The 55952-nt window shown below is 48.1% G+C and carries 61 protein-coding genes (1 of these 61 running past the window's edge); 38 read left to right on the forward strand and 23 right to left on the reverse strand.

Translation table 11 applies throughout. From position 1 onward, the window contains the following. Positions 1 to 57: 57 nt before the first annotated feature. Complete coding sequence (gene rlmKL / locus QZZ54_RS03675) at positions 58 to 2298, forward strand: bifunctional 23S rRNA (guanine(2069)-N(7))-methyltransferase RlmK/23S rRNA (guanine(2445)-N(2))-methyltransferase RlmL (RefSeq protein WP_290699026.1); 2241 nt, start codon at positions 58 to 60, stop codon at positions 2296 to 2298. A gap of 329 nt (positions 2299 to 2627) precedes the next feature. Next, positions 2628 to 3836 (forward strand): ammonium transporter, encoded by a 1209-nt coding sequence (locus QZZ54_RS03680; protein WP_290699028.1) that lies wholly within the window; start codon positions 2628 to 2630, stop codon positions 3834 to 3836. Positions 3837 to 3913: 77 nt separating this feature from the next. Here QZZ54_RS03680 and QZZ54_RS03685 read toward each other — a convergent pair whose 3' ends face one another. Beyond that, positions 3914 to 4327, reverse strand: coding sequence for a hypothetical protein (locus QZZ54_RS03685; protein WP_290699030.1), 414 nt, complete (start codon positions 4325 to 4327; stop codon positions 3914 to 3916). 272 nt (positions 4328 to 4599) lie between these two features. Further along, a complete protein-coding gene (gene gltA, locus QZZ54_RS03690; RefSeq protein ID WP_290699033.1) occupies positions 4600 to 5880 on the reverse strand; it encodes a citrate synthase in 1281 nt (426 codons plus the stop codon). Between the two features lie 503 nt (positions 5881 to 6383). On the opposite strand from gltA, the gene sdhC reads away from it, so the two are divergent. The 14 genes from sdhC to QZZ54_RS03760 all read left to right on the forward strand — a co-directional run bounded on the left by sdhC (position 6384) and on the right by QZZ54_RS03760 (position 20869). Further along, the gene (gene sdhC / locus QZZ54_RS03695; RefSeq protein WP_290699036.1) at positions 6384 to 6761 is read left to right on the forward strand and encodes a succinate dehydrogenase, cytochrome b556 subunit; all 378 of its coding nucleotides are present in this window, start codon (positions 6384 to 6386) and stop codon (positions 6759 to 6761) included. Beyond that, entirely contained in the window at positions 6755 to 7102 is a 348-nt protein-coding gene (gene sdhD / locus QZZ54_RS03700) for a succinate dehydrogenase, hydrophobic membrane anchor protein (protein ID WP_290699039.1), read from the forward strand. Before sdhC ends, sdhD begins: the two co-directional genes overlap by 7 nt. A 1-nt stretch (position 7103) precedes the next feature. After that, entirely contained in the window at positions 7104 to 8879 is a 1776-nt protein-coding gene (gene sdhA, locus QZZ54_RS03705) for a succinate dehydrogenase flavoprotein subunit (protein WP_290699042.1), read from the forward strand. A 12-nt stretch (positions 8880 to 8891) separates the two neighbouring features. After that, positions 8892 to 9596 carry a succinate dehydrogenase iron-sulfur subunit gene (locus QZZ54_RS03710; protein ID WP_290699047.1) on the forward strand — a complete coding sequence of 235 codons (705 nt, stop codon included), beginning with the start codon at positions 8892 to 8894 and terminating at the stop codon, positions 9594 to 9596. Positions 9597 to 9887: 291 nt separating this feature from the next. Beyond that, positions 9888 to 12719, forward strand: a complete 2832-nt coding sequence (locus tag QZZ54_RS03715; RefSeq protein ID WP_290699050.1) for a 2-oxoglutarate dehydrogenase E1 component — start codon at positions 9888 to 9890, stop codon at positions 12717 to 12719. Positions 12720 to 12766: 47 nt separating this feature from the next. Beyond that, entirely contained in the window at positions 12767 to 13972 is a 1206-nt protein-coding gene (gene odhB / locus QZZ54_RS03720) for a 2-oxoglutarate dehydrogenase complex dihydrolipoyllysine-residue succinyltransferase (RefSeq protein WP_290699053.1), read from the forward strand. Positions 13973 to 14011: 39 nt separating this feature from the next. Further along, positions 14012 to 15445 carry a dihydrolipoyl dehydrogenase gene (lpdA, locus tag QZZ54_RS03725; RefSeq protein WP_290699057.1) on the forward strand — a complete coding sequence of 478 codons (1434 nt, stop codon included), beginning with the start codon at positions 14012 to 14014 and terminating at the stop codon, positions 15443 to 15445. Positions 15446 to 15599: 154 nt separating this feature from the next. Then, positions 15600 to 16766: an ADP-forming succinate--CoA ligase subunit beta gene (gene sucC / locus QZZ54_RS03730; RefSeq protein ID WP_290699060.1), complete on the forward strand. Its 1167-nt coding sequence runs from the start codon at positions 15600 to 15602 to the stop codon at positions 16764 to 16766. 2 nt (positions 16767 to 16768) lie between these two features. Further along, positions 16769 to 17644 (forward strand): succinate--CoA ligase subunit alpha, encoded by an 876-nt coding sequence (gene sucD / locus QZZ54_RS03735; protein WP_290699063.1) that lies wholly within the window; start codon positions 16769 to 16771, stop codon positions 17642 to 17644. A 224-nt stretch (positions 17645 to 17868) separates the two neighbouring features. Then, positions 17869 to 18432 carry a hypothetical protein gene (locus tag QZZ54_RS03740; RefSeq protein ID WP_290699066.1) on the forward strand — a complete coding sequence of 188 codons (564 nt, stop codon included), beginning with the start codon at positions 17869 to 17871 and terminating at the stop codon, positions 18430 to 18432. Further along, a complete protein-coding gene (locus QZZ54_RS03745; protein ID WP_290699068.1) occupies positions 18429 to 19034 on the forward strand; it encodes a hypothetical protein in 606 nt (201 codons plus the stop codon). Before QZZ54_RS03740 ends, QZZ54_RS03745 begins: the two co-directional genes overlap by 4 nt. Before the next feature lie 132 nt (positions 19035 to 19166). Then, positions 19167 to 19445: an HlyU family transcriptional regulator gene (locus QZZ54_RS03750; RefSeq protein ID WP_290699071.1), complete on the forward strand. Its 279-nt coding sequence runs from the start codon at positions 19167 to 19169 to the stop codon at positions 19443 to 19445. A 5-nt stretch (positions 19446 to 19450) separates the two neighbouring features. Beyond that, complete coding sequence (locus QZZ54_RS03755) at positions 19451 to 19945, forward strand: MOSC domain-containing protein (RefSeq protein ID WP_290699074.1); 495 nt, start codon at positions 19451 to 19453, stop codon at positions 19943 to 19945. Positions 19946 to 19999: 54 nt separating this feature from the next. After that, positions 20000 to 20869 (forward strand): AraC family transcriptional regulator, encoded by an 870-nt coding sequence (locus tag QZZ54_RS03760; RefSeq protein ID WP_366645016.1) that lies wholly within the window; start codon positions 20000 to 20002, stop codon positions 20867 to 20869. Here the strand turns inward: QZZ54_RS03760 and QZZ54_RS03765 are convergent. Next, positions 20831 to 21424, reverse strand: a complete 594-nt coding sequence (locus tag QZZ54_RS03765; protein ID WP_290699077.1) for a LysE family translocator — start codon at positions 21422 to 21424, stop codon at positions 20831 to 20833. The two genes, QZZ54_RS03760 and QZZ54_RS03765, sit on opposite strands and share 39 nt — an antisense overlap. A gap of 193 nt (positions 21425 to 21617) precedes the next feature. Here QZZ54_RS03765 and QZZ54_RS03770 point away from each other — a divergent pair, with 193 nt between their 5' ends. After that, positions 21618 to 22133, forward strand: a complete 516-nt coding sequence (locus QZZ54_RS03770; protein WP_290699080.1) for a MerR family transcriptional regulator — start codon at positions 21618 to 21620, stop codon at positions 22131 to 22133. A gap of 93 nt (positions 22134 to 22226) precedes the next feature. Here QZZ54_RS03770 and QZZ54_RS03775 read toward each other — a convergent pair whose 3' ends face one another. Together QZZ54_RS03775 and QZZ54_RS03780 are read right to left on the reverse strand one after the other, a co-directional pair. Beyond that, the gene (locus QZZ54_RS03775) at positions 22227 to 23984 is read right to left on the reverse strand and encodes a DEAD/DEAH box helicase (RefSeq protein ID WP_290699083.1); all 1758 of its coding nucleotides are present in this window, start codon (positions 23982 to 23984) and stop codon (positions 22227 to 22229) included. 139 nt (positions 23985 to 24123) lie between these two features. Continuing rightward, positions 24124 to 24783 carry a DUF3047 domain-containing protein gene (locus QZZ54_RS03780; RefSeq protein WP_290699086.1) on the reverse strand — a complete coding sequence of 220 codons (660 nt, stop codon included), beginning with the start codon at positions 24781 to 24783 and terminating at the stop codon, positions 24124 to 24126. 353 nt (positions 24784 to 25136) lie between these two features. Here QZZ54_RS03780 and QZZ54_RS03785 point away from each other — a divergent pair, with 353 nt between their 5' ends. Then, positions 25137 to 25442, forward strand: coding sequence for an MGMT family protein (locus tag QZZ54_RS03785; RefSeq protein ID WP_290699089.1), 306 nt, complete (start codon positions 25137 to 25139; stop codon positions 25440 to 25442). A 45-nt stretch (positions 25443 to 25487) separates the two neighbouring features. Here the strand turns inward: QZZ54_RS03785 and QZZ54_RS03790 are convergent, their stop codons facing one another. From QZZ54_RS03790 to purM, 6 genes are read right to left on the reverse strand one after another with little or no spacing between them, the layout of a single operon-like run. Next, positions 25488 to 25958, reverse strand: a complete 471-nt coding sequence (locus QZZ54_RS03790; protein WP_290699092.1) for a potassium channel family protein — start codon at positions 25956 to 25958, stop codon at positions 25488 to 25490. Between the two features lie 32 nt (positions 25959 to 25990). After that, complete coding sequence (locus QZZ54_RS03795; RefSeq protein ID WP_290699095.1) at positions 25991 to 26386, reverse strand: immunity 22 family protein; 396 nt, start codon at positions 26384 to 26386, stop codon at positions 25991 to 25993. Then, the gene (locus QZZ54_RS03800; protein WP_290699096.1) at positions 26383 to 26649 is read right to left on the reverse strand and encodes a YfcL family protein; all 267 of its coding nucleotides are present in this window, start codon (positions 26647 to 26649) and stop codon (positions 26383 to 26385) included. Before QZZ54_RS03800 ends, QZZ54_RS03795 begins: the two co-directional genes overlap by 4 nt. Further along, complete coding sequence (locus QZZ54_RS03805) at positions 26649 to 27353, reverse strand: DUF3108 domain-containing protein (RefSeq protein ID WP_290699098.1); 705 nt, start codon at positions 27351 to 27353, stop codon at positions 26649 to 26651. The genes QZZ54_RS03800 and QZZ54_RS03805 overlap by 1 nt, the downstream gene beginning before the upstream one ends. Before the next feature lie 3 nt (positions 27354 to 27356). Then, the gene (gene purN, locus QZZ54_RS03810) at positions 27357 to 28010 is read right to left on the reverse strand and encodes a phosphoribosylglycinamide formyltransferase (RefSeq protein WP_290699100.1); all 654 of its coding nucleotides are present in this window, start codon (positions 28008 to 28010) and stop codon (positions 27357 to 27359) included. A gap of 2 nt (positions 28011 to 28012) precedes the next feature. Beyond that, positions 28013 to 29071, reverse strand: a complete 1059-nt coding sequence (purM, locus tag QZZ54_RS03815; RefSeq protein WP_290699104.1) for a phosphoribosylformylglycinamidine cyclo-ligase — start codon at positions 29069 to 29071, stop codon at positions 28013 to 28015. A 173-nt stretch (positions 29072 to 29244) separates the two neighbouring features. On the opposite strand from purM, the gene QZZ54_RS03820 reads away from it, so the two are divergent. The 8 genes from QZZ54_RS03820 to QZZ54_RS03855 all read left to right on the forward strand — a co-directional run bounded on the left by QZZ54_RS03820 (position 29245) and on the right by QZZ54_RS03855 (position 35651). After that, positions 29245 to 30324, forward strand: a complete 1080-nt coding sequence (locus tag QZZ54_RS03820) for a DUF2066 domain-containing protein (protein ID WP_290699107.1) — start codon at positions 29245 to 29247, stop codon at positions 30322 to 30324. A gap of 35 nt (positions 30325 to 30359) precedes the next feature. Then, entirely contained in the window at positions 30360 to 31412 is a 1053-nt protein-coding gene (locus tag QZZ54_RS03825; RefSeq protein WP_290699109.1) for an AI-2E family transporter, read from the forward strand. Positions 31413 to 31507: 95 nt separating this feature from the next. Continuing rightward, positions 31508 to 32212 carry a DnaA regulatory inactivator Hda gene (gene hda, locus QZZ54_RS03830; protein ID WP_290699112.1) on the forward strand — a complete coding sequence of 235 codons (705 nt, stop codon included), beginning with the start codon at positions 31508 to 31510 and terminating at the stop codon, positions 32210 to 32212. 28 nt (positions 32213 to 32240) lie between these two features. Next, positions 32241 to 32477, forward strand: a complete 237-nt coding sequence (locus QZZ54_RS03835; protein ID WP_290699115.1) for a hypothetical protein — start codon at positions 32241 to 32243, stop codon at positions 32475 to 32477. A 15-nt stretch (positions 32478 to 32492) separates the two neighbouring features. Then, positions 32493 to 33182, forward strand: coding sequence for a TIGR01621 family pseudouridine synthase (locus QZZ54_RS03840; RefSeq protein WP_290699117.1), 690 nt, complete (start codon positions 32493 to 32495; stop codon positions 33180 to 33182). Between the two features lie 13 nt (positions 33183 to 33195). Further along, the gene (locus tag QZZ54_RS03845; protein ID WP_290699119.1) at positions 33196 to 33411 is read left to right on the forward strand and encodes a hypothetical protein; all 216 of its coding nucleotides are present in this window, start codon (positions 33196 to 33198) and stop codon (positions 33409 to 33411) included. 15 nt (positions 33412 to 33426) lie between these two features. Then, positions 33427 to 34236: a tRNA cyclic N6-threonylcarbamoyladenosine(37) synthase TcdA gene (gene tcdA / locus QZZ54_RS03850; RefSeq protein WP_290699122.1), complete on the forward strand. Its 810-nt coding sequence runs from the start codon at positions 33427 to 33429 to the stop codon at positions 34234 to 34236. Between the two features lie 107 nt (positions 34237 to 34343). Next, positions 34344 to 35651: a diguanylate cyclase gene (locus tag QZZ54_RS03855; RefSeq protein WP_290699124.1), complete on the forward strand. Its 1308-nt coding sequence runs from the start codon at positions 34344 to 34346 to the stop codon at positions 35649 to 35651. Positions 35652 to 35655: 4 nt separating this feature from the next. Here the strand turns inward: QZZ54_RS03855 and QZZ54_RS03860 are convergent, their stop codons facing one another. Genes QZZ54_RS03860 through arsC form a run of 4 tightly spaced genes read right to left on the reverse strand, consistent with a single transcriptional unit; the run spans position 35656 to position 38699 of the window. Beyond that, complete coding sequence (locus QZZ54_RS03860; protein ID WP_290699125.1) at positions 35656 to 37347, reverse strand: SufS family cysteine desulfurase; 1692 nt, start codon at positions 37345 to 37347, stop codon at positions 35656 to 35658. Between the two features lie 3 nt (positions 37348 to 37350). Next, on the reverse strand, positions 37351 to 37737 hold the full coding sequence (locus QZZ54_RS03865) for a DUF2069 domain-containing protein (protein ID WP_290699127.1): 387 nt from the start codon (positions 37735 to 37737) through the stop codon (positions 37351 to 37353). A 17-nt stretch (positions 37738 to 37754) separates the two neighbouring features. Further along, complete coding sequence (gene wrbA, locus QZZ54_RS03870) at positions 37755 to 38351, reverse strand: NAD(P)H:quinone oxidoreductase (protein ID WP_290699129.1); 597 nt, start codon at positions 38349 to 38351, stop codon at positions 37755 to 37757. Then, positions 38352 to 38699: an arsenate reductase (glutaredoxin) gene (arsC, locus tag QZZ54_RS03875; RefSeq protein WP_290699132.1), complete on the reverse strand. Its 348-nt coding sequence runs from the start codon at positions 38697 to 38699 to the stop codon at positions 38352 to 38354. Between the two features lie 124 nt (positions 38700 to 38823). On the opposite strand from arsC, the gene QZZ54_RS03880 reads away from it, so the two are divergent. Together QZZ54_RS03880 and QZZ54_RS03885 are read left to right on the forward strand one after the other, a co-directional pair. After that, positions 38824 to 40113, forward strand: coding sequence for a virulence factor BrkB family protein (locus QZZ54_RS03880; protein ID WP_290699134.1), 1290 nt, complete (start codon positions 38824 to 38826; stop codon positions 40111 to 40113). 2 nt (positions 40114 to 40115) lie between these two features. Then, positions 40116 to 40385 (forward strand): acylphosphatase, encoded by a 270-nt coding sequence (locus tag QZZ54_RS03885; protein WP_290699136.1) that lies wholly within the window; start codon positions 40116 to 40118, stop codon positions 40383 to 40385. A gap of 40 nt (positions 40386 to 40425) precedes the next feature. Here QZZ54_RS03885 and QZZ54_RS03890 read toward each other — a convergent pair whose 3' ends face one another. From QZZ54_RS03890 to QZZ54_RS03910, 5 genes are all read right to left on the reverse strand, one after another. Continuing rightward, on the reverse strand, positions 40426 to 40980 hold the full coding sequence (locus QZZ54_RS03890; RefSeq protein WP_290699138.1) for a lytic transglycosylase domain-containing protein: 555 nt from the start codon (positions 40978 to 40980) through the stop codon (positions 40426 to 40428). A gap of 9 nt (positions 40981 to 40989) precedes the next feature. After that, positions 40990 to 41298, reverse strand: a complete 309-nt coding sequence (locus tag QZZ54_RS03895) for an antibiotic biosynthesis monooxygenase (protein WP_290699141.1) — start codon at positions 41296 to 41298, stop codon at positions 40990 to 40992. Between the two features lie 106 nt (positions 41299 to 41404). Beyond that, entirely contained in the window at positions 41405 to 42133 is a 729-nt protein-coding gene (locus QZZ54_RS03900) for a PhnD/SsuA/transferrin family substrate-binding protein (protein WP_290699143.1), read from the reverse strand. Between the two features lie 74 nt (positions 42134 to 42207). Then, entirely contained in the window at positions 42208 to 43929 is a 1722-nt protein-coding gene (locus QZZ54_RS03905; protein WP_290699145.1) for a proline--tRNA ligase, read from the reverse strand. A gap of 92 nt (positions 43930 to 44021) precedes the next feature. Further along, a complete protein-coding gene (locus QZZ54_RS03910; protein ID WP_290699147.1) occupies positions 44022 to 45473 on the reverse strand; it encodes a hypothetical protein in 1452 nt (483 codons plus the stop codon). 112 nt (positions 45474 to 45585) lie between these two features. Between QZZ54_RS03910 and QZZ54_RS03915 the strand changes: the two genes are divergently transcribed. Then, complete coding sequence (locus tag QZZ54_RS03915) at positions 45586 to 46092, forward strand: DUF3087 family protein (RefSeq protein ID WP_290699148.1); 507 nt, start codon at positions 45586 to 45588, stop codon at positions 46090 to 46092. Positions 46093 to 46138: 46 nt separating this feature from the next. Here the strand turns inward: QZZ54_RS03915 and QZZ54_RS03920 are convergent, their stop codons facing one another. The 3 genes from QZZ54_RS03920 to QZZ54_RS03930 are packed head-to-tail and all read right to left on the reverse strand — an operon-like array spanning position 46139 to position 48000. Then, complete coding sequence (locus QZZ54_RS03920) at positions 46139 to 46585, reverse strand: GFA family protein (RefSeq protein ID WP_290699149.1); 447 nt, start codon at positions 46583 to 46585, stop codon at positions 46139 to 46141. Further along, positions 46582 to 47436, reverse strand: a complete 855-nt coding sequence (locus QZZ54_RS03925; protein ID WP_290699151.1) for a mechanosensitive ion channel domain-containing protein — start codon at positions 47434 to 47436, stop codon at positions 46582 to 46584. Before QZZ54_RS03925 ends, QZZ54_RS03920 begins: the two co-directional genes overlap by 4 nt. A gap of 54 nt (positions 47437 to 47490) precedes the next feature. Then, complete coding sequence (locus QZZ54_RS03930) at positions 47491 to 48000, reverse strand: DUF523 domain-containing protein (RefSeq protein ID WP_290699153.1); 510 nt, start codon at positions 47998 to 48000, stop codon at positions 47491 to 47493. A gap of 260 nt (positions 48001 to 48260) precedes the next feature. Here QZZ54_RS03930 and QZZ54_RS03935 point away from each other — a divergent pair, with 260 nt between their 5' ends. The 9 genes from QZZ54_RS03935 to QZZ54_RS03975 form a co-directional block, all read left to right on the forward strand. After that, entirely contained in the window at positions 48261 to 49418 is a 1158-nt protein-coding gene (locus QZZ54_RS03935) for an acyl-CoA dehydrogenase family protein (protein ID WP_290699155.1), read from the forward strand. A 9-nt stretch (positions 49419 to 49427) separates the two neighbouring features. Then, entirely contained in the window at positions 49428 to 50567 is a 1140-nt protein-coding gene (locus QZZ54_RS03940) for a CaiB/BaiF CoA-transferase family protein (RefSeq protein ID WP_290699157.1), read from the forward strand. A 124-nt stretch (positions 50568 to 50691) separates the two neighbouring features. Then, entirely contained in the window at positions 50692 to 52350 is a 1659-nt protein-coding gene (locus tag QZZ54_RS03945; protein ID WP_290699159.1) for an AMP-binding protein, read from the forward strand. Then, positions 52337 to 52816 carry a PaaI family thioesterase gene (locus tag QZZ54_RS03950; protein ID WP_290699161.1) on the forward strand — a complete coding sequence of 160 codons (480 nt, stop codon included), beginning with the start codon at positions 52337 to 52339 and terminating at the stop codon, positions 52814 to 52816. Before QZZ54_RS03945 ends, QZZ54_RS03950 begins: the two co-directional genes overlap by 14 nt. 197 nt (positions 52817 to 53013) lie before the next feature. Next, positions 53014 to 53433: a PaaI family thioesterase gene (locus QZZ54_RS03955; RefSeq protein ID WP_290699163.1), complete on the forward strand. Its 420-nt coding sequence runs from the start codon at positions 53014 to 53016 to the stop codon at positions 53431 to 53433. Positions 53434 to 53435: 2 nt separating this feature from the next. Then, entirely contained in the window at positions 53436 to 54239 is an 804-nt protein-coding gene (locus QZZ54_RS03960; RefSeq protein ID WP_290699165.1) for an alpha/beta hydrolase, read from the forward strand. Positions 54240 to 54678: 439 nt separating this feature from the next. Next, positions 54679 to 55281 (forward strand): ferritin-like domain-containing protein, encoded by a 603-nt coding sequence (locus QZZ54_RS03965; RefSeq protein ID WP_290699167.1) that lies wholly within the window; start codon positions 54679 to 54681, stop codon positions 55279 to 55281. Continuing rightward, on the forward strand, positions 55278 to 55709 hold the full coding sequence (locus tag QZZ54_RS03970; RefSeq protein ID WP_290699170.1) for a c-type cytochrome: 432 nt from the start codon (positions 55278 to 55280) through the stop codon (positions 55707 to 55709). The genes QZZ54_RS03965 and QZZ54_RS03970 overlap by 4 nt, the downstream gene beginning before the upstream one ends. Positions 55710 to 55722: 13 nt before the next feature. Further along, positions 55723 to 55952, forward strand: the start of a protein-coding gene (locus QZZ54_RS03975) for an RNA polymerase sigma factor (protein ID WP_290699172.1). Its footprint extends 451 nt past the window's final position; the window shows 230 of its 681 coding nt (coding positions 1-230); its start codon is at positions 55723 to 55725; its stop codon lies off the right edge, out of view.

Here is a 55952-nt window from a genome sequence, read left to right on the forward strand (position 1 = left end):
GGTCTTAAAAGCGTTTGCCGTTAATATGCGCATTCTAATTTGAGGTATTCCCCGCATATGAAATTCTTTGCTACCTGCCCTAAAGGGCTGGAACCTGTCCTGTTTGATGAACTTCAGGCCCTGGATGTTGAAACGCCAAAGCAAACCCTGGCCGGTGTCTATTTTTCCGGCGGGCTTGAAGCGGCATATCGAGCCTGTTTATGGTCGCGGGTAGCGAACCGAATTTTGTTGGAATTGAAACGTTGTCCGGCAGAAACAGCAGAAGAGCTTTATCGTGGCGTGCAAGAAGTTACCTGGCTGGATCATATGCGTCCGGAAGGCACTTTGCTGGTTGATTTTACCGGTCAGTCAGAGGGGATTAATCACAGTCGCTTTGGTGCGCAGAAAGTCAAAGATGCGATCGTTGATCAGATTCGGGATGCAACCGGGCGTCGGCCATCGGTTGAGCGTCAGAAGCCAGATCTGCGGGTCAATGTCCACTTGCAGCGCGGTGAAGCAACAATCGCGATCGATATTTCAGGCGATAGTCTTCATCGACGTGGATACCGTTTAGATGCGGGTCAGGCACCGATGAAAGAAAACCTCGCGGCAGCACTTTTGTACCGCTGTGGCTGGCCGGAAAAAGCGTCTCAGGGACAGGCTTTACTTGATCCTATGTGTGGCTCAGGTACTTTGCTGATCGAAGGCGCTCTGATGGCTGCGGATATAGCGCCAGGACTGACGCGTCGAAATTATGGTTTTACCTTTTGGACTCAACACAATAATACTATCTGGCAAGCTCTCCTGGCTGAAGCCGAAGAGCGACGTGAAGCGGGCGTGAAGCGGGTTAGAAACCGTTTTGAGGGCTTTGATGCAGACACCAGGGTGTTAAGTCATGCCCGTGAGAACGCTCGTCGTGCAGGGGTTGAGGAGCTTATCCATCTGGAGCGACGAGATCTATCCAAGCTATCGCGCCCGGCCTCCGATGAGCATGGGCTGGTAATTACAAACCCTCCCTACGGAGAACGTCTGGGGGATGAGCCTACACTGTTCTTCCTATATCAACATCTTGGCGAGCGCTTGAAATCTGATTTTGCCGGTTGGCAGGGTGCGGTGTTTACTGGAAACCCTGAGTTGTGCAAGATGATGAAGCTGGCGTCTGATAAGACTTATAAGCTTTACAACGGAGCAATACCGAGTCAACTGCAGATCTTTAATATTCGGGCTCGCCAGGAGCCAGAGGTTTTAGTTGCGGCGCAACCTGAAGTCAAAAAATCAGAAGTTGTCCAGCCTGGAGTCGAAGAGCCTGGGATTGAACAACCGGGAGTCGAAACTAGCTCTGACGTCGCGATTGCTCCGGTTGAACTGAGTGACGGTGCGCAGATGTTGGCTAATCGTCTGAAGAAAAACCTTAAGCAATTTGGTAAGTGGGCAAAGCGTCAGGATATAAGTTGCTATCGTTTATACGATGCAGACCTGCCGGAGTACTCGGCCGCGATAGATCTTTACAACGATTGGGTTCATGTTCAAGAGTATCAGGCGCCTAAGAGCGTCGATGTAGTTAAAGCCTTTGCTCGCTTGCAAGAGATTATTGCAGTGCTTCCTTCTGTGTTGGGTATCCCTGCTGAAAAAATTGTTTTGAAGCAACGTAAGCGGCAACAAGGGACTAACCAGTATGAAAAGCGTGATGAGACTGAACGTTATTTTGATGTGAACGAAGGGGGTTGTCGGATTCTGGTGAATCTAGAGGATTACCTTGATACCGGGCTGTTTTTGGATCATCGGCCAATTCGTTTGCAAATACAGCAGGAGGCGAAAGGAAAAGACTTTCTTAACCTATTCAGTTATACCTCAACGGCGTCGCTTCACGCCGCTAAAGGAGGTGCACGTTCCACTACCAGCGTTGATATGTCGGCTACGTATTTGGGCTGGTCACGGAAAAACTTTGCGCTGAATGGTTTTTCTGAAACGCAGAATCAGTTTATTCAGGAAGATTGTATTAAGTGGTTAAAAGGTCAGAAGGGTCAAAGTTACGATCTGATTTTCATGGATCCGCCGACCTTCTCAAATTCTAAGCGCATGCATGATGTACTGGATATTCAGCGGGATCATGCTGAATTGATTAAATTAGCGATGGGCTTGCTGCGCCCAGAGGGTAAATTGATTTTCTCTACAAACTATCGTCGCTTTAAGATTGATTTACATTTAGCGGAGGAATATCAGGTTGTGGATATCACCCGTAAGACGGTAGATCTTGATTTCAAACGGCATACAAAAATTCATCAGTGCTTTGAAATATCCGTGAACTCTAATGGCTAGTTAAACCGGCTTTTCTTAAGTTTTAAGCTGTTTGGCTAAAAACCGCTTAATAATGTATTAAAACCACCGCAAGGTGGTTTTTTTTGGTGCGAAATAACTGTTTGAGTTTAGTGCGTTTTTTATTGGCATGGAACCTGCTTGTTAAGATTGCACATTTATAGCGCAGCCAAAGCATAAATCCCTGTGTCCCTTGTTATTGCATGACAGGATGCACAGAGAGGTACCTTCTGGCTTCAGTAAAAATTAAAAATTGCACCATATGGGTGCCTCTGAGTGTTTTTGAGTGCTTATTGGTATCAAAAGAGTGCATATGCAAATAGGAGAGCGACGTGGAAAGTGTTAATAGTGCCGTAGAGACACTGGTTCAGAGTTCAAATACTCTGTTTATTCTGATGGGTGCCATAATGGTATTCGCCATGCATGCAGGTTTCGCCTTTCTTGAGGTGGGTACTGTACGTCAGAAGAACCAGGTAAATGCTCTGGTTAAGATTATGACTGACTTCGGTTTCTCAGCAGTGGCCTATTTCTTTATCGGCTATTGGGTTGCTTACGATGTGACTTTTTTTCAGGATGCCGAAACGCTGGCGCAGAATAATGGCTATGAGCTGGTGAAGTTTTTTTTCCTGATGACATTTGCGGCGGCAATTCCAGCAATTGTATCTGGTGGTATTGCTGAGCGTGCGCAGTTCTGGCCTTTTCTACTAGCTTCAGCGTTAATCGTTGCTTTTGTCTATCCGTTCTTTGAAGGCATTGTGTGGAACGGAAATTATGGTGTTCAGGCTTGGATGGAAGCGTCATTTGGTGCGCAGTTCCATGATTTTGCAGGTTCTGTGGTTGTTCATGGTGTTGGTGGCTGGCTAGCGTTGGTCGCTGTGATTATGTTAGGGATTCGTAAGGGGCGCTATAGAAACGGTCGGCTGGTGGCCTTTCCGCCTTCGAATATTCCGTTTCTGGCGTTGGGTGCCTGGATTCTCTGTATCGGTTGGTTTGGTTTCAATGTTATGTCAGCCCAAACCCTCGATGGGATTTCTGGTTTGGTAGCCGTAAATAGTTTGATGGCGATGGTTGGCGGGATTATCGTATCCCTGCTAATAGGTAAGAATGACCCGGGCTTTATTCATAACGGTCCATTAGCTGGGTTGGTGGCAATCTGTGCGGGGTCCGATATCGTGCATCCAATTGGTGCGTTGATGATTGGTGGTATTGCCGGTGCATTGTTTGTCTGGATGTTTACCATAGTGCAGAATCGTTGGAAGATTGATGATGTGCTGGGTGTGTGGCCGTTGCATGGCTTGTGTGGTGCCTGGGGTGGTATTGCGGCGGGTATCTTTGGTGCTAACTCACTTGGAGGCTTAGGTGGCGTTAGTTTGATGTCACAGGTAGTAGGTACGCTGATGGGAATTGCTGTTGCTCTGGTTGGTGGAATTATTGTCTACGGCGCGATTAAGCTTATGATGGGACTGCGCCTGGATGAGGAAGAAGAGTTTGATGGCGCTGACTTGGCCATTCACAAGATTGAGTCTATTTCTGAAGATTGATCTGTTGTAGCTGATCTTATGAATCTAAAAAAACCGGGCTTAGCCCGGTTTTTTTATTTGAATTTTCGGTTCAGGCGTTATGTCCTTGAGTTAGCGGTATTAAAAGCGTGTCGGTTTTTAAATCGCGCTCTCAGTACTGTAATGCTTGCCAGCAAAAGCAGTGAGCCGCTAATAAGCGCTAAAGGGTTGCCCAGTAATGTAATGCAGGCGATACCGCCTGCAAGGTAGATAAAGGGTTGTTCTTCATAGAGCCATTGAGGTGTGTAGCTATTAAAAGCTCCACGGGATATTCGTGCAAGGAGTAAACGTTGTTCACGTCTATCCCTACGGCGGTAATTAGAGCGTTTAATCCAGATGATGCTGCCAAATATGTAGAGTGCTAAGGCTGAAAGCAGGGCTGGGTTGTTGTTATTGGATAAGCTAAGTAAGACGGCGCAAACGCCAATATAGAAGTAGGGCAGGCTCTCGTATAGGGGAGTCGGAAGCTTCATGGTATTTCGCCTCTTTTATCGATAATTTGAATCCCCATTCATTTAAATATTAGTATCTGTGCGGTTGTATTGGCATCTTAAACACATGAAAAATATTCATATTAACGTGTGTATGTTGGTTTTGAGTGGGTTTTTCTGGAAGTTGTTTGTGGGAGGTGTGGGTTTTAGCTATCGATTTTGTAAGGGGGCAGGTAGAGATTGTGAATGCTTTTAGGATGATAAAATTAGATAAAAAAAAAGGCCGCATTAAGCGGCCTTTTTTCGAAGCGTGATTACTTTTTTGGGTAATCGCGCTGGGTAGGTCCAGTGTACAGCTGGCGCGGACGACCGATTTTGTTCGGGCTGCTGTGGAATTCACTCCAGTGGGAGATCCAGCCGATAGTACGGGATAGTGCGAAGATAACTGTAAACATGTTGGTAGGAATACCAATAGCCTTCAGAATAATACCTGAATAGAAATCTACGTTTGGATAGAGCTTACGGTCAACGAAATAGTCGTCTTCCAGGGCGATTTGCTCAAGACGTTTAGCGATTCTAAGCAGAGGATCGTTTTCAATGCCTAGCTCAGCCAGTACTTCGTCACAGGTCTGCTTCATAACCTTAGCCCGAGGGTCAAAGTTACGGTAAACCCGGTGGCCGAAGCCCATTAGGCGGAAAGAATCATCTGGATCTTTAGCGCGCTGGATAAACTCTTCAATATTAGCTTCGTCGCCAATTTCGTTAAGCATGGTCAGTACAGCTTCGTTTGCGCCGCCGTGGGCAGGGCCCCAAAGCGCAGCAATACCAGAAGCGATACAAGCGAATGGGTTAGCGCCAGATGAGCCTGCAAGGCGAACCGTCGAAGTTGATGCGTTCTGCTCGTGGTCGGCATGTAACAGGAAGATCTTATCCATGGCTTTAGCCAATACTGGATTAGTTACATATGTTTCGCACGGGTTGCCATACATCATCTGCAGGAAGTTATCTGCATAATCCAGATCATTACGCGGGTATGTGAATGGCTGGCCGATGCTGTACTTGTAACACATTGCTGCAATCGTAGGCATCTTAGCAATCAGGCGGTATGCACATACTTCCCGGTGATGAGCATCATCGATATCCAGAGAGTCGTGGTAGAACGCAGACAGTGCGCCTACAACGCCGACCATGATCGACATTGGGTGAGCGTCACGACGGAAGCCGTTAAAGAAATGGTTCATCTGCTCGTGAACCATAGTGTGTTTCTTAACGGTATCGACGAAGGTCTGTTTCTGTTCAGCTGTAGGCAGTTCGCCATTCAACAACAGGTAACAAGTTTCGAGGTAGTCCGAATTTTCTGCCAGTTGCTCTATCGGGTAGCCGCCGTGTAGAAGAACACCTTTACCACCGTCGATGTAGGTGATTGAGGAATCACAAGCGGCAGTGGAAACAAAGCCGGGATCGTATGTGAACAGACCTTTACCGGTCAGAGCTCTAACGTCAACAACATCTGGGCCCATTGTGCCGGAATAGACGGGTAACTCAAAAACCTCATCCATTCCGTCGATTGTTAAGCGTGCTATCTTGTCAGCCATTATTGGCTCCTATCATTTCTGTTTATCTGAATGACTTTATAAATTATATCGGGATGTCTCTAGTTGCTGCAGGGTTTTCACCAATGTTTGCAACGCTCGCAACCCTTAATTATTAGTCACAATCTAAGAGTCTTAGCTCGTAATAGGACCCAGACACTATAGAGAGTTAGGAATATTTGTCAATTCAATCAAAGGCCGTTTTGCCGCAATGCAGCAAAGGTCTAACATGCGATGTATAAGGTCTATCAGGAAAGTGAAATCAGCAGAATAATCATTTAGTTGTAATGCAGAGGCGTAAGTAAAAAAAGTACTAGACAATAGGCTTATAATGGGTGTTGATTAATTGTATTGCGACAATTTGCTGGTATACTCCCGTTCCAGCTTACACCCTCATTCGGGATGGGTGTCGGCGTTGGACCGAGGTACTTATCTTTGTCTTTGAACACTACCTTTTAAACAACTTAGCTCTGCAACCGGGCTTAAAATAAGTGTGAACAAGAGCCGTGAACAAGAAAAGACCCGTAAATTTAGATCTACGAACTATCAAACAGCCAATTTCGGCTATCACTTCCATTCTGCACCGTGTGACAGGACTGGCGTTGTTTTTTGGCGCGTTCTTCATGCTGTATGCGCTTGGGATGTCTCTTGAGTCTGAGCAGGGCTTCGATGCTGCTGAGCAGATGTTGACAGAGAGCTTCTTTGCGAAGTTGATTGCCTGGGGATTGGTTTCAGCGTTGCTGTATCACTTCTTTGCCGGTATCAAACATCTGGTGATGGATTTTGGTCATTGTGAAGAGTTGGAATGTGCGCAGTTGGCAGCCAAGGTAACCCTGGGTGTCTCTGCTGTTGCTATTCTGCTGGCAGGAGTATGGATATGGTAACTTCAATTACAAGTTTTGGCCGAAGTGGTCTTTACGACTGGATGATCCAGCGTGTTTCCGCTGTAGTGCTGCTTGCTTATACCATCTTTATGATTGGTTATATGCTGTTTGGTTCTGAATTGGACTATCAGCAATGGAAAGAACTGTTCGAATGCACCGCGATGCGTATCTTTACGCTGCTGGCTTTGCTGTCTATGGCGGCACACGCCTGGATCGGCATGTGGTCAATCTCTACTGACTACATTAAGCCAACCGGTATTCGCTTCTTGTTCCAATCAGCTTGTGGTCTCTTGACGTTTATCTACGTCATTTGGGGCATTCAGATTCTGTGGGGAGTGTAAGATGAGCAGCAAGCTACGTACGCTGACTTTTGACGGTATTGTAATTGGTGGTGGTGGCGCAGGTATGCGTGCAGCACTTCAATTGGCCCAGGGTGGTCTGAATACCGCATGTATTACTAAAGTATTTCCAACCCGTTCGCATACAGTGTCTGCCCAGGGTGGTATTACCTGTGCGATTGCCAGTGCGGATCCGAATGATGACTGGCGTTGGCACATGTACGATACCGTTAAAGGCTCCGATTATATCGGTGACCAGGACGCTATCGAGTACATGTGTACAGTAGGTCCTCAGGCGGTATACGAACTAGATCACATGGGTATGCCGTTCTCCCGTACTGAAGAAGGGCGTATTTATCAGCGTCCATTTGGCGGTCAGTCAAAGAACTTCGGTGAAGGTGGTCAGGCTGCACGTACATGTGCTGCTGCTGACCGTACCGGTCACGCTCTGCTGCATACGTTGTATCAGGCGAATATGAAAGCCGGTACTACATTCATGAATGAATGGTACGCAGTTGACCTGGTAAAGAATGATGACGGCGCTGTTGTTGGTGTTATTGCGATCTGCATCGAAACCGGTGAGACTGTTTACGTTAAAGCTAAAGCAACGGTTCTTGCGACCGGCGGTGCTGGTCGTATATTCCAGTCGACTACCAATGCTCTGATCAATACCGGTGACGGTATGGGTATGTCCCTGCGTGCAGGTGTTCCTGCTCAGGATATGGAGATGTGGCAGTTCCACCCAACCGGTATTGCGGGTGCGGGTGTGCTGGTGACTGAAGGTTGTCGTGGCGAAGGTGGCTATCTGGTCAATAAGGATGGCGAGCGTTTCATGGAACGCTATGCACCAAACGCGAAAGATTTGGCTGGCCGTGATGTTGTTGCCCGCTCTATGGTTCTGGAGATTCTTGCCGGCCGTGGTTGTGGTGAAAATGGCGATCATGTGTTCCTGAAGCTGGATCACCTGGGCGAGGATGTATTGCAGTCCCGTCTGCCGGGTATCTGTGAACTGTCTAAAACGTTTGCGCATGCTGATCCGGTTAAAGAGCCTGTTCCAGTTGTACCGACTTGTCACTATCAGATGGGTGGTGTGACCACTAATGTTGGTGGTCAGGCGATTGGCTGTGATGCTGATGGTAACGATGAGATTATTGAAGGTCTGTTTGCTTGTGGTGAAGTAGCTTGTGTATCTGTGCACGGTGCTAACCGTCTCGGTGGTAACTCACTGCTCGACCTGGTTGTATTTGGTCGCGCGGCAGGTATCCAGATTGAGAAGCAGATGGCTGAAGGTTATTCTGCAAACGATGCTACTGAAGCAGATGTTGAGCGTGCTATGGCGCGTCTGAATCGTCTTAATAACTCCACCGGTGGTGAGAGTGTTGCTGAGGTTCGTGGAGATCTGCAGAAAACTATGCAGCTGTACTTCGGTGTATTCCGCGAAGGCGATAGCATGGAGAAAGGTCTCGAAATGCTGAAAGATATCCGCAAGCGTGTAGAGAATCTGCATCTTGAAGATAAGTCTTCAGCGTTCAATACCGCTCGTATCGAAGCGTTGGAACTGGAAAACTTGATGGAAGTTGCTGAAGCGACTGCTATCGCAGCTCTGATCCGTACGGAAAGTCGCGGTGCTCATGCCCGTAATGACTATACCGAACGTGACGATGAAAACTGGTTATGCCACTCACTGTTCCATCCGGAAACAAAAGAGATCACCAAGCGTGCTGTCAATTTTGCTCCGAAGACGGTTGAAGCGTTCCCACCAAAAATACGAACTTACTAAGGGGTTGTTACGATGCTGGTAAGTGTATATCGCTATAATCCTGAAACTGATGATGCACCTTATATGCAGGATATCCATATTGATATCCCGGGCGGTAAGGACATCATGGTGCTGGATCTGCTGCAGCTTTTGAAAGATAAAGATCCGACCATGGGCTACCGTCGTTCATGCCGTGAAGGTGTGTGTGGTTCTGATGGTATGAACATGAACGGTGTAAATGGTCTGGCTTGTGTTACTCCGCTTTCTGAAGTGGTTGTAAATGATAAGCTGGTACTGCGTCCGTTACCGGGTTTGCCGGTAATACGTGATCTGGTTGTCGATATGAGCCAGTTCTATACGCAGTACGAAAAGATTAAGCCGTTCCTTATCAATGATACGCCGGCGCCTGCTATTGAGCGTCTGCAGTCTCCAGAAGAACGTGCTGAGCTGGATGGTTTGTACGAATGTATTCTATGTGCATGCTGTTCTACTGCTTGCCCATCTTTCTGGTGGAATCCTGATAAGTTCGTCGGTCCATCCGGCCTGCTACAGGCATATCGGTTCTTGGCAGATACCCGTGATACTGCTACGGAAGAGCGGTTAGCGGATCTGGATGATCCGTTCAGCGTCTTCCGCTGCCACGGTATCATGAACTGTGTTAGCGTTTGCCCTAAGGGTCTCAACCCAACAAAGGCAATCGGTAAAATTCGAAACATGTTGCTCTCCCAAGCAACCTGATTCGAAAGAAAAACGGCTCCCATATAGGAGCCGTTTTTTTTTCAATGTTTTGTACTAGTCAAAAGGCTTATATCGCATTGGACTAAAACTTTTTAGAATTCCAACTGCATTGATATATGAGTGACGCATAAAAAGGCGTAGAATCACGTCCCGTATACTCTGTACCTCTATCAGGGTATGCACGTGAGTAATAATAACGGTAACTAAACAGGGGACGGCCGACAGGCCAGTTGGACAGGATGTGGTGCTTCCTGGACTTCGTAAAGTACCCCTGAGCCAGGGTGATCAAGAATGCAAGAAGGCATAATGGAGCTGATGTGGAAGAATGCCCATCTTAACGGTGGCAACCTGTCTTACATCGAGCAGCTATATGAAACCTATCTGATGGACCCCAACGCGATTCCACAGGAATGGCGTGAAGAATTCGATCGACTCCCTAAAGTCGGCGACAACCTGACCCAGGATGTTCCACATTCTACGGTACAGGAACATTTCCTTTATCTGGCTAAGAACCAGCGCCGTGCTGCGCCCGCTGCAGGCAGCGGTGTTAGTTCTGAGCATGAGAAAAAACAGATCCGCGTATTGCGGATGATCAATGCATACCGGGTACGTGGGCATCAGGCGGCTGATATTGATCCGCTTAATCTGATGCAGCGTGAGCCTATTCCCGATCTGGACCCTCGCTTCCATGAGCTTTCAGAAGCAGACTTTGATACAACATTTCAGCTAGGTTCTCTGTTCTTCGGATCAGAAGAAGCGACTCTGAGAGATATTATTAAAGATCTGAAGAAGACTTACTGTACGACAGTAGGTGCTGAGTATATGCATATTGTTGATACTCAGGAAAAACGTTGGATCCAGTCTCGTCTTGAGCCAGTTCGCTCTCATCCGGTTGTTGATGTTGAGAAGAAAATGATGGTGCTTGAGCGCCTGACGGCTGCTGAAGGTCTTGAGAAGTATCTCGGTTCCCGCTTTGCCGGTGCTAAGCGCTTCGGCCTTGAAGGTGGAGAGTCGATGATTGTTTCCCTGAATACGCTGATTCAGCGTGCAGGTAAGCAGGGCGCTCGTGAAGTTGTTATCGGCATGGCCCACCGGGGTCGTCTGAACACTCTGGTGAATATTTTTGGTAAAAATCCAGCAGAGCTATTTGGTGAGTTTGAAGGTAAGAAGACGCTAGAAACCTCCGGTGATGTGAAATACCACCAGGGCTTCTCTTCTAACGTAATGACTGGTGGTGGTGAAGTTCACATGGCGATGGCGTTTAACCCATCTCACCTTGAGATTTCAGCGCCGGTAGTTGAAGGCTCGGTACGTGCTCGTCAGGATCGTCGTAATGATGCGGTGGGAACCACGGTTCTGCCTGTTAATATTCATGGTGATCAGGCGTTTGCAGGTCAGGGTGTGGTGATGGAAACTTTCCAGATGTCACAGACCCGTGCATACAAAACCGGCGGCACTATTCATCTGGTGGTGAATAACCAGGTTGGCTTTACGACCAACAAGCTAGAAGATTCCCGTTCCTCTGAGTACTGTACTGATATCGCCAAGATGGTTCAGTCACCTATTTTCCATGTAAATGGTGATGATCCGGAAGCGGTGCGTTTTGTAACTCAGTTGGCGGTTGATTACCGTACTGAATTTAAGAAAGATGTTGTGATCGATCTGGTCTGCTACCGCCGCCGAGGCCACAACGAAGCGGATGAGCCTTCTGGTACTCAGCCGCTGATGTATAAGCAGATTAAAGTTCAGAAATCGACCCGCGAACTCTATGCTCAGCAACTTATCTCTGAAGGTGTTGTTACCGCCGAGCAGTGTAAGCAGCTGGAGCAAAACTATCGTAAAGATCTTGAAGACGGCAAGCACGTAACTCACTCACTGGTGATGGAACCTAAGCAAGAGCTCTTTGTTGACTGGGCTCCCTATCTGGGACTTGAATGGTCTTTTGATTGTGATACCCGTGTGGAGACGAAGCTGCTGCAAGAGCTGGGCACTAAGATCTGTGAAGTGCCAGAAGGCTTCCAGGTTCAGCGTCAGGTTCATAAGATCTATGAAGATCGTAAGCGTATGGCTGTCGGTGCGATGGAGCTTAACTGGGGTATGGCTGAGTCATTGGCTTATGCTTCGATTCTGGCAGAAGGCTTCCCGGTTCGTATCACCGGTCAGGATGTTGGCCGGGGTACGTTCTCACACCGTCATGCGGTTCTGCATGATCAGCAAAACGGTGAAGTATATGAGCCTCTGAAGAATATTGCTCCGGATCAGCCGCCGCTGACCCTGCATGACTCTTTCCTTTCTGAGGAAGCGGTTCTTGCGTTTGAATACGGTTACTCAACTACCATGCCTAACGCATTGGTTATCTGGGAAGCTCAGTTTGGTGATTTTGCCAACGGTGCTCAGGTAGTAATTGACCAGTTTATTACCAGTGGAGAGCATAAGTGGGCCCGTCTTTGTGGTCTGACAATGTTACTTCCACACGGCTTTGAAGGGCAGGGTCCTGAGCATTCTTCAGCCCGTCTTGAGCGTTACTTGCAGCTCTGTGCAGAGCATAATATTCAGGTATGCGTACCGACAACTCCGGCTCAGATCTATCATCTGTTACGTCGTCAGGTTGTTCGTCCACTGCGTAAGCCTCTGGTTGTTATGACGCCTAAGAGTCTGTTGCGTCACAAACAAGCGGTATCAACGTTGGAAGAACTGTCTGAAGGTACCTTCCTGCCAGTAATCTCTGAGACCGATCAGCTTGATCCTAAGAAGGTTAAGCGTCTGATTCTGTGTAGCGGTAAGGTTTATTACGACCTGTACAACCGTCGTGCAGAACTGGAAAGGGATGATGTTGCTATCATTCGTATCGAACAGCTGTATCCGTTCCCTGAACATCAGATGTTTGATGCTATTAAGCAATACACTAACCTTGAGTCTGCTGTCTGGTGTCAGGAAGAGCCGATGAACCAGGGTGCATGGTACTGTTCGCAGCATCATATGCGCCATGCGCTGTCTCGCCACAAAGACAAGATTCATATGGAAGGTGTGGGTCGTCCACACGCTGCAGCCCCTGCCGTAGGTTACATATCTGTACACCTTGAGCAGCAGGAAAAACTGGTTAATGAAGCAATCAATGGCTAACAGGCCGAAATAAAACGCCTGTTAGTAGCACTGAGAAAGGAAAAGACATGTCAATCGAAATCAAAACGCCGACCTTCCCTGAATCCGTAGCCGACGGTACTGTAGCGACCTGGCACAAACAGCCAGGTGAGGCTTGTTCAACCGATGAGCTGATCGTTGATATTGAGACAGATAAAGTTGTATTGGAAGTTGTAGCGCCGTCTGATGGTGTGATCAAAGAGATCATCAAGGGTGAAGGCGATACAGTTCTAAGTGAAGAAATATTGGCTATCTTTGAAGCGGGTGCCGCTGCGGCCGCGCCAGCTGCAACAGCTGCAACAGCAGCTCCGGCTGAGACAGCTGCAGCAGCAGATGTTGAAAAAGTAGGCCCAGCTGCTCGTAAGCTGATCGAAGAAAACAGCTTGGATGCGAGCCAGATTCCAGCGACGGGCAAGAATGGTGGTATCACCAAAGAGGACGTTGTTAACTTCCTTAAGAACAAGCCAGCAGTAGCCGTTGCGGCGCCAGTTAAGGTTGATAATGCTGCCGCGTTGAATATTGTGTCCGGTGAGCGTGTTGAAAAACGTGTTCCGATGACGCGTCTGCGTGCCACGATTGCTAAACGTTTGGTTGAGGCGCAGCAGACTGCTGCCATGCTGACAACTTATAACGAAGTAAACATGAAGCCGGTTATGGAGCTGCGTAAGCAGTACAAAGACCTGTTTGAGAAGACCCACAACGGAACTCGTTTGGGCTTCATGTCTTTCTTTGTTAAAGCGACTACTGAAGCGCTTAAGCGTTTCCCAGCCGTAAATGCCTCTATTGATGGCAATGATATGGTGTATCACGGTTACCAGGATATCGGCGTAGCAGTTTCTACTGCGCGTGGCCTGATGGTTCCTGTGTTGCGTGATACTGATGCGATGACGCTGGCTGATGTTGAGTCTACTATTGCTGATTTCGGTGCTCGTGGCCGTGACGGTAAGTTGGGCTTGGATGATATGCAGGGCGGAACCTTTACTATCACTAACGGTGGTGTATTCGGATCCCTGATGTCTACTCCGATTCTTAATCCGCCGCAGACTGCAATTTTGGGAATGCATAAGATTCAGGAACGCCCTATGGCGGTCAATGGTCAGGTTGAAATCCTGCCAATGATGTACCTGGCGCTTTCCTACGACCATCGTATGATTGATGGTAAGGAAGCGGTACAATTCCTCGTGACTATTAAAGACCTTCTGGAAGATCCTGCACGTATGCTGCTGGAAGTCTGAGTTAGTCCATTACTAGAACGAATTGATAGGTAGAAAATAATGTCAGATAAATTTGATGTAATCGTAGTAGGTGCGGGACCTGGTGGTTACGTAGCTGCTATTCGCGCCGCTCAGCTGGGTCTTAAAACTGCGTGCGTAGAAAAATGGGTTGATGATAAGGGCGGTGTTGTTCTCGGTGGTACTTGTTTGAATGTGGGTTGTATCCCATCTAAAGCACTGCTCGAGTCTACTCACCAGTTCCATAAAACGCAGCACTCCGATGTACACGGCATCCAGACTGGTGAAGTGACCATGGATGTTAAAAAAATGGTTGCCCGTAAGGATAAGATTGTTGGCAACCTGACCATGGGTGTTGCGGGTTTGTTTAAAGCCAATGGCGTTACTTTGCTGCAAGGCATGGGTAAGTTGATGGCTAACAAGCAGGTTCAAGTGACTGCTGCTGATGGTACTGCGACTGTATATGATGCTGAGAATGTTATTCTGGCGTCGGGTTCTGTGCCGGTTAACATTCCGCCAGCGCCATTGACTGAAGGTCTGATCCTGGACAACGAAGGTGCACTGAATATCGATGAGACGCCAAAACGTCTCGGTGTTATTGGTGCCGGTGTTATCGGTCTTGAGATGGGCTCTGTATGGGCGCGTTTGGGTACTGAAGTTACCGTACTTGAAGCGATGGATGATTTCTTAGCGCTGGCTGATAAAGATGTTGCCAAAGAAGCGGCTAAGATCTTCAAGAAGCAGAAACTGGATATTAAGCTGGGTGCCCGCTGTACAGGTACTGAAGTTAACGGTCAGGAAGTAACTGTTAAGTATACTGATTCTGAAGGCGATAAAGAGCTGGTTGTTGATAAGCTGATTGTTGCCGTTGGTCGACGTCCTTCCACTCAAGGCCTGCTAGCGGATGATTCCGGTGTTAAGCTGGATGAGCGTGGCTTTATCTTTGTTGACGGACAGTGTCGTACTGAAGCGCCAGGTGTTTACGCTATTGGTGATTCGGTTCGTGGACCTATGCTGGCACACAAGGCCTCTGAAGAGGGGATCATGGTTGCGGATATTATTGCCGGCCACCATGCGCAGATCAACTATGACGTGATTCCTAACATCATCTACACTCACCCTGAACTGGCGTGGGTTGGTAAGACTGAGCAGGAACTTAAATCAGAAGGTGTTGAGGTTAAAGTGGGTAAATTCCCATTTGCAGCTTCTGGTCGTGCAATGGCTGCGGACGATACCGATGGATTCGTTAAAATGATCGCTGATAAAGCGACTGACCGCATCCTGGGTGTTCATATGGTTGGTGGTATCGCATCTGAGCTGATCGCTCAGGCAGCGATTGCAATGGAATTCGGCTCAACAGCTGAAGACCTGCAGCTAACCGTATTTGCGCACCCAACTGTATCGGAAGCTGTCCATGAAGCTGCGCTTGCAGTTGATGGTCATGCTATCCATATGGCTAATCGTAAAAAGCGTTAATCGCTGTACAATTGTTTTAAATTTCGACCAGGCAATCCCTGGTCGATTATTGTTGCGCACAGTACTTTGTGCGTACATTTGGGCTGTGAAAAGATACTCTCTCCATATCGTTTTGCAGGGTTCTCAAAAGTATGAAAAAACGACGGATTAGAGCATGAATCTTCATGAGTACCAGGGCAAACAGCTGTTTGCCGAATATGGTCTGCCGGTTTCTAATGGAATCGCGGTAGATACTCCGGAAGCTGCTGCTGAAGCGGCTCTGAAAATTGGTGGTGACAAGTGGGTTGTTAAAACTCAGGTTCACGCAGGTGGTCGTGGTAAAGCTGGCGGTGTTAAGCTAGTTGATTCCCCTGCTGAAGCTCAGGCTTTCGCAGCTAACTGGCTGGGTAAGAACCTTGTTACTTTTCAGACTGATGCAAATGGTCAGCCTGTTTCTAAAATTCTGGTAGAAGACTGCACAGATATTGCTAATGAGCTATATCTGGGTGCGGTTGTTGACCGCTCTTCACGTCGTATCGTCTTTATGGCATCCACCGAAGGTGGTGTTGAGATCGAGAAAGTTGCGGAAGAATCTCCAGAAAAAATCTTGAAAGCTACTATTGATCCGGTTACCGGTGCGCAGCCATACCAGGCACGCGAACTGGCGTTCAAACTGGGTCTGGAAGGCGTTCAGATTAAGCAGTTTACCCAGATTTTCCTGGGTCTGGCTAAGATGTTCAAAGAGAAAGATCTTGCACTGCTTGAGATCAACCCTCTGGTTATCACTACCGAAGGCAACCTGCACTGTCTGGATGCTAAAGTAGCGATCGATGGTAACTCTGTTTACCGTCATAAAGACCTTCAGGCGATGCATGATGCATCTCAAGAAGATGAGCGTGAAGCTCGCGCGGCTCAGTGGGAACTGAACTATGTAGCGCTGGATGGCAGCATCGGTTGCATGGTTAACGGTGCAGGCCTGGCAATGGGTACGATGGATATCGTATCTCTGTACGGTGGCTTCCCGGCTAACTTCCTGGACGTTGGCGGCGGCGCGACTAAAGAGCGTGTAACCGAAGCATTCAAGATCATCCTTGAAGACTCTAAGGTTAAGGCTGTTTTGGTTAACATCTTCGGTGGTATCGTACGTTGCGACCTGATTGCTGAAGGTATTATCGGTGCGGTTAAAGAAGTAGGCGTACAGGTACCTGTTGTAGTACGTCTGGAAGGTAACAATGCAGAGCTAGGTTCTAAGCTACTGTCTGAGTCTGGTCTGGCGATTATTGCCGCTACCAGCCTGACTGATGCAGCTGAGCAAGCAGTTAAAGCAGCGGAGGGTAAATAACAATGTCCGTTCTGATTAATAAAGACACCAAAGTAATCTGTCAGGGTTTCACTGGTGGTCAGGGTACCTTCCATTCTGAACAGGCTATTGCATACGGCACTAAGATGGTTGGCGGTGTAACACCTGGTAAAGGTGGTTCCGAGCATCTGGGTCTGCCAGTATTTAATACTGTTGCAGAAGCCGTTGCTGAAACGGGCGCTGAAGCATCTGTTATCTATGTACCTGCTGCTTTCTGTAAGGATTCTATCCTGGAAGCTGCGAACAGTGGTATCCAGCTGATCGTATGTATCACTGAGCACATTCCTGTAATGGATATGCTTGAGTGTAAAGTTGTATGTGACAGCCTGGGCGTTCGCCTGATTGGACCAAACTGTCCGGGTGTTATCACTCCGGGTGAGTGTAAGATCGGTATCATGCCTGGCCACATCCACTTACCTGGTAAAGTGGGTATTGTTTCCCGTTCAGGTACGTTGACGTATGAAGCTGTTAAGCAGACTACTGATGCTGGTTTCGGTCAGTCTACTTGCGTAGGTATCGGTGGTGATCCAATTCCTGGTTCTAACTTCATCGATATTCTGGAACTGTTCCAGAACGATCCACAGACTGAAGCGATTGTTATGATCGGTGAGATCGGTGGTTCAGCTGAAGAAGAAGCTGCTGAGTACATTAAAGCTAATGTAACTAAGCCTGTTGTATCTTACATCGCTGGTGTAACTGCACCTGCAGGTAAGCGTATGGGTCATGCTGGCGCTATCATCTCTGGTGGTAAGGGTACTGCAGACGAGAAGTTTGCTGCACTTGAAGCTGCTGGCGTTAAGACTGTTCGCTCTCTGGCTCAGATTGCTGACGGCCTGCGCGAAGTTACTGGCTGGAAATAATCGCTCTGCGATTTCTCTAGTGGCTAAGCGTGACTGCGTCACTTGCTAGTTGCTAGAACTTAGAAAAACCGCCTTCGGGCGGTTTTTTTGTTTTCAAAATGAGTATCTTCTTAATTTTTTTGGATATTACGCCTTGTTTTGATTCCAGCCACTGTTTTAATATCACTGCTCAGTTAAATAATGGAATCTTATTTCAGTGTTTTATTACAAGGAGTTGAAAGGGAATGAATAGTTTTAGGCTGTTGCTGATATCGGCATTGGTTTTACTTATGACAGGCTGTGGCGCATTAAAAGCTCCTGCCTATTCACCTGACTATCAAGCCTTAGATAGTTTGAAGAATAAAAAGCTAGTGAATGTCTCTGTTGCTCAGGTTGAGCCGCGTAATCCTAAACATGAGGTTAATATAATTCCCCTAAGGGCTATGTCTCTAGTGGCTGAGCAAGGGACATTCTCGGCTTATCTCGAGTCCGCTTTGATTGAGGATCTTTCACAGATGGGGGTGTATCAGGCAGATTCAGATATCCAGATAAGCGTCGTGCTTGTGGAAAACAATATTGATATATCTAGTTTCTCTACTGGGGTAGGCAAGATAGTTATTAATCTGGAAATCTTAAAATCAGAAAGTCCTACATTTCAGAAAGAGTATGTTGCCACTACAGAGTTTGAGTCCTCATTCGCTGGAGCCGTTGCAATACCAAAGGCTCAGACAGAATATCCATTCTTAGTCCGTACTGTATTAAAGCAGGTTTATTCTGATCCTGAATTTATTAAGGAATTATCGTTATGAGTACTCGTGTTAAGGGTTACCTTTCTAAAATCAAAGTGATTTTGATGACTGCTTTGGCTACTTTGGTTGTGGGTTGTGCTCACCCAATTAATATCAGTCAACTGGAGGATCAAGCTGATTTTACCGGTGATAAGGTTTCTAAGACTGTTGCATATGTCATCACAGATGCTCAAAAGCAGGAAGAGGTTGTTTCCCCCGGTGGTGGTGGTGATAAAGTAAGTTATTACCCATACAGAGATTTAGAAAAAACTATTCGCAGCGTGCTGGGTGCTGTTTATGATGATGTCTATGCAATTAACAGCACTGAAGATGTGAAGGCTATTGAGTCAAATAATATTGAGTTGATCTATGTTCCGGTGATTTCAACTTCATCCAGCTCGGAATCTATGTTTACCTGGCCTCCAACAAAGTTTACTGTGAATCTATCTTGTTCGGTGAGTGATGCAAAAGGACAAAATGTAGCCAGTGTAATAGTTTCTGGTGATGGTGCCGCTGAGTTTTCCGAATTTAAGAGTGACTTCGGGTTGTCTGCCAGACGAGCTTCTACTGATTTGGGTAACAATTTCGCAGCTGCAATTAGGAAGCAAGAAGCGACTAAATAATTGTGTGAATTTTAAAGATGCCAAAGCCACCTCTATAGGTGGCTTTTTTTGTCATGAGAAAAATGAACATTTTTTTCTAAGTTCAGGATAGAATCAGATACGTCTAAGATTATATATTTATTGAGAGTTGTTATGAGTCTGTTTTCTTCTATTAAATCGATATTTTCATCTGCTCCAGGCAGCCCTAAAGAACCCGAAAAATTACCTTCTGAGGAATATCAGGGGTTTACCATAACGCCTGCGCCTATTCATGAAGATGGGGGCTATCGTGTAAATGGTCTGATCACCAAGGGTGAGCAGCAGCATGCTTTTATTCGTGCAGATATGCTTCCTTCTGGTGAAAGTTGTGCGGCGGAAATGATTCGTAAAGCAAAGCAGATGATCGATCAGCAGGGTGATGGGATCTTTTAGTCGTTATGACACAAAAGCAGCTATTTTCCCGCTATCTCAAAGACCTTAAGCCGGGACGGCTGGAGTGGATTGGTGTGCGCCCAGGCCGTAAGCAGGAATTACTGGTTTTAGATGCAGCAGAGGCTCTGGCGGGTCTTGGGTTGGAGGGTGATCACCGTTGTAGTAAAACGCCGGGCTCTGGCCGTCAGGTAACTTTAATCTCCTCCGAGTTTATTAGGATTATCGAAACCTATACTGGTCTTGAGCAAATAGATCCCCTGTTGTTACGTCGTAATTTGGTGGTCAGCGGTATTAATCTCAATGCGTTGAGACATCAGCAGTTTAAAATCGGCTCTGCAGTGTTTGAAGCGACAGCCTTATGTCACCCTTGTGTGCGTATAGATCAGGCCTTGGGGCAGGGTGGTGCGGCCGCAATGCTGGGTTATGGTGGGCTTTGTGCACGGATTCTTGAGTCAGGAGCGCTTAAGGTTGGAGATCAGTTGATACCGTTAGAAAGTTAATTGAGTTGCTAGATGCGGCTACATCGCTTATTTATGGTGTAAGGGTAAATTAAAGTGAGTAAAAATCCTATGGATGTCTCTAAGCCTCTCTTTTGGCGAGATTCACGTATGCCGCATGTAGAGTTACGCAAGGTTACCGATGGGCGGCAGGTATGCTATGCAGCTCATAGCCACGCTCAGTGGTCTATCGGTGCTATTACCGAAGGTAAGAGTACATTTTGTTATCGTGATGATCGGTGTCAGGTCAGTGCGGGTGATCTTGTATTGATTAATCCTGACTGGGTCCACGCTTGTAATCCTATTGATAATCAGCCCTGGGCTTATCTTATGCTCTATATTGATGCAGAGTGGTTAACGGCTTTGCAATATCAGCTGGGCTTGCTAGATGAGCCTGAGTGGGAGGATATTGGCACAGCAATTGTTTCAGACCGGCGTTATTATCTGGAGTATTGTCAGATGGCATCTTGCCTGCTTAACTCACAGATGGACTTGCAAGATAAGCAAGCTGCTGTCATTGAATATTTATCGGGTTTGATGAGGGTGCTGGCGAGTCGGCGTAATCAGCCAGCTCAGCCAGTACCGAATGTACTGCGGGAGCTTGCTGATTACCTCGATGAGTATGCGGCAGAGGAGATCTCTCTGGAAGATATGTGCCTTCGCTCGGGTTACAGTTCCGGTCATCTTATCCGAACATTTAAACGTCATTTCAGTCTTACGCCCCATGCTTATCAGATTAATCGACGGATCCAACGTGGACAGCATGAATTAAAACGGGGGAGGTCAATAGCTGATGCCGCATTGACGTCGGGCTTTACAGATCAGCCGCACTTTCAGCGTACTTTCAAGCGGGTGGTAGCTGCTACGCCAAACCAGTTCAGGCAATCTTTACTCAGTGATAAGGTAAAAGCAGCTCCCCACAAGTAATATCGCCAGTGTCCGGTTGATTGTTTTAAGTATCGTTGGCTGGTTGATATATCTGCGTAAGAACGCACCGGCATAGACCCAGCTGCCTAATGATAGCCAGCAGATAGGCAGGTAGATTGCTGAAAAAATTAGAACCTGCTGCATATCGTTACCGCTGGTATATGCGCCTATCCCTGATGCTGATGCCAGCCAGGCTTTAGGGTTGAGCCATTGCATCATCGCCCCTGTTATAAAACTGGGGGGCTTATCTGATTGGTTTTCTGGCAATTGCCCGTCAAAGACGGCAAGTTTAAAGCTCAGGTAAAGCAGGAAAATTACCCCGCCCCAGCGCAGCAAGATATTTAAAGCAGGAATCATTTCAAGTGCCGTATAAAGTCCAAGTCCGATAGCGATAAACAGGGCTATAAAACCGAAAGTGGCGCCTGTGACAAACACCATTCCTTTATATATAGAGTGTCGGGTGCCGCTGCTCAGGCATACTAGGTTTACCGGTCCAGGGGAAATGGATGCGGCAAGCGCGAAGGTCGACATAGATAAGATTATAGATAGGCTCATTGTATTCTCCTTATGGAAGGTGATGAGTATCTAGTGATAGTTGAGCCAGGTATTGAACAAAATTGATGTTTATCCAGAATCGGTGTCGGGAGGTGAAAGTGCTGGGCTTTTCGTGGTTAGATTAATTCTGTCTCTTGACCTGTCTACGGGTGTTGGGCTGATACTGCCTATGAATCGTTAAGGAGGTATTGATGTGCTGACTATTTCTGCGCTGGCTAAAAAGTTTAACTTGTCTCGCAGTACCGTTCTCTATTATGAGCGGGAAGGCTTGTTGAAACCCGCGGCAAGAGGCGGGAATGGCTATCGGCTATATGGTCAAAAGGAGCTGGAAAAGCTGGCGTTGATTGTAGATTATCGGGCGTTGGGGGTTCCTATCTCGGATGTTGCTATCCTGCTCGAGGGTGATGGAGAGCAGAAGAAAATTCTGCAGGAACAGCTCCGGCGTTTACAGGAAGAGATAGAGCGGTTACATCAGCAGCAATTAGCGATTCTTAAGTTTATTAAACAGCCAGACATTGCGGAGGGTAGTATGGTGACGAAAGAACGCTGGACAGAGATTATGAGAGCGGCGGGGCTAAATGATGGTGATATGCATAACTGGCACAGCCAGTTTGAAAAGCTGGAGCCAAAAGCTCATCAGGAGTTCCTGGAATCGCTGCAGATTGAGGCGGGCGAAGTTACACGGATCAGGGAGTGGTCACAAAGTTAAGGATTAGCTTTAGCAGAGACAAAAAAAAGAGAGCCATAAGGCTCTCTTTTTATCTAACTACTAGCAAGCGACGAAGTCGCAGCTAAAGCTATGTTAGTCGTCGCGACGTGGACGCGGCTTACGTGGTGCGCCACGGTCATTGCCACCGCGGTCATTACGACCTTTGCCTTTGTATTCACCGCGAGGCTTATTGCTGCGAGGTGCCGGGCGGGCAATTTCACCTTCCATCAGGGTAATATCGATCTTCTTACGGCAGATGAATACGCCTTTCAGCTGCTGCAGAACCTCGGTAGGCATTCCTTTAGGTAGTTGAACGGTGCTGTAGTCATCATGTAAGCGAATATCACCGATATGACGACTGTTGATGTCCGCTTCGTTAGCAATTGCGCCAACGATGTTCTTAACCTGTACGCCATCGCTGCGGCCTACTTCAAGACGATAGACATCTAGGTCTTCATAGTTGATGCGCTCACGCTTTTCGCCACGATCGCTATCACGGTCTTCACGTTCACGACGAGGGCGAGGTTCCGGCTCAGGCGGTAGGATAAGAGGCTTCTCTTTCTGTGCCATGTATAGCAGAGCAGAAGCAAGATCCAGTACTTCTAGTTCGGTATCAACAGCTAGTTGATCTACCAATTCACGGTACGGAGCAATATCTTCTTTGCTAACAATGTTGCTAACCTGTTCGCGGAAAGACTCCAGGCGCTTATTTTGTACCAGGTCGCGAGATGGAAGATCCATCTGCTGGATTGGCTGACGTGTAGCGCGCTCAATCTGCTTCAGCAAACGACGCTCACGTGGCGCAACGAACATGATTGCCTTGCCATCACGACCGGCACGGCCAGTACGGCCAATACGGTGTACATAAGCTTCGGTATCGTATGGGATGTCGTAGTTTACAACTAGGCCAACTCGTTGTACGTCAAGGCCTCGGGCAGCAACATCTGTTGCAACCAGAATGTCTAGCTTGGCATCTTTCAGGCGTTGTACGGTACGTTCCCGTAACTGTTGATTCATATCGCCATTTAATGCCGCAGCGGCATAGCCACGAGCTTCAAGCTTTTCAGCCAGTTCGGTTGTGGCTGTTTTAGTACGAGCGAAGATGATAATGCCGCCAAAATCGTCAGTTTCCAGAATTCGAACCAGAGCATCAAGCTTGTTGGTACCGGATACGATCCAGCACTTCTGGTCGATATTTTCCATGGTTGTCGTTTTGGAAGCGATCTTAACTTCTGTCGGCTCACGCATATAACGCTTTGTGATCCGGCGAATCTGTTCAGGCATAGTCGCAGAGAACAGTGCAGTCTGACGTGTAGCTGGAGTTTTAGCCATGATGGTTTCAACATCATCGATAAAGCCCATGCGAAGCATTTCGTCTGCTTCATCTAGCACCATCGCTTTAAGTTCATCTATCTTAAGCGTTCCACGGTCAAGGTGATCCATTACGCGACCAGGTGTGCCTACGACAACATGTGGACCACGGCGAAGCTGTTTCAACTGTAGGGTATAGCTCTGGCCGCCGTAGATTGGCAGGACATGAAACCCAGGCATATGACGAGCATAGACTTGGAACGCTTCAGCAACCTGAACGGCTAGCTCGCGTGTTGGAGCAAGAACCAAAACCTGAGGTTTGTTGCTTTTCAGGTCTATGCGGCTAAGCAGAGGCAGGGCAAATGCAGCTGTTTTACCGGTACCTGTTTGAGCCATTCCCAGCACGTCCTGCCCGTTCAGCAGTAGTGGAATACACTCGGCCTGAATCGGCGACGGTGTTTCATAACCCAGCTCTGTGATGGATTTAAGGAGGGAGGAGGGAAGATCAAGGTCGCTAAATGCGACTGGCGTATCTGACATATTTGAAGGTACCGGAAGGGATAGAATTATAAAACGCGAAATTATACGCTCATTGTGCCGTAAAAGCCCGTTTTTTATCGGTGAGGTTGCTAGTGAAAGTGGTGGTTTTTCGTAGCAGTGTCTTCGGGGCTCTTGTAGGTCATTGTTCCTGCTCGGTCAGGCTAAGGTTGTCATACCAGCTCAGGTAGCTTTCGCCGCCATTATCGCTGTCTGTCATGATAGCGATCGCTTCAAGTTCTGTGTAAATTTCACCAAAAGCGGCTTTAAGGTCATTCTGGATGTTTCGGCTGTGGTCAGTCCACTGGCCAAGACGGTCGCTGCCGCTATTAACTGCCCACATGTAGGCTCTGTCGGTATATGCATTAAGCCAGGTCGTATTAACCGGTTGGTTATTAGACCATACGTACACCAGCGTGCGCTTTTGCCAAAAGAAAGGGCCGTCAGAGACGACAATGTAGACCCGGGCCGGGTAATCATCGCCCGCTTTCGTTGTTTCAGGGGCGTCAGGCCAGACTTTGCTTATCTTCCAGCGCCAGTTAAGTTCAGTGTGCTTACTAATTGGGATCTTTTTTTGATAGAAAAGTCCGGATGCGCTGCCATCTGATCGGGCTTCTAAAACTTGTTTGTTGCCTTCGTTAATAATGGAATACTGGCTCTCTCCGGAAAATATTTCACTCTGCCACTGGCTGATGCCCATAGGATTAAACTTAGGGAGATCGATCGCTTTAGCCTGTGTTGGTAGGCTGATTGCGAGGAATGCCAGCTGAATTGAGAATAGAGCGAAGCGGGAGATTGTCATATATGTGACCCTGGAGTTTAGATAAAGCTTTACAGATCTGGAATTCGACTATAATGAAGGAATGTTTAAGATCAGTGTATCAGAGTTTTATCGCCTATTTTCCCTTCTGGCAAAACTCTGTTTTGGTCTGCTGTCATTGTTGGTAAGTTACTTCCCGGTAATCTGCTTGCAGAATGACAGTTAATGCTGGTCTGTAACTGCGGGCGAAAGGGCTGCTAGCGCGTTCCCCTTGCTATAGCGGCTTATCATCGTTATTTTATTCGCTCACTAAGAGGCCTGGTTATCCAGGCCTCTTTCCGTATATGAAGATGGTGCTTGGGTACTTCAAAGATAGAGCGTTAAGAGAAAACAGAATGGCACAGAATCCAGCGTATGAAATGATATGGCAGGTGGTAGGGGCTATACCGTCTGGAAAAGTAGCAACCTATGGTCAGATAGCAGAATTAGCGGGTATTCCAGGGGGGGCGAGAATGGTGGGGCGTTGTCTGAGCCAGCTTCCCAGGGATAGCCGATTACCTTGGTTCAGGGTAGTCAATGCGAGTGGCAAGATCTCTTTACCGGTAGATAGTGAGGGGTATCAAAAACAGCTTGCTCTGTTGCAAGAAGATGGGGTTGTTGTGCTGAATGGGCGGATTAGGTTGGCTAAGTTTCGCTGGTAAGTCTTGCTCGATTACCCGGCTGGTCAATTATGAGGCAAAAATTTGCTATTTGCCGTTTTGGGGTATGTTTCCGTTATCTAATTGCGCAATAAGTCGGTCGAGTTTATGTTCTAACTTCTTGTTATGCTGCAATATTTCTTCATTTTGCCGACGTAGTTCTCGATTTCTTACATTGGTATCTGCAAATCCCACCATTTTACTGGCGATCTGCGCGCCGATGAAGCCAACGATGCCGACGCCGATATAAAACATTAGTGCGACTATCAGTCTGCCGCCCTGGCTGACCGGGTAGAAATCGCCAAAGCCGATAGTGCTGGCGCTCATCTGTAAAGCCCAGAAGGCATCGCTATAGCTCAGAATATTTGCTGCAGGATGGGACTGCTCAAACCAAAGTAATGGGAATGAAAGAATGGCGATGAGGCTGTAGAGCAGAACAAAAGCAAGAAAGCCGAGAAATACAGTGCCATAGTTTCTGACATTGTATTCATCGGTGGAGTATACGTATCGCTTAACCATAGTCTGCTTTTTATAGTCCTGTTTAATAGGGCTTAGTCTAGTTGGTCAGCATCGATATCATAAGGGAAGCAGCCAACAAATTTGACATGTTCATCCTGAAAGATATGGGTTTTTTTAGCTCGATATTCAAAATCAAACAGTAGAATTAGCCAGCTGATTTTTTTGTCACCGATCTTTTCGATCTTTTTGATAACGGAATCACCATAAGACCCAGACCATGAGCAGGGCGCGACTATCTCTTTAGTTGAAGCGCAGCCCGTTTCACAGCCGTTGGTTTCCATGTTTTCAGGGTCGTAGCTGCTTATCTGATAGTTTTTGGCCCATTGGTCAAGTCCTTGTTCATCCTCTTCGAAGTAGCTGTCAGGGATAGCCGAATAGTCGGTGGTGGAGTACCAGACCGAAACGATGCCTTCTTTTTCAAAATTCATGTGCTTGTCTCGGCTAGGTTTTTCCATAGCAAGCGAATATCGCAGATATCCTGTTCGCTGAGTTTGTCGACTTTAAATGCTTGGTCAAGACTGTGTTCTACCTGTTGATCGAACTGTTCTGTGGTCTCGCCTTCTTCGGCACTGGCCAGGCTAATATGCCCTAGCAGATAGCTACAAAGAAACAGTTTCTCAGGGTCCGCTCCCTTTTCCATGTCGATCAGGTGGCTGTATAGGTTGTCGGCCTGTTGCTGATATGAAGTCATCAGTGTTCCGTAAATTCCAGTTGATCGAGGAGAAGGCTGTATTCTTTACCGCTTTTCTCAACCTGTTGTAGTTTGACGACCATGTAGTCCAGTTCAGGCGCGCACCATATATAGGTGTTTCGTTTGCTGTTGGCGCCGCGGTCCCGTTGAACTTTAATCGCTTCAAATGTGCCGACTGGTGTCTTCACGGTTTCAGTGCCTAGGCGTATAAACGGATAAGTCTTTAATTTCCCGCCATCGGCAACTTTATATACAAGCTTCTCTTTGCCCGCAGCCAGATCAAGCCGTAACTGCATGTGATAGCTTAGGCTGTCCTGTGTTCCGACTGGAACATCCATTGTCCAGGGCTTATTAGCGATATCATTCAGTACCGTTTGAGTACTCCAGTTAAATTGAAGTACCGCATCTTTGTTGCTACCAATTAATTTACGATGATACTCGTAATGGTTGGGTTGAATGCGCTGGTCCTGGATCGAAAACTCTGTAAATTCGTTTACTTTGGCGATCAGCGCTTCAGCGGTAAGCGATAATTTCCACTTATCTCCGTCCCGCTGTAGTTGACGAATGGCATTTCCGCCAAAGGATATTCCCATATCCCACTGTGCTTTATAGACAGCCTTGTAGGGTTTGAGCAGATCGGCTGCTTGTCCCGGAACGGCCGAGACAAGCAGGAGGGTTGAGATAAGTAGGCTGCGTAATCGCATAGGTTACTCCTGAATGAACTGATATCCTTCAGGAGGCAGGTTATCTCCATCGAGCTGAACCGCTCCTGAAACAGGAAGCTTCAGGCGGTCTGCGCAAAACCATTCCACGGCAAGTGGATAGATTTTATGTTCAGAGCTATGAATACGCTGCTGCAGGCTATCTTCGTTATCTGTTGCCAGAATATCGATCGGTGCCTGAATTGCCAGCGGGCCGCCATCCAATTCTTCGGTAACAAAGTGAACGGTACATCCATGCTGTTTATCACCGGCTTCAAGCGCGCGTTGATGGGTATGCAGTCCTTTGTACTTAGGCAGCAGAGAAGGGTGGATGTTAAACATCCTACCCTGGTAGTGGCGTACGAATTCAGGGGTCAGTATGCGCATAAAGCCAGCGAGGACGATCAGATCAGGGCTGTGAGCGTCGATAGCTTCCATCATGGCAGCATCGAAGCTTTCTCTGTCTTCAAAGTCTTTATGGCTGATGGCGATCTGAGGAATGCCTGCTTTATCTGCTCGTTCCAGACCCAGGACGCCGGTTTTATTACTGAGTACTGCAGCGATGCGACCATTGATCTGGCCGCTCGCGATAGCATCGATGATCGCCTGCAGATTTGAACCGCTGCCGGATATCAGGACTACAATGCTTTTTTCTGCCATTCTCAGGCCTCCAGGCCTACTAGCTCAACCTGTTCTTCACCTTCTGCAGCCGCAGCGATAACGCCCGCAATGAATGGTTCTTCGCCGGCATCTTTAAGGATTTGAAGAGCTTGATCAGCTGTTTCAGCAGGAACGCAGATTATCATACCAACGCCGCAGTTGAGGGTGCGATACATTTCTCGAGAATCAACATTGCCCAGCTTCTGGATCCAGGTGAACACCTCTGGCATCTTCCAGCTGTTAATGTCGATAACGGCTTTAGCGCTTTGTGGCAGAACACGGGGAACGTTTTCTAACAGGCCGCCACCGGTGATGTGGGACAGTGCGTTTACCTGGGTTTTCTTGATGAGTTCAAGTACCGGTTTAACGTAGATACGAGTCGGTTCCATCAGTGCTTCAGTCAGCGGCTTGCCGTCAACGGTACCGCTGAGGTCAGCGTCGCGTACTTCAATGATTTTACGGATCAGTGAGTAGCCGTTCGAGTGAGGGCCAGACGATGGCAAGCCGATAAGCTTGTCGCCAACGCTCACTTTAGAGCCGTCAATAATGTCGTCTTTTTCTACCACGCCGACACAAAAGCCGGCCAAATCGTAATCTTCGCCTTCGTACATGCCTGGCATTTCAGCCGTTTCGCCGCCTACTAATGCCGCACCAGAGAGCTCACAACCTGCGCCGATACCTGTCACAACGTCAGCTGCTACGTCGATGTTTAGCTTGCCTGTTGCGTAATAATCCAGGAAAAACAGTGGCTCAGCTCCGGCAACAATAAGGTCGTTCACACACATAGCCACTAAGTCGATACCGATAGTGTCATGTTTGTTCAGGTCCATTGCCAGACGCAGTTTGGTACCAACACCGTCAGTGCCAGAAACCAGTACCGGCTTCTTATAGCCTTCAGGTATCTCGCACAGGGCGCCGAAACCACCCAGGCCGCCCATAACTTCAGGACGGGCAGTACGTTTGGCAACGCCTTTGATACGATCAATCAGTGCGTTTCCTGCGTCAATATCGACGCCGGCGTCTTTGTAGCTGATAGATGAGTTATTGTCAGTAGAAGACATAATATGTGTGGACCTGTCAGTGGTAATTTACAGATAGAAAAATTTGAGGCGTATTCTATCAGGTTGCTGGTGAGGCGGCTATTGTGTGTTAAAGTTTATGCCGATTTTAAGGATACTTTTTTTTAGACCGTGCAGATCGTAATCTGGACGGCAAACAGGATGATAGATCGATCATGATGCGTAATCTTTGTACCTCTATGCTGTTGTTGATTCTAACAGGCTTATGCAGTCTGACACAGGCTGCTACTGTCAGAGGGCTCTACACTGCGGAACTGCTGGTTCCGGAACAATTGTCTCAACCGGCTGATGGGCAGTTACAGCAAGGTTTAAAAAGTGTGCTAATAAAGGTATCGGGACGTAGTCAGGTGGTCAATAAGGCGGCGGTGGTTGAAGCGTTGCGTATGCCAGCTGCGCTGTTAAGTCAGTTCAGTTATCAGTCAACTCAAACACCTGTGGCAGCAGGTGATGGTCGCGAAGTCTTAGGTCAGTTGTTGTTGCTTGAGTTTGATCCGGTGTTGATTGATCAGTTATTACAAAGGTCAGCTATGAAGGCGATTGGCCATGCGCGTCCGATGTTAATGGTTTGGCTGGCCGCACAGCGCGGCAATGCTGCCAGGGATTTCGTCGCTCCGGAAAGTAAGCTCTATGCTGAGCTGGCTCAACTGGCGAATGCGCGTGGACTTCCACTGGATGTGCCACTTCTGGATCTAAATGATCAGAGCGCGCTTGATGTTAGTGATCTTTGGGGCTTTTTTAGAGAGTCGATAGTGCAAGCGTCGGATCGGTATAAGCCAGAAGCTATTCTGGTTGGTCGCCTGGTACAGGGCGGTAGTGGCGGCTGGCAAACTGAGTGGCTACTGCTTAAAGACGGACAGGCCCGCTCATTATCGCCTTCCGGATCTTTGTCCAATCAGTTGCAGCAGGTGATCAATGAGTCTGCTGACTTTGTTTTATCCTCATTGGGTTCATCCCGGTTTAACTATGTTGAAACAGGATTGCAACTTGAAATCGCTAATGTAGATGGTATTGACGATTATTTGCAGTTGGTGGATTACCTTAATCAGTTACCCCCGGTTGAAACGGTCAGGGTGAGTATTATCGATGCGGATCGGGTGCTGTTCCGGGTGGAGCTTCAAGGTGGTGTCCAGGCGCTGGAGCAGGCTGTACGGCTGAATCCGAGAATGTCACCGATGTCCCGAGTAGGCGGCGGTGATGATGTTGAGCCGGTTATGACCTACCGCTGGCAGGAATAGAGGGTGTCAATATGGAGTATAAGCAGGGAGTTTCTATGAGCGATTCACAGCGCTGGTTTTTTTTGATTTTTGTACTGTTTGCTGGGTTTTTGATCTACCTGCTGCAGCCTATTCTATCGCCGTTTTTGGTTGCTGCTTTGCTGGCCTATCTGGCTGATCCTATGGCCGATAGACTTGAAGCTAAAGGTTTGAGTCGGACGTTTTCGGTTGTTGTGGTTTTTCTGATGATGACCACTGTAATGCTGTTGCTGGTGATATGGCTATTGCCTAAACTCGGGCAGCAGATTCAGGTGATGATTAAGCTGGTTCCTGCGGTTATCACTATGGTTCAAACGGTCTGGATTCCCTGGTTAGAAACATATGTTGGTGTTTCTTTTACAGGTTTTGATCTGGAAAGCCTTAAGTTGTTGATGACGGGTCACTGGCAACAGACCGGTGGATTGGTGAAAGATCTGTTTAGTAGTGTGTCTCAGTCGGGGATGGCATTGGTTGCCTGGGTGGCTAACCTGGTGTTGATTCCGGTTGTCATGTTCTACCTGTTAAGAGACTGGGATCTGATGATGGAGCGGATCGGCCATCTGTTACCCCGTAATGTTGAGCAAAGGGTTAAGCTTTGGGCACAGGAATGCGATGAAGTTCTGGGTGCTTTTATTAAAGGGCAATTACTGGTGATGCTGGCGCTGGGGATTATCTATTCACTTGGGTTGTGGACTGTGGGACTGGATCTTGCGCTACTGATCGGAATGCTAGCGGGACTGGCGAGTATAGTGCCTTATATGGGCTTTGTTGTCGGTATTGTCGCAGCGGCAGTTGCTGCTATGTTGCAGTTTAATGACCTGACGATGCTTGCCTGGGTTGGGGCTGTGTTTGCTGTTGGTCAGGCATTGGAAGGGATGGTCCTGACACCGTTATTGGTAGGGGATCGCATTGGGCTCCATCCGGTCGCCGTAATTTTTGCAATAATGGCGGGTGGGCAGCTGTTTGGTTTTGTTGGAATTTTGATTGCACTTCCCGTTGCTGCCGTTATTATGGTGCTCCTTCGTCATCTGCATCGGGGATATAAGAGCAGTAAATTGTACGATTGCTGAGCAGGCTGCAGAGATTTTATGCAGATATTTTATAAATAGTTGGGTTATAAGGCCCAGGGCAACCGCCCTCAGGCGACAACAAGTACTGATAAGAAATGAGTAGTCCAGAACCTTTTCAAATCCCCCTGGGTATCACTCTGCGGGATGATGCCCGATTTGAAAACTTCCTCAGTCAGGGGAATGAATTGCTGTGCAACACTCTGGACCAAGCGGCCCATGGAGAGGGGGAGCAGTTCCTCTATATTTGGGGTAATCACGATAGTGGTTGCTCTCATCTGCTGCAGGCAGTCTGTCATGCATCTGATCCTGCTGGTCGAACAGCGGTGTATCTGCCGTTGGACGAACTGATTGATATGGGTCCTGGTGTGCTTGATGGCATGGAACATCTGGATCTGGTCTGTCTCGATAATATGCAGACGATAGTCGGTAACAAACTCTGGGAAGAGGGCGTGTTTCATTTTTTTAACCGTATCCGGGCCGAGAATAACCGATTGTTAGTTGCGTCCGATCGTGCGCCTCGCCAATTGGGTCTTAATCTACTCGATCTGGCCTCCCGGTTAAGCTGGGGAATGGTCTTTCAGGTTCATAATCTGGATGACGAAGGTAAAGTTCATGCCCTTCAAATAAGAGCCCAGGCCCGCGGATTTGCTATCAGTGAAGAAGTAGCCCGGTTTCTGATACACAGAGCTAGCCGCAGTATGGCCGATCTGTTTGATCTGTTAGATAAACTTGATTCAGCTTCTCTAAGTGCCAAGCGCAAAGTGACTATTCCTTTTGTGAAGCAGGTTCTGGGACTTTAATCTCCCTACGTATTTCAAACGGCTGACTATGAACATAATCTTGGCGGGTTTTACATCCGACATTACCGAAAACGAGTTACGGCAGATGCTGTCGCGATATGTTGAACTTGACGCGCTGGACATTATACCCGGTGATCTGCCGGAGCAAACCGTAGCGGTTCTGACCGTTGAAGGGAGTAGTGTTGAAGCGCACAGGGCTGCACGTCGTCTGACCGGGCTCTACTGGCATGGACACTCCTTGCGTGCCTACATATCTTTGTTCTAGTACTGGAAAATAACTATGTCAGACTATTCGTTGCTTGCTCAGACAAGTGATTATCTGATTATTAATAAAGCCCCGGGTGTTTCTGTTCATCGTGACCAGTCCGATATCGGTCTGTTAGAGCAGATCAGAATCGATCTTGATTGCGGCCCTCTCTATCTTGTTCACCGGCTAGATAAAATGACCTCGGGACTACTGCTTCTGGCCTGTAACGCTGAAGCAGCATCCTATCTGTCTCGTCAGTTTCAGGAACGCCAGGTAGAGAAGTATTACCTCGCGTTGTCAGACCAGAAACCCCGTAAGAAGCAGGGATTGATTAAAGGGGATATGGAACGAGCCAGACGTGGCAGTTGGAAACTGAGCACGACTACCAATAACCCGGCGATTACCCGCTTTTATAGTACCTCGGTGGAGCCTGGGCTGAGATTATTCCTACTTAAACCCCTGACCGGTAAAACCCATCAGCTGCGCGTTGCATTAAAAAGCATCGGTGCGGCAATTGTTGGTGATGAGCGTTATCATGGAGTGTCTGCTGAGCCAATCGACCGTGGCTATCTACATGCCTGGGCTCTGGCTTTTGACTGGCAGGGAGAGCGGTGTGAATATCTGTGTGATCCTGATGTGGGTGAACTGTATCAGCGAGAATCTGTAAAACAGCAGCTGGAAAGCTGGAAGCCGCCAGGTGAGCAGCCCTGGCCAACATCTTAATATGAGTAGCGTAATGTCCGACGAACGAATCGAACGGGACTTTAGTGCCCGAGCCGAAGAGGAGCAGCAGGCTTTTCTTGAGCAGACCTGGTGCGACGAGTGTCAGGAAGTTAATTTGGGGATGAAAAATCCCAGTGAGTATCTGTTAAAAGGTATTGTCTTTATCGAAGGTGAATGCAACCGTTGTGGGTCAGTCGTACTGACTGAACTGACAGAAGACGATTTTTAGGGTTTTTGATTACGTATGTCTGATTCTTTTCAACAACGATTCGGTGGAACCCAGCGGCTATATGGGGTTGATGGGGTAGAGCTTTTCCGTCAAGCCAATATCTGTGTCGTAGGTATCGGTGGTGTTGGCTCCTGGGCTGCTGAGGCACTTGCCCGTTCTGCTATTGGTCAGATTACGCTGATTGATCTTGATGATATCTGTATTACCAATACCAATCGTCAGATTCATGCGCTGCATGACACTATAGGTGACTCTAAAGTGGGGGTCATGGCAGAACGTATTCGGCTGATAAATCCAGAGTGCCAGGTTGAGGTGGTAGACGATTTTATCACCTTGGATAATATCCCTGAGTTAATCGGCAATCAGTTCAGTTATGTGATCGATTGTATCGACAGCGTTAAAGAAAAAGCAGCGCTGATTGCTCACTGTAAGCGTAATAAAATTCCCGTCATCACCGTTGGTGGAGCGGGTGGGCAAACAGATCCGACACAGATCTCTATTGTCGATCTGAGTAAAACTAATCATGACCCGTTAGCCGCAAAAACCCGTTCGTTGTTAAGGCGATTATACAACTTCAGTAAAAGTGGTCGCCGGTTTGCGGTGGATTGCGTCTATTCAACAGAGCAGTTGGTCTATCCTCAACCGGACGGTAGTGTCTGCCAGTTAAAAACGGTTACTGATGGTAATACTCGTCTTGACTGTAGCGGTGGTTTTGGCGCTTCCACCTGTGTTACGGCTACTTTTGGTTTTGTTGCGGTGTCCCGGGTGCTGCAGAAAATGTTGGAACGGGCGGAGCGAGAGAAAAAATCAGCTAAGAAAAATTGAGATCTATACCTATTCTGGTATGAGATTCTGCCTAGAGTATTGATCTTTACAAATAGCTGTTTATTCTGTGGTGTTATCTAAACGCAAATGGATTGTTTGCATCTTTTATGTCTTCTATATTCTTGGATGGGTTTTATAAGGCTGTTTTTGACGCCTGCAGTGATGCGATCTATGTAATAGAGCCGCAAAGTTCGCAGATTGTTGATGCTAATACCAGAGCATGGCTCGATCTGGGGATGACCCGTGAGCAGCTATTGGAGCATAGTGTTGTCACGCTTCAGAATGATGTTGAAAACGAAGAGCACTGGGGAATAATCGCAGAAGAAATCGTAAAGACTGATACTTTTACCTTTATCGGTCGCCATTGTCATCAGGATGGCACATTCTTCCCGGTTGAGGTTTATACCAGTGTTGTTGAGTTTGAAGGTCGACAGTTATTCATATCTATTGCGCGGAATCTTGACCTTACCACCTCGCAAAGAGAAGAGTTTCGTACAAAGGATGCTCGTCTGACTTATGCCCTTAATGAGGCCGCAGACGGCCTTTGGGACTGGAATGTAGCGACCGGAGAAGTTTTTTTCTCGCCCCAGCTTAAGCGAATGCTTGGTTACCTGCCCCATGAGATGGCGCCAACTTTAGAGACCTGGGCGGAATCGATCCATGAAGATGACAGGGCGCGGGTACTGGGGATTCTTGATGGTCACCTTAGTGGTCAAGCTGATAGTTATAACGCAGAGTATAAGATCGGTAGTCGCTCAGGGGAATATATCTGGGTACGTGATCGTGGTCGGGTGTGTCAGCGGGATGATGAGGGGAAACCTGAACGTGTCGTAGGCATGTGTCACGACATTACCCATAGTAAAGACCTTGAAGACAGGCTGCGACAGCAGGCCAGTCACGATGATCTCACCGGGCTATTGAATCGCCGTGCCGGTTATATTCATTTTAAACAGCAGTTAAGCTATGCCCAGCGTTACCAGCAGCAACTTTGCGTTTGCCTGATCGATCTGGATCATTTCAAATCGGTTAACGATAATTATGGGCACCTTGTCGGTGATACTGTGCTGACACACTTTGTTGATCTGATGACTCGAACGCTGCGTAAATCTGATTCTCTGATGCGCTGGGGAGGCGAGGAGTTCTTTCTGTTATTGCCTAACACCGATACAGAAAGCGGGCTCAAGCTGATCAGTCAGCTTAAGGATAAGATTAAAGAGAGCCCGGTTACATTAGAGGGCCGTGAACTCAGTTATACTTTCAGTGCTGGACTGGCAGGTTTTCCCTGCCATTCACAAAGTTTCGATGGGCTAATTAAGTGTGCCGACGATGCTTTGTACAGATCAAAAGATTCGGGCCGTGATCTGATATTAATCAGCAACGACGACAGTGAAACTGAACAGAAAGAACTGTTTTAATCCCTTAGCTATTATTCGCAGACTCTCTGGCTGCGTTCTTAACCGCTTCTATGATTGCTTTTAAACCGTTGCCTCTGGATGGGCTCAGGTGGCGGGTCAGTTGTAGTTGATCAAAGTAGTGATCAACATCATAGGCGAGTATTTCCTCGGGTTGCTGGCCGTTGAGTGCCGCCATTACCAGAGCGATTAGCCCGCGAATTACCCGGGCATCGGAATCTGCTGCAAACCAGAGAGCACCCTGAGGGTCGCGACTTATCTTAAGCCAGGCGTCGCTTTCACAGCCACTGATACGGTCCTGCTCAGTTTTCATTGCTGCAGTGAATGCAGGTAGCTTCTTTCCTAACAACATGATTTCACGGTAACGGTCATTCCAACTGCCCATGGCAGTCAGACGTGTAAGAATTTCCTGGTCATCAATCTCCCGGCCAAAGGGCGAGCTATCAAATATTGCCTGATCGGAAACGGTCTCACTACTGGAGAATGTTCCGCCAGCTGCGATCTGTTGTAGTGCACTGGCAAAGAGTTCAACTTCATCAAGGGTGTTATAAAAACAGAAGGATGCGCGAATGGTGCCTGGCAGTCCAAGTCTTTCCATCAGTGGCATAGCGCAATGATGCCCGGTGCGTACTGCAATCCCTTGTTGATCCAACATCAGTCCAACATCCTGCTGATGGTGGCTGTTGAGTTGAAATGACAGTATTGAGGCACAGGCGGTGGGTCTGCCGATACGGGTAAAGCCAGGAATTGCATTACAGAGCTCTATCGCTCGGCTCATTAACGCTCGTTCATGGCGTGCCAGTGCTTTACGATCAAGACTGTTCAGAAAGCGGATCGCTTCGGCTAAACCCAAGGCTCCACTAATGTTGGGGGTGCCTGCTTCAAACTTAAACGGCAGATTGTTATAGGTTGTACCGTTGAAAGAGACTCGCTTGATCATCTCGCCGCCACTTTGCCAGGGGGGCATGGCCTCCAGTAATGCCTTACGACCATAGAGAACACCGATACCGGTGGGGGCAAACAGTTTGTGGCCTGAGAATAGATAGAAATCACAGCCCAATCGTTGAACGTCAATCTCCAGATGGGGAGCCGCCTGAGCACCATCGATTACCACTATCGCGCCAGCCTCATGGGCCTGCCTTATCAGCCCAGCAACCGGATTGATCGTGCCCAGTGCATTAGAAATATGAGTCAGGCTGACAACGCGGGTTTTATTGCTTAGCAGGGTGCTGAATTTGGGCAGGTCCAGATCGCCGTTATCGGTGATGGGGACAACCCGGATGGTAGCGCCGGTCTGTTCTGCCACTATCTGCCAAGGCACAATATTGGCGTGGTGCTCTAACTCTGTCAGCAGTATCTCATCGCCAGGCTTCAGAAGAGGGCGGGCATAACTCTGGGCGATCAGATTGATCCCTTCAGTGGTGCCTCGAGTCCAGATAATCTCCTCATCGGAGTCCGCGTTAATGAAACTACGAACTGTAGATCTGGCCGCCTCAAAGGCGCTGGTCGCTTGTTCACTTAGCTGGTGTGCGCCCCGATGAACATTGGCGTTTTGAGTGCGATAAAACTTTTCAACTACGCGGATAACCGCTTCCGGCTTTTGGCTGGTTGCGGCATTATCCAGATACACCAAAGGTTGATTGTTTACCTTTTGATGCAGGGCAGGAAACTGTTTTCTGATGGCGGCTATTTGATCCACTGCTTATGTCCGACCCTGTTCAAGCTTATTGAGTTTGCTCTTCCAGCGGGCATACATCATAGCGCCAATGAAGAGTGCTGACACAAGTAGGGTTTCAATAAACGCCAGATAAGCGCTGCTATGAGTTGACATCGCAATAGTGACCGAATGCATAAAGTAGACGGTGATAAAAAAGCAGAGCCAGATATGGCCGCGCAGATTCTTATTTAAAATCACCGGAAAAAACATCATCAGCGGTACTGCTTGAAAAGCCCATATCATATAAGGGTTAGCCGTTGCTGGTGGCGAGATTATTAAGTGCCATGCGGTTAACAGAAATAACAGACCGAAATAACTAAGCAGGGTTACCGCTCGGCTAATAGCTACTTTTTTTGCGAGTGTTGCCTGCATTATTTAATCCTGAAGTTCTAAGCTTGTAATTGACGTGCCAGACGGCCAAGGCGTTTGCCTTGTGCCAGACAAAGGCTTGATTCTGTTTCATCCAGCGGAAGGTTGCTGTCAGAACCTGCCAAATGGGTTGCGCCATAAGGTGTGCCACCGCTACGAGTGTTGATCAGTCCGGCTTCACTATAGGGCAGTCCGCAAATCACCATGCCGTGATGGAGTAAAGGCAGCATCATACTTAGCAAAGTTGTTTCCTGTCCGCCATGGAGGCTAGAGCTAGAGCTGAAAACTGCCGCAGGTTTATCGATCAATGCGCCACTAAGCCAAAGGCTATTGGTGGAATCAATAAAGTATTTAAGCGCCGCCGCCATGTTTCCAAAACGGGTAGGGCTGCCCAGTGCCAGGCCAGAACAGTTAGCCAAATCTTGTTCAGAGCAGTAAAGATCGCCATCCACAGGAATGCTATCTTCTACGGCTTCGCAGTTAGCAGAAATTGCCGGAACCGTTCGCAGGCGAGCTTCTACACCGCTCTGTTCAATGCCACGGGCTATCTGATTTGCCATGCTGCGGGTCGCACCATGGCGGCTATAGTAAAGCACTAATACATAGGGGCTGGACACTTACAGAATCTCCAGCACAGATTCCGGTGGGCGGCCGATACGGGCTTTACCGTTGGTGATAACAATGGGGCGTTCAATCAGGCGTGGATACTCGACCATCAGATCGATAATCTGTTGATCGGTCAGGCTCTTATCCGCCAGATTATTGTCTTTGTATTCAGCTTCACCCTTACGCAGTAGCTCGCGTGGGGTAATAGACAGTTGGCTGATAATGTTGGTCAGCTCTGTGACTGTTGGTGGGTTTTCCAGATAAAGGCGCACGTCCGGAGTGATATTCTGCTCTTCAAGCAGGGCCAGAGTGGTGCGGGATTTTGAACAGCGTGGGTTGTGATAGATTTCAACAGACATAGAAATTACCCTGTAAGTCGCGACAGATATTGATGTAAGTGCGATATTGTATACAGCTTAGCTACCAGCCAAAAGACTGGCAGGGTAATATATCTGTTTAATTCAAAGATACAGGACCGTTGTGATGGGCAATCATCTGCTAACTTTCAGAGGAATATGGAATTTCATCCTGTATCTGTGCCGACAGTTTGTCCATAACCAGGGGATATTGAACGCCTCTGCGCTAACTTATACTACGCTGTTTGCCGTGGTGCCTCTGATGACCGTTTCCTATGCGATGCTGGCGGCTATTCCCTCATTTCAGGGCTCTGGAGAACAACTGCAGGCGCTAATCTTTGAGAATTTTGTGCCAGCTACCGGTGCGGTGGTTCAGGAATACCTGAAAGATTTTGCTTCACAGGCCAGTAAACTGACAGCGGTAGGTCTGATCTTTCTGTTTATTACCTCGATCATGATGATGAAGAATATTGAGGGGGCATTTAATCGGATCTGGCGGATTAGTGAACCACGCAAAGGAATGTCCAGCTTCCTGCTTTACTGGGCGGTATTGAGTCTTGGTCCGCTGTTGATCGGTGTGGGATTGTTGGTAAGCTCTTATATCGCTTCTCTATCGCTGTTTACCAGTGCGACGGAACTGGTAGGCAAGGCGCGATTATTGTCGGCTTTACCGGTGCTGATGTCGGCTTCCGCGTTTACGCTGCTCTATGCCGCAGTGCCTAACTGCAAGGTGCCTCTGAAGAATGCTGTTATTGGCGGTCTGGTGGTTGCGATTCTGTTTGAGACCGCTAAGCGGGGCTTTGCTCTGTTTGTTACTCAATTTCCTTCCTACGAACTTATCTATGGAGCATTTGCGGCGGTTCCTCTGTTTCTTGTGTGGGTCTTTATCTCCTGGACGATTATTTTGCTGGGAGCCGAGCTGAGCCGAGCCCTGACGGTTTATCGAGATCATCACCAGGGAAAGCATCTGTCGCATCTGCATACGCTGTTGGCCGTGTTGCAGCGTCTCTGGCAGGCTCAGCAGGTGGGGGAAGTTTTATCCGACCGTCAGCTGTTACAACAGGTAGAAGGGCTGGAGCAAAATGAGTGGGACAGCTACAGTCATATTTTGCTGGATGCATCGGTGATGAGCCGAACTGATCGTGGCAGTTATATTCTATCCCGTGACATGGGAAGTTTTACGCTGGAACAGTTGAATCAGTTACTGCCCTGGCCCATGCCCGAGCCGTCTCCGGTTGAAGCGATGGCGGGTTGGCAGCGGCAGTTGGATCAACGCTTGCAGAGCCTGAGTCAGACCCGTCAGCAGCAGTTGAGCCTGACTCTTGAGCAGCTGTTTGTAACAACACCTGGGCATGGTTCAGAGCAGTCAGTGGGTTCTGAATCGTTGAAAGCAACGCATAAGCGAGAGGAGTCCTGAATATGCAGTGTTTGCATGCATTTGTTAGCGGTCGTGTGCAGGGCGTCTGGTTTCGCCAGTCAACGGTCGAAACTGCGTTAGCTCATGGTCTGAGCGGCTGGGTGCGTAACCTTGAGGATGGCCGGGTTGAACTGATGGCGAAGGGAGATGAGCATGGACTGATGTTGCTTGAAGCATGGCTTAGCATCGGCCCTGAATTGGCGACGGTGGCTGAAGTTAAAAGCCAATGGATAGATAATTCGTCAAACTTTGAGGGGTTTGAAGTTCTCTGAGATTACTCTACACAGGTAGCTGTTATCGGCTACCTGTTGATTAGTTCTGATAGCGCTTTTGGTTGCGATAGACTTTTTCCGGATACCAGACTTTACCGTAGCTACCGTTGTAACGGGCTAACGCTTCGGTCAGGTTTCCTTTTGAACGTTTGATGTAGTGTTTAAGAATGGTTGAGCCGTAGCGTATGTTGGTTTGAATATTGGTCAGATTATCGTTACTGCGCCCGATCTCCTTTTTCCAGAATGGCATAATCTGCATCAGACCTTGCGCACCCACTACAGATACCGCAAAGCGATTAAACAGGCTCTCTGTATGGATCAAGCCCAGTACCAGCGATACGGGCAGCTCAACCCGATCTGCTTCAGCATGCACAGTCCTGAGAATCTCAATTCGTTCCAGATCATTGGAAACATAGCGCTGGGTACGTCCTGACATATCGGTCAGCCAAACCTCGGCGGCGAATCGGTCTTCAAAGCTGCTGCTCTCTGCAAAAGCCTGCTTCAGAGCTTCCCGTAATTCCGGATCAATCTCTTGGGAAGCCGCGAATAGCGGTAGTGAAAACAGCAGTATCAGCAGCGATAGTGTTAGTCGCATCTCAGTGTCCTAAATTACTGTTTCGAAGCCTTCAAACTGGGGTGGCCCCAGATAGATCTCTTTGCTCGATCCTTTACCCGCATTGGCGTGGGCTTTACGAAAGGCATCTGACTTCAGCCAGGCATCAAATGCGGCTTTATCTTCCCAGACAGCATGGGATGACATCAGTGTGAACTCGTCGTTCGTTGCACCCTGTAAAAGGTTAAAGGAGACAAAGCCGGGCACCTGTTCAAGATGACTGTCGCGGTTTTGCCAGATCTCGATAAAGGTCTGCTCATGGCCTGGTTTAATTTGGAAACGGTTCATTGCGATGTACATATCGGTATAGCTCCTATAAACCTGAGATCTTTAAACTGATATCTTAGAACAAAGATCATAAAACTAGCACCTTAAAGCCAGCTAATTCTAATCTACTCAGATGGCGCTACTTGCCACGGAGTATTTTAACCATACTAATGATGCTTTGCTCAGAGGGTTTTTGCCAGCCCTGATTGTTTAGTTTTTCTAGAATGGGCTGTGCTTTAGGGTCATCGGTCATCCCTTGTAACACCTTGCGAAGTTCTGCTGCCTGAGGTTTGAGTGAAGCGGCATACATCAGCAGTGGAAAGGCTTTGCGCAGATTGCTTCGAGCCAGTAGGTTTACGGATGTGAGGCTAAGTTCAGAGAGTTGGTCGATGAAATTCTTGCTTAGTAGCGCGTAGGGCAGCTCACCCTGCTGCACCGCTTTGAGCAGTTGAAGCCAGCTCTTCCGATATTCCATTGAAGAGGGGTGAATCTGTTTCTGTGTCAGCGTGGTAAGGCCCAGTCGGTTGGCAAAACTGCCTTGAATGCCACCCAGTGGTTCGCCATTGATGCCCTTAAGATTGCTCTGGCTGGCGCTCGGGCCAGAAACGATAGCAACTTCTTCAAACAATTCGATAGGTTGCATCAAGGGAGTGAAACGGTGCTCCCGAATCAGCTTAGGCACTTGCTCAGGAGCTGAGTATACGAGATCAGCGTTGGGTAGCTGGTCACGATATTCTTCAGCGGTTGTACTGACGACGGGGCTAATGGATATCCCAGATAACTTGCTCAGATAGATAGCAAATTCATACCAGCGTTCTGAATCACGGGCGGTATCACTGGGAGGGACCAGAAGTCGGATCTTTTCCATAGCGTCAGATCTGGATTGGTGTCATAGGATTAATTGAAAGCAAAAAAAAGCAGGCCTTAGGCCTGCTTTTTATCTTATTTCTTCACTGTTCGGGAGATGAAATCGTTTAGCTCAGCGATTGCTATCTCCTGTTTTTCGGCATCCCGCCGGCCTTTGTATTCGAGGGTGCCTGCTTCAATGCCCCGATCTGAGATGACAACGCGATGGGGTATACCCATCAGCTCCATATCGGCCATCTTAGCACCCGGGCTTACTTTCGGGCGATCATCCAGAATGACTTCGTAACCAGCAGAGGTCAGCTCTTCGTAAAACTTGTCAGCTTGCTCACGGACAACTTCAGACTTTTCATATTTCAGTGCTACCAGCGCAATGCTGAATGGTGCAATAGACTCAGGCCAGATAATGCCTCGGTCATCATAGTTCTGTTCGATAGCGGAAGCGACCACCCGGGTTACGCCGATACCGTAGCAGCCCATCTCCATGACTACGGCTTTACCATTTTCATCCAGAACCGTGGCGTTCAGTGCTTTCGCGTACTGTTGACCCAGCTGGAAAATATGGCCTACTTCAATGCCCCGTTTGATGCTTAGGGTGCCCGTTCCGCAGGGGCTAGGATCACCTTCTACTACGTTACGAATATCTGCAACTTCAGGCAGTGCAACATCGCGGTCCCAGTTGATACCGAAGTAGTGCTTACCTTCGATGTTAGCGCCGGCGCCAAAATCTGACATCTGTGCAACCGTGCGATCAACGATACATGGGATAGGCAAGTTAACCGGGCCAAGAGAGCCGGGGCCTGCACCGATCAATGACTTGATCGCTTCTTCTTCAGCCATCTCTAGCGGTGCTGCTACCTGGGCAAGTTTCTCTGCTTTGAGCTCGTTCAGGTCGTGATCACCACGTACAAGCAGAGCGATAAACTCTGCTTCGCACTCTTCAGAAGCTTTAACAAATAGCGTTTTAATGGTTTGTTCAATTGCCAGACCGTGTTGTTCAACCAGTTGTGCGATAGTTTTAGCGTCAGGCGTATCAACCAGCGTCATCTCAGCCGTGGGTGCCGCTCGCTCGCCTGCTGGCGCAATCGCTTCAGCCATCTCGATATTAGCCGCGAAGTCGCTGCTATCAGAGAAGGCGATATCATCTTCACCGGAGGATGCCAAAACATGAAACTCGTGGGAAGAGTTACCACCGATTGAGCCGTTGTCGGCTAGTACTGGCCGGTAATCCAGGCCAATACGATCGAAGATATTACAGTAGGTTTTGTGCATCAGGTCATAGGTCTGCTGCAAAGAATCCATATTGCTGTGGAAAGAGTAAGCGTCTTTCATAATAAATTCGCGAGAACGCATGATACCGAAGCGTGGACGAACCTCGTCCCGGAACTTGGTCTGAATCTGATAAAAGTTGGCAGGAAGTTGTTTATAGCTCTGGATTTCATTGCGCACCAGATCAGTGATAACTTCTTCATGGGTCGGGCCAACACAGAACTCTCGGTTGTGACGGTCACGAACTCGCAGCAGTTCAGGGCCGTATTTCTCCCAGCGACCAGATTCCTGCCATAACTCCGCAGGCTGGATAGCAGGCATCAGAACTTCCTGAGCGCCGGATCTGTCCATCTCTTCACGAACTATCCGCTCAACTTTGCGCAAGGTTCGCAGGCCAGCGGGCAGCCAGTTGTAAAGGCCGGAAGCTACTTTACGGACCATTCCTGAACGTAGCATCAGCTGATGGCTGATAACTTCTGCATCGGATGGTGTTTCTTTCAGTGTTGCAATCAGAAATTGACTGGCGCGCATAGATTTTTTACCTGATATTCTGAGCTTTTAAGACAGAGCATTTTAGGTGGGGTCAGCGTTTTGAACAAGGGGCAGAGAAGGAAAATAGAAAATCATTTCAAATCAGATGAATCTTTGCCAACGCCAAGCCTTTCGAGAATCAGGGGATCATCAAAGTGAAGTTTGCCAATAAAGCGGATCGCATGATCTCCGGGGCGTCTCAGAGCTCCGGGGTTACTGATTCCCATGGGCCAGAATAACCATCGCTCTGGACGTTCAGAACCAGGCACAAACCCCTCCGGGTTGAATACGGAGCTGCGAAGCCTGGGTGACGCGCCCGCTTGTAGTTGCAACAGGTCGTTGAATGGGCGTAATTGATACTGTTTCTGGGTGGATGCTGAGGCCTCAGCCTTCTGACTTGCGATTAACAGATGGGAGTTTGATGTCAGCGAGAGAAGTTGTCGGCCCGGCTCGGTGCGTAATACAAAGGTGGGTTCCCGGTAGAGCTGACGTGTTTCTGAGTAGCTTTGTGCGTGTGGCAGGATGAGGCTGTACCAACAACCGCATAAATGGATGCTGTCATAGGCCAGTATCTGACCGGCTTGTGTTAAATGCACACGGAAAAGTACCGCATCATGTTGGCCTGCGAGCAGATCGAAGCGGCTTTCGGGTATGCGTTCAGGAAACCAAATGAGGTAATTCAATTGTAGGGTGGTCTGGCTACGATGAATACCGTGACTGATATAATTGAAATTAATCGGTTGCTGATCGACCTTCAGATTGCCTTTATCCCAGTAGGGATGGCCTGGACGGTTAACCGCGAGGTTATCAGGCAGTCGCCACAGCGGTGCGTGATGTTTAATAAGTGCCTGTTTCGTAGCCTGGCTCAGGTTCGGGATTCCCAGGCTATCTCTTGGTATATCGAGGAGGTTTGGAGCAAGAGTATCAGCGTTTATCGGCCCATAGGTATTCCAGTCGCTATTTTGCAGGGCTGTTGTTTGCTGGTACAGCCAGGTATGTTCCCGCATGACACCCTGCTTAAACAGGAGGGCCGTGATAGGGTAAATTCCGGCAATTCTGGCAAAGGGCTGATAATCATCATCTTCAGGTAAACTGAGGAGAAAGCGTCGGGACTGGCTGGGTGAGAGAATCTGCTGTTGTACCAGAGTCTGGCTACAATCATTTATATAACGGGCGGAGTCTGTCGTGATCTTAAAACGTTGCCGCCATTGCTGTAATTGGGAAGCAGGAAGAAGCAGAAGTTCCTGCTGTAGACCGGTTATCGCCAGACGGGACATATAGCCAAGCAGATCGGTTAGTTGTTGGCCTGAAAGGTTATTCTGGCGGCTATAATAGTCGACCAGCCGATTGCTGCGTAACCAAGGGGCTCCGGCGACTACCTCACCCTGTTGAATGCCGGTATAACTGCGATTGAGTTGTTGCAGTTCCGTCAACGACGAAACGCAAGCGTCGATGACATTGCTTTCTGGCAGGGCCGGTTGCAGGTTTTTGCTACAGCCACTCACCAGAAAGACAAACAACAGACTCAGGATAACCCGGTACATTTTACCTTCCTTAGATATTTACACCACACTTACAAGATAGTTGACCTGTTACCTTGGAGCTATTCCTCACAGGTACTATAATCGCGCCACTAAATTCTTCCGGTATACAGATATGCAGCTGAAACAGATTAACAAAGAACGGTATGCTAAACATTATAAGTATCTAATGGTCGGTATTGTTGTTGTCCTCGCGGTGATCGCGTTATCAATATCAACCATCCTGATTCAGCTGTTTGGGAATGCTGATGGTGATAATTTCTGGCTCAATCTGACCGGTGTAGCCATCGGTGGTGTTGTCATCCTCACATTACTGCGGAAGAATCGTGATCATGAGTTTATGTATGAAGTGATCTATGTGTGGGATCTTAAGCAGATGCTTAACCGAATCTATCGTAAGCAGAAACATATCAAAGCGGCGATTGAAATCGGTGATCAGGATGCCATGGTGATTATGAACTGGAGCTATAATGGTTCTGAACAGCTTTATAATCTCGATAACAATACTATTACCATGGAAGATCTGCACAGAGCGATGCGCGAGCTTCAACAGACGATAGAGCAGAGTGGCTTTTCAATAAGCACCGAAGATTTCAAACCGCAGATGCTAGATAAGTACTGATACGTTCTTTATAAAAAAGGCCCTGAGAGGGCCTTTTTTTATGCTGTTATTTACTGGTAGGGCCTTCTGAAAAATATTTCAGGTCACCACTGGATTCAAACCAGTCAGCGCGGGAGTCGTAAAAGATATTGCGTCGGGGCTTGATGCCGGGGTCCTGATCCAGAGTGCCAGCTGGAATGGCGATATTGTTGGCTCCTTTTACTTCCCAGGGAAGGGACGATCCGCATTTACTACAGAAACAAGAGGCGTAAAACTCGGCTTCGGGCACTTCAAAACGAGTAACCAGTGCTTCGCCACTGAGCCACTTAAACTGCTCAGGCTTCACAAACATAATTGAACCATGGGCGCTGCCACTGACCTTTTGGCAGCGGGAGCAATGACAGTACTGAAAGCCTCTGGGCTCCCCCTGAAATTGATAAGTGACGGCACCACAGAGGCAGCTGCCGGAAATGGCCTCTTCCTGTAGGTTATTGTCCTGTTCAGTTTGGTTCATAAACGCTCCAGTTCTTGTTCTGCTTTCAGAGGTGTTTTAAGGGTAACTTCACGCTGAGGGAAGGGTATCTCAATGCCAGTTTCTCGAAACGCACTATAGATTGCACTATTAACCTGAAACTGTAGCTCGAAGAGTCTTTTTGATGGTACCCAATAGCGGTAAGCAATCTCCACCGAGGAATCGCCAAAACCTGCAATGCCGACTTGAGGTGCCGGGTCCTGAACCACTGCACTGTTGGTTTCGAGTAGGGCTTTGATCAGGCCTATGGCTTTATCAGGGTCCGCTGCGTAACTGATGCCGATTGACGCTTCTACGATGGTGTTTTCAAAACTGTTAACCAGTACTTCGCCGACAATATGTTTGTTGGGGATAGTGACCAGCTCGCCGTCCTCTGTCGTTAGCTGGGTGTAGGCCAGGTGAATCTCTTTCACGACACCGCAGACATCGTTACAACGTATAGTGTTCCCGACGACAAAAGGCCGGGTGATAATAATGGTGAAACCAGCACCGTAGTTCGAAAAAACTCCCTGAAGGGCGAGTCCGATGCTCAGGGAGATTGCACCGATTGCCGCGATAAACGGGGCCACGCTAATGCCGAATTTACCTAAACAGATTACGGCAACCATCGTTATCAGCAGTAGCTTTATGGTGCTACTGATAAAATTACTCAGGGTGACATCAACGTTGTGGCGAAGGCACAGACGAAGTGTCAGTTTGCCGATCCAACGAGCCACAATAAGGCCGATGATTAGAATAATCACCGCCCCGATAACCTGAAAACTATAGTTTACAAAGAAATCGATAAGCAGACTGTATAGGTGGGTCAGAGTGGCAAGTTCTTCCTGAATCATGGGGGCGTCTCCTGAATCCGGCGCGCCGGTAATTCAGAACCGGCCAGCTAAAGATCAGCTGGCGCGTAGACCTAGTTCAGGTTCACGATCATCCAGCAACTCAATAAATTCGATCAACTGATCGAGCTGTCTCTCATTGTATACTGGAATTCCGTTGCGCATAAGCTCATCTGCAGTGGCTCCGGATCCTGACTTTATAGTTCCGGTGAAATTGCCGTCGTAGACTTCCAGATTGCCACAGGATGGACTGCGAGATTTTAGAAACGCACAGCAACAACCTTCGCGCTTAGCAATCTCCAGCGCTCGTTCGGCACCGGCTAAAAACTGAGGCGTGACATCTTCACCGTTAATCGCGGTGATGCGCAGAGGAAATTTGTCTTGAATTTCTGCCGGAGGACGGGGGGTAGGGAGTCCTCCCTCAATTTCGGGGCAGACGGATATGAGGCGTCCCTGTTTGTTTAAGCGGCGTATCAAATCGTTATCTATCAGGTTGTCTTTTCCATCATAACGGACTTTATTCCCTAACAGACACGCACTGATCAGTATTTTATTTTTTTTATTCATAATTCAGTTTGTTCAGATATTAAGTGTCGGCGCGGATTCTAACAGTAATCAGGCTTAGAGCAATAAAACTAAAGCACGAATGTTACGGTTAAATGATCTGCGGCAGTTTAAATATGGGCTTTCAGACCTTAAAGTTATAAAAAAAACTTCAGTTTACTGTTTACGCTAGGGGTTGTTCTGGGTATATACTTAGGGGAATACCCTTACGGTGATCTTAAGTGATCCTGAACGGTCTTTGATAATAAGAATAGGATTACCCGATGGATCTGAGTTTTACTGAAGAGCAGCAGATGATTCAGGATGCTGCCAAACGATTTGCAGAAAACGAATTAGCACCGCTGGCAGAAACGCTGGATCAAACTAAAGATAAAAGCATCCTCAAAGGCCATTGCCTGCAACTGGCAGAACTCGGTTTTATGGGGCTGAATATCGATGCTGAATATGGTGGCACTGAAGCCGGTTCCGTCGCCTTTAGTTTAGCCGTGACTGAGATCGCTAAAGCCTGCGCATCGACGGCAGTAACCATGTCTGTGACTAATATGGTAGCTGAGGTGATTCAGGTCGTTGGTAGTGATGAACAGAAACAGCAGTATCTGCCAAAAATTTGTAGCGGTGAATACCTCAGCGGAAGTTTCTGTCTTACCGAAGCAGGGGCGGGTTCAGATCCTGCATCTATGCGCACTAAAGCGCTAAAAACAGATAATGGCTGGTCTATTTCTGGTACCAAACAGTGGATTACCAGTGCCGAGTTTGCCGGTGTATTTGTTGTCTGGGCGGTTACCGACCCGGAGGCTAAAAAAGGTAAAGGCATTACCTGCTTTTTGGTGCCTGCAGATGCAGAAGGCGTTTCTATTGGGCCCGCTGAAAAGAAGATGGGTCAGCATGGTTCTGCCACCAACGAAGTGCATTTTGAGTCTTGTGAAGTACCCGACTCAGCCATTCTGGGTAAGCTGAATGATGGTTTCCGTATCGCGGTTACCGAACTGGCAGGCGGACGAATCGGTATCGGTTCTCTAGCGCTAGGGATAGGTCAGGCAGCGATGGAATATGCGATCTCTTATACAAAAGAACGCAAACAGTTTGGTAAGCCTATTGCTGATTTTCAGGGCTTGCAGTGGATGATGGCAGATCGAATGACCGAGCTAGAAGCGGCCAGACTGCTATTGATGAGCGCGGCGGATCGCAAAGAGCGAGGGCTAAGCTATGCAAAAGAAGCCTCCATGGCGAAGTTATTTGCCAGCGAGAAGGCTAATCAGGCTTGTTATACAGCGCTGCAGTTATTGGGCGGGTATGGCTACATGCAGGAATATCCGCTGGAACGAATGACCCGCGATGTGCGAATTACCTCGATATATGAAGGTACTAGTGAAGTTCAGCGTCTGATTATCGCCCGTGAAATTCTGCAGGCGGCAGGCTGAGGTGATACTTTGAACACGCCTCTGAAGGGCCTTAAAATACTCGATCTGTCGACCCTGCTTCCGGGCCCTTATGCGACGATGTTGTTGGCCGATCTTGGGGCCGAGGTACTACGGGTGGAATCAGCGTCCCGACCTGATCTGGTGCGCAATATGTCACCACAGGTTGATGGGCAGTCTGCCGCGTTTAGTTATCTTAATCGTGGCAAAGACTCTATTGCACTCAACCTTAAACACCCAGAGGCGAGCAAGCTGATTGCTAAGCTGGTGGGTGAATATGATATTTTAATTGAGCAATTCCGGCCCGGTGTTATGGCCCGCTTAGGACTGGATTATGACAGTCTGAAAGCAGCTAACCCGGCGCTTATCTATTGTTCTCTGACAGGGTATGGTCAGAACGGCCCGTACCGTGATAAAGCGGGTCATGATCTGAACTATCTGGCGTTATCAGGCGCTGCCAGTCATATGGGGCGCATGAGTTCAGGTCCTGCGCCTATGGGATTGCAGGTCGCTGATGTTGGTGCAGGTTCCCATCCTGCGGTTATCGCTATTCTGGCAGCGGTTATCGGTCGTCATTCGACGGGTGAGGGCTGCTATCTAGATATCTCAATGGCCGATAACACTTTAGCAATGCAGGCCCTGATGGCGCCCGGCGCATTGAATGGTGGGGCAGACCCCGAACCGGAAAGTAATTTTCTTAATGGTGGTAGTTTTTACGATTACTACCGTACTGCCGACGACAGGTATATCTCTGTGGGCAGCCTGGAGCCCCAGTTTCGTCGGGGCTTGGCTAACGCACTGAATATACCGGACCAGCCTCCTCTGGAAACCGCTCAGTTTAAGACGCTACTTCAACAGAAATTCAGGCGGCAGGATTTAGCCAACTGGTGTGAACAACTTGCCGGGCTGGATATCTGTGTTGAACCTGTGTTGACGGTATCTGAAGCCGCTTGTCACCCCCAGTTTTCCGCTCGAAACATGATTGTGAAGCAAAGTAGTGGCGAGCAACAGATCGCTTCTGCGTTAGGGTTTGAACAACAGGCCATCAGGCCTGCCCCCCGTTGTGGTGAGCAGACCGAAGTGGTGATGAAGGGGTTGGACTATAGCTCCTCGGAGATTGAGAAACTTCGCTCGGCGGGCTTGTTTGACTGATAAGTAGCAGCTTATGTCTGCGAGAATTTGTTTAAAAATATTTGTTTGATAAAAGTAATTAATTTGAAGAGCCTGCAGTAGAAATATTCTGTAGCGCCTGAATAAACATAATAAGAGGCTAATAATGACAATTTCTAATTATCAGGATTTTTACGACTCTTTTACGCCAGCCCTGATAGAGGAAAAGCTGGTCGGAAATCTTAAAGAGGGTTTTAATGTCTGCGAAGAGATTTGTGATCGCTGGGCAGAAGATTCTGATCGCATTGCGCTTAACTATGAAGGGGTTGTTCGTGAAGCCTCCAGCCATACTTTTGCCGAGATGCAGCAGCGCGCGGGGCAGTTCGCGAATCTGCTTAAGAGCAAGGGCATTGGTAAGGGCGATCGTGTTGCCTGTTTGATGCCGAGAACACCTGAACTGCTGGTGGTGGTTCTGGGCGTACTCAAGGCTGGCGCAGTGTATCAACCACTGTTTACCGCTTTTGGTGCCGGCGCTATCGAATACCGTGTAACCCAGGCGCAGACCAAGTTGTTAGTGACCGATCCTGATAATGTGTCCAAGTTGGACAGCGTTAATGGTTGCCCACCAGTACTGCTGTTTAATCGTGATAAAGCCGATTCAAAATATGCTGAGCTGCCTGACTTTGAAGCGGAGTTAGCCGCTCAAAGCAGTGAATTTGAGCCGGTGAGAATTGGCGCTGATGATCCGTTCTTACAGATGTTTACCTCCGGTACTGTGGGTAAAGCTAAAGGGGTTGCTGTTCCTGCTCGTGCGCTGTTGTCATTCTACGTTTATATGCGTTATGCGGTGGGCCTGCTGCCTGAAGATAGCTACTGGAATGTAGCTGATCCCGGTTGGGCTTATGGTCTTTATTACGCGGTGGTTGGTCCTCTGTTACTGGGTAACACTACTCACTTCAATGAAAACGCCTTTACGCCGGAAACAACTTACGGAATGTTGCGTAAGTATAAAATAACCAACCTGGCCGCTGCACCAACCGCATACCGCTTGCTGATGGCGAATGATCATATCCTTGAAGGGGATGATAGCTTTAACCTGAGACTGGCCAGTAGTGCCGGTGAGTCTCTGAATCCTGAAGTTATTGGCTGGGTCGAGCGTCGCTTGGGTTGTCCGGTAATGGACCACTATGGTCAGACTGAAACCGGTATGACCGCCTGTAATCACCACGAGCTTGAACAGCGTATTGTGCGGGTCGGTTCTATGGGTTTCTCTATGCCTGGGCATCGGATTGTCACGCTGGATAATGACCTGAATGAACTGGGTGAAGGTGAGATCGGTGAGTTGGCAGTGGATATGGAGAAATCACCACTATTCTTCTTTCCGGGATATACCTGGGGAGAAAAGAACCCTTTCCGTGGTAAGTACTATCTGACCGGTGATGTTGTTGTTAGTCACGGTGATGGCAGCCACTCATTTAACGGGCGGGATGACGATATTATTACCACTGCCGGCTATCGTGTAGGGCCATCGGATGTTGAAAGTACACTGCTAGAGCACGATGCCGTAGCTGAAAGTGGCGTGATCGGTAAGCCTGATCTGGAACGTGGCGCGATTATCAAAGCTTACGTGGTGCTCAAATCACAGTATGAGCCAAGTGAAGAGCTGGCTGCTGAATTGAAAACCCATGTGCGTAATCGTTTATCGACCCACGCGTTTCCCCGTGAAATAGAGTTTATGGCTGAATTGCCAAAGACGCCGAGTGGAAAGATTCAGCGCTTTATCCTGCGTAACAAAGCAAAAGATGAGACGGATGGGCTGGCATAGCCCTATGGTTGATCTGCTTTCAACGCCCGCCGAGTATCAGATACGCAACCCGGGCTTTGCTGAAGAGGTGGAGCGAGTATTCTATGAAGCTCCATTTGTTCGCCACCTTGATTTTGAACTTGTCTCTTTTGAGGCGGGGCGGTGTGAATCAAAGGTGCTGTTGCAGGAAAAACACCTGCAACAGGATGGTTATGTTCATGCCGGCGTGCAAGCCACGCTGGCAGATCATACCGCGGGAACAGCTGCCGTCACTCTGTTGGCAGAAGGGCAGATAATCTTAACGGCGGAGTTTAAAGTCAATCTACTCAGAGCGGCTAAAGGTGAGCAGCTGTATTGCCGGTCATGGGTGCTTAAGCCCGGTGGGCAGTTGATTATTGCGGAGTCAGAGCTCTTTTGCCTTGCGGGTGATAAGGCTGAGCTGGTTTCTAAAGCGACCGTCACACTGGCGGTGGTTGATAAGCGTTGATGTTTTCCGTAGCACAAACAGCATGCCTATCATTGCTGCCTTGATCTCCAGTCTTTCTGAAACCAGTATTAGATGCGCGTTAAGGCTAAGTGGCCTGTTCGCGCTTTCTCTAATGCCGTCTGTTAGACACATTACTGTTAGCAAAATGACTGTTAGAAACAAGACGGCTAATAATAAAAATACCACGGAGTATGTCTATGCCTGTCGTTACAGTTGAGGAGATGAACGTTTTCCTGAACGAACATTTTCCCCAGGGTGATAAGTTTGGTTATTTAACCGCGCTCGGTGATGCCTGGGCGGAGATGACGTTACCGGTAGATGATGAACATCTGCGTCCCGGAGGTACCGTCTCAGGCCCCTCTATGATGGCGCTGGCTGATGTGTGTATGTACGCAGCACTGCTGGGACAGATTGGCCTGGTACCGCTGGCGGTGACGACAAACCTGAATATCAATTTCATGAGCAAGCCGGAGTCCGGACGGGACCTTGTCGCCCGCTGCAATCTGATGAAAGTCGGTAAGCGGTTAGCGGTAGGTGAAGTCTGGATTCGTTCCGAAGGCTGTGAAGAACTGGTAGCGCATACCACATTAACCTATTCAATCCCGGCGGAGCGTTAAGTATGGCTTCTATTGAGTGGCAGGAACGCCTGTTTACCTTGGCCGATGGCACTGAGATATTCGGCCTACATTGCCGGCATGCTGCAAATGCAGGGACAGACAAACCTACCCTGGTATTACTGCATGAGGCATTAGGGCACATCGGTATGTGGAAAGGGTTTCCCCAGCAGCTGGCAGAAGCGGCGGGGTTGGATCTGTTGGTGTATGAACGCCGAGGTTATGGCCGCTCATCGCCGATTACACTGCCGCGTCCTGACGATTATTTGGAGGAGGAAGGAAGAGACTGGCTCGAGCCTGTTCTGGATGCCGCGGGATTAAAAAAAGTTATTCTGGTCGGCCATAGCGATGGTGGCTCTATCGCCCTTATTGGCGCTGCTTGTCTGCCGAAGCGGGTAGTGGCAATCATCACCGAAGCGGCACATATTCGTATCGACTCGCTAACCACAGCGGGTATTGTCGAAGCGGTTGAGTTGTATAAAACCACCGAGCTGCCTGAACGACTGGCCCGTTATCACGGTGAGCGTACCGATCTGCTGTTTCGGGCCTGGAGTGAAACCTGGCTACGGGATCGTTTTCAGCCCTTAGACCTTTCCGACTACCTGAATCAGATTAGCTGTCCGGCGCTGATTATTCAGGGGGCTGATGATCAGTATGGTGAAGTGGCGCAAGTTGAGGATATCGTCAGTGGCATAGGCGAGAAAGCCGACGCGCTTTTTCTGCCAGACTGCGGTCATGTGCCCCACCTTCAGGCCCCAGCTGCCACCCTTAAGGTGATGCAGCGGTTTATTGGATCACTGGATTTGTAAGCCCATTATCAGATGATGTGTTGAGATTTTGATTAACACATATCTAATAGTACGTGCTGATATCTGGGCACTGGCATCACCTAGTGCTATAAGGTTAAGTTAATAGGGTTGTGGTCCAAGTAAAATTCTTCTCCTGAAGAACACTTTGATTCCATCATAGTGTTCTTACTTATCATTTCCAGAGTTCACTATATTAAGGTGTTCTAGCATAAATCTTTCATCGAGCGGACAGGATGGGGTCTTATGGCTGCCCCGATATAGCATCTAACAGGTGAGGTAATCCCCCCAAGTAATATTCTCATACTGGACGTGACGATGCTTTCTCTGGGTCAATCTGGCAGCGGAGAATAAAAAAACATTAAAAGTTTTTGTCACCTTTTCCCTCGCGACGCATCTTTATGGGTATACATCATATTTTGTCGTCGTAATGGAGAGATTTATGTCAAAACTATTTTCACAGCAAGTACCAGCGCCATCAACTTCAACGTTAGAAGTTCCCAGTCGTCGAAGCTTTTTTCGTTCGGGAGGGCAGTTAACACTCTCAGCGATGGCTCTCACTATGTTGTCTGGTCTTAACGCTAAAGTGGCGACTGCATCAGATAAGCAAACAATGATTGATATTCAAATTATCAATACAGCGATCGCTGCTGAGCATGAGGCTGTAGCAGCCTATCAATTGGGTGCGGAAAGTGGCTTATTATCAACGCCAATATTGAATGTCGCAGTACAGTTTCAAGGCCATCATAAAGAACACATCGATGCTCTGACTAAAGCGGTAAAGTCATTAGGAGCTGAAGCAGTAGACCCCCTGGCGAAGTATCTATTTCCTGTTGAAAAACTTAAATCCGAAACTGATGTTTTAACCTTTGCAGCTAGTTTGGAGCGGGGAGCCGTTAGCGCCTATGCAGGGGCAATACCGCTGTTTGAACAGCGTGAGCTATCTAAAGCAGCGGCCAGTATTCTTGCCGATGAAGCTATGCATTGGGCGGTATTAAGGCAAGCCCTAGGACTGGATCCAGTGCCAGGTGCATTCTTTTCATGATTTGCCGCCGTGTGATGTCGGTATTTGTATACTGTATATTGAGTGTATGGAATAACGGCATATACGCGCAAGAGCAAGCTTTAGGCCTGCTTCCAGAAGTTCAGAAAACAATACCGGTACAGGAAGGCAAGTCTCACTATGCTATGTGTTTGGGCTGCCATTCTCCCGGTTACAACCGCACCGGCCCCAAGCACTGCGGTGTATTCGGTCGGTTGGCGGGTAGCCAGGAAGGTTACCAGTACAGTGAGGCCTTAATAACATCTTTACTGCGTTGGAATCGGCATACTCTCGACCTGTTTCTCGAGGCGCCGACTAAAATAGTGCCGGGAACCTCGATGACTTTCGCGGGTATTTCTGACGCCGGTGTTAGAGCACAGCTGATTGACTATCTGGCTACATTAGCGCCGGGCCATAAAGACTGTGAATGAAGATAGGATCTATATGGATTATTCAATACAGGCATTAACTGCTAACACGTTGCATGCCGATTTTTCCTCCGAGTCTGACTTAGCGTTAATAACGCGTGTCCGAGCGGGTAATTCAGCTGCCTTTGAACCATTAATGCGGCGCTATAACCAAAGATTGTTTCGTCTGTCGCGCAGCTTATGTAAAAACGACACCGATGCGATGGATATCCTTCAGGACAGCTATGTTATTGCCTATGAAAAGCT

The organism is Amphritea sp. (genome assembly GCF_016744155.1).
Taxonomy (GTDB): Bacteria; Pseudomonadota; Gammaproteobacteria; order Pseudomonadales; family Balneatricaceae; genus Amphritea.

Coding starts and splice junctions, on each gene's coding strand:
- rlmKL (WP_290699026.1), top strand. CDS start 58: ATGAAATTCTTTGCTACCTGCCCTAAAGGGCTGGAACCTGTCCTGTTT.
- QZZ54_RS03685 (WP_290699030.1), bottom strand. CDS start 4,327: ATGAAGCTTCCGACTCCCCTATACGAGAGCCTGCCCTACTTCTATATT.
- gltA (WP_290699033.1), bottom strand. CDS start 5,880: ATGGCTGACAAGATAGCACGCTTAACAATCGACGGAATGGATGAGGTT.
- sdhD (WP_290699039.1), top strand. CDS start 6,755: ATGGTAACTTCAATTACAAGTTTTGGCCGAAGTGGTCTTTACGACTGG.
- sdhA (WP_290699042.1), top strand. CDS start 7,104: ATGAGCAGCAAGCTACGTACGCTGACTTTTGACGGTATTGTAATTGGT.
- QZZ54_RS03710 (WP_290699047.1), top strand. CDS start 8,892: ATGCTGGTAAGTGTATATCGCTATAATCCTGAAACTGATGATGCACCT.
- QZZ54_RS03715 (WP_290699050.1), top strand. CDS start 9,888: ATGCAAGAAGGCATAATGGAGCTGATGTGGAAGAATGCCCATCTTAAC.
- odhB (WP_290699053.1), top strand. CDS start 12,767: ATGTCAATCGAAATCAAAACGCCGACCTTCCCTGAATCCGTAGCCGAC.
- lpdA (WP_290699057.1), top strand. CDS start 14,012: ATGTCAGATAAATTTGATGTAATCGTAGTAGGTGCGGGACCTGGTGGT.
- sucC (WP_290699060.1), top strand. CDS start 15,600: ATGAATCTTCATGAGTACCAGGGCAAACAGCTGTTTGCCGAATATGGT.
- sucD (WP_290699063.1), top strand. CDS start 16,769: ATGTCCGTTCTGATTAATAAAGACACCAAAGTAATCTGTCAGGGTTTC.
- QZZ54_RS03740 (WP_290699066.1), top strand. CDS start 17,869: ATGAATAGTTTTAGGCTGTTGCTGATATCGGCATTGGTTTTACTTATG.
- QZZ54_RS03745 (WP_290699068.1), top strand. CDS start 18,429: ATGAGTACTCGTGTTAAGGGTTACCTTTCTAAAATCAAAGTGATTTTG.
- QZZ54_RS03750 (WP_290699071.1), top strand. CDS start 19,167: ATGAGTCTGTTTTCTTCTATTAAATCGATATTTTCATCTGCTCCAGGC.
- QZZ54_RS03755 (WP_290699074.1), top strand. CDS start 19,451: ATGACACAAAAGCAGCTATTTTCCCGCTATCTCAAAGACCTTAAGCCG.
- QZZ54_RS03765 (WP_290699077.1), bottom strand. CDS start 21,424: ATGAGCCTATCTATAATCTTATCTATGTCGACCTTCGCGCTTGCCGCA.
- QZZ54_RS03775 (WP_290699083.1), bottom strand. CDS start 23,984: ATGTCAGATACGCCAGTCGCATTTAGCGACCTTGATCTTCCCTCCTCC.
- QZZ54_RS03780 (WP_290699086.1), bottom strand. CDS start 24,783: ATGACAATCTCCCGCTTCGCTCTATTCTCAATTCAGCTGGCATTCCTC.
- QZZ54_RS03785 (WP_290699089.1), top strand. CDS start 25,137: ATGGCACAGAATCCAGCGTATGAAATGATATGGCAGGTGGTAGGGGCT.
- QZZ54_RS03790 (WP_290699092.1), bottom strand. CDS start 25,958: ATGGTTAAGCGATACGTATACTCCACCGATGAATACAATGTCAGAAAC.
- QZZ54_RS03795 (WP_290699095.1), bottom strand. CDS start 26,386: ATGAATTTTGAAAAAGAAGGCATCGTTTCGGTCTGGTACTCCACCACC.
- QZZ54_RS03800 (WP_290699096.1), bottom strand. CDS start 26,649: ATGACTTCATATCAGCAACAGGCCGACAACCTATACAGCCACCTGATC.
- QZZ54_RS03805 (WP_290699098.1), bottom strand. CDS start 27,353: ATGCGATTACGCAGCCTACTTATCTCAACCCTCCTGCTTGTCTCGGCC.
- purN (WP_290699100.1), bottom strand. CDS start 28,010: ATGGCAGAAAAAAGCATTGTAGTCCTGATATCCGGCAGCGGTTCAAAT.
- purM (WP_290699104.1), bottom strand. CDS start 29,071: ATGTCTTCTACTGACAATAACTCATCTATCAGCTACAAAGACGCCGGC.
- QZZ54_RS03820 (WP_290699107.1), top strand. CDS start 29,245: ATGATGCGTAATCTTTGTACCTCTATGCTGTTGTTGATTCTAACAGGC.
- QZZ54_RS03825 (WP_290699109.1), top strand. CDS start 30,360: ATGAGCGATTCACAGCGCTGGTTTTTTTTGATTTTTGTACTGTTTGCT.
- hda (WP_290699112.1), top strand. CDS start 31,508: ATGAGTAGTCCAGAACCTTTTCAAATCCCCCTGGGTATCACTCTGCGG.
- QZZ54_RS03835 (WP_290699115.1), top strand. CDS start 32,241: ATGAACATAATCTTGGCGGGTTTTACATCCGACATTACCGAAAACGAG.
- QZZ54_RS03840 (WP_290699117.1), top strand. CDS start 32,493: ATGTCAGACTATTCGTTGCTTGCTCAGACAAGTGATTATCTGATTATT.
- QZZ54_RS03845 (WP_290699119.1), top strand. CDS start 33,196: ATGTCCGACGAACGAATCGAACGGGACTTTAGTGCCCGAGCCGAAGAG.
- tcdA (WP_290699122.1), top strand. CDS start 33,427: ATGTCTGATTCTTTTCAACAACGATTCGGTGGAACCCAGCGGCTATAT.
- QZZ54_RS03855 (WP_290699124.1), top strand. CDS start 34,344: ATGTCTTCTATATTCTTGGATGGGTTTTATAAGGCTGTTTTTGACGCC.
- QZZ54_RS03865 (WP_290699127.1), bottom strand. CDS start 37,737: ATGCAGGCAACACTCGCAAAAAAAGTAGCTATTAGCCGAGCGGTAACC.
- arsC (WP_290699132.1), bottom strand. CDS start 38,699: ATGTCTGTTGAAATCTATCACAACCCACGCTGTTCAAAATCCCGCACC.
- QZZ54_RS03880 (WP_290699134.1), top strand. CDS start 38,824: ATGGGCAATCATCTGCTAACTTTCAGAGGAATATGGAATTTCATCCTG.
- QZZ54_RS03885 (WP_290699136.1), top strand. CDS start 40,116: ATGCAGTGTTTGCATGCATTTGTTAGCGGTCGTGTGCAGGGCGTCTGG.
- QZZ54_RS03890 (WP_290699138.1), bottom strand. CDS start 40,980: ATGCGACTAACACTATCGCTGCTGATACTGCTGTTTTCACTACCGCTA.
- QZZ54_RS03895 (WP_290699141.1), bottom strand. CDS start 41,298: ATGTACATCGCAATGAACCGTTTCCAAATTAAACCAGGCCATGAGCAG.
- QZZ54_RS03900 (WP_290699143.1), bottom strand. CDS start 42,133: ATGGAAAAGATCCGACTTCTGGTCCCTCCCAGTGATACCGCCCGTGAT.
- QZZ54_RS03905 (WP_290699145.1), bottom strand. CDS start 43,929: ATGCGCGCCAGTCAATTTCTGATTGCAACACTGAAAGAAACACCATCC.
- QZZ54_RS03910 (WP_290699147.1), bottom strand. CDS start 45,473: ATGTACCGGGTTATCCTGAGTCTGTTGTTTGTCTTTCTGGTGAGTGGC.
- QZZ54_RS03915 (WP_290699148.1), top strand. CDS start 45,586: ATGCAGCTGAAACAGATTAACAAAGAACGGTATGCTAAACATTATAAG.
- QZZ54_RS03920 (WP_290699149.1), bottom strand. CDS start 46,585: ATGAACCAAACTGAACAGGACAATAACCTACAGGAAGAGGCCATTTCC.
- QZZ54_RS03925 (WP_290699151.1), bottom strand. CDS start 47,436: ATGATTCAGGAAGAACTTGCCACTCTGACCCACCTATACAGTCTGCTT.
- QZZ54_RS03930 (WP_290699153.1), bottom strand. CDS start 48,000: ATGAATAAAAAAAATAAAATACTGATCAGTGCGTGTCTGTTAGGGAAT.
- QZZ54_RS03935 (WP_290699155.1), top strand. CDS start 48,261: ATGGATCTGAGTTTTACTGAAGAGCAGCAGATGATTCAGGATGCTGCC.
- QZZ54_RS03945 (WP_290699159.1), top strand. CDS start 50,692: ATGACAATTTCTAATTATCAGGATTTTTACGACTCTTTTACGCCAGCC.
- QZZ54_RS03950 (WP_290699161.1), top strand. CDS start 52,337: ATGGGCTGGCATAGCCCTATGGTTGATCTGCTTTCAACGCCCGCCGAG.
- QZZ54_RS03955 (WP_290699163.1), top strand. CDS start 53,014: ATGCCTGTCGTTACAGTTGAGGAGATGAACGTTTTCCTGAACGAACAT.
- QZZ54_RS03960 (WP_290699165.1), top strand. CDS start 53,436: ATGGCTTCTATTGAGTGGCAGGAACGCCTGTTTACCTTGGCCGATGGC.
- QZZ54_RS03965 (WP_290699167.1), top strand. CDS start 54,679: ATGTCAAAACTATTTTCACAGCAAGTACCAGCGCCATCAACTTCAACG.
- QZZ54_RS03970 (WP_290699170.1), top strand. CDS start 55,278: ATGATTTGCCGCCGTGTGATGTCGGTATTTGTATACTGTATATTGAGT.